Here is a 57671-nt window from a genome sequence, read left to right as displayed (position 1 = left end):
GCAGGTGCGTCGTGCTGGACAGATGACTCGTTGACGTGTGACCCGTGGCGCGAGGCATGGCCGCCCCTCCATCGATAGCACCGTTATATAACGCTGTCATTGATGAGAGTCACAGGCGGCTGACATACTGTCAAGGGTGAGTCCACGGAAAGTCGACCCGAATCTCAGGGCCCAGCTGATCGAGGCGGCCGCGAAGCTGCTCAGCGAGGAGGGGCCGGCCGCGCTGTCCACCCGCAAACTGGCGGCCACCGTGGGCACCTCGACCATGGCGGTCTACACGCACTTCGGCGGCATGGACGACCTGGTGCGGGCGATGGTCCGCGAGGGCTTCACCCTGCTCAACCGGCGGCTGGAGGCGGTCCGCGAGAGCGACGACCCGGTCTGCGACGTGGTCGCGCTCGGCTGGGCGTACCGGGCCAACGCCCGCGAGCACCGGCACCTCTACCACGTGATGTTCGGCGGCTCCGGCCTCAGCGGCTTCTCGCTCACCGACGACGACCGGCAGCACGGCCGCTACACCCTGGACGCCCTCGTCGGGGCGGTCAAGCGCTGCGTGGCCGCCGAGCGCTTCCTGCCCTCCGATCCGGAACTGGTGGCCCACCAGCTCTGGATCGCCCTGCACGGCCTGGTCACGCTCGACCTCGGCGGCTATCTGATCGAGCCGCTCACCGCGGACGTCTGCTTCGAGGCCCAGGTGTGCGGCATGATCCTCGGCGCCGGCGACGACCCGGAGCGCGCCCGGCAGTCCGTGGCCCGGGCGGCGCAGCGGCGGGTCTGAGCGGGCCCGGCCCGCCCGTCCGCGTCAGCTCCCCGGCCACCAGAGGACGCCGAACTCGCCGGGCAGCCGGACGTCCCAGTAGGCCACCGTGAACGCGCCCGTCAGCAGGAAGGCGAACGCGGTCAGCGACGCCCCCCGGCCGGGCGCGGTGGCCAGCCAACGCTGCACGGGCGCGCCGAGGACGCTGGACAGCACCAGCAGCAGCAGCGCCGCCACCAGGACGCCGCCGATCGACTGGAGCGAGAACGCCACCGCCCCGTACAGCGGCGCGCGCTCCAGGGCCGCCTGCCGGAACAGGGCGCGGAACAGCGGGTGCGGGCGGCCGGCCAGGAGGGCTCCGGCCAGGGCGCCGAGCAGCACCAGCGGGGCGTTCGGGTACCGCCGGGCCACCCCCGCCAGCGGGTCGGGCAGCACCCCGGCGGCGGCCAGCCCGATCACCAGCGCCACCAGGCCGATCACCCCGAACACCGCCATCGCCTCGACGAGCCCCGGCGGGAGGGTCCCGGGGGCGGAACCCGCCGAGAACTGCGGCATCCGGGTGCCGAACAGGCCGACCAGCGCCCCGTAGCCGGCCGAGACCGGCAGCATGCCGGCCGCCAGCCAGACCAGCGGGTAGAGCGTGTGCGCCGGCCGCGGGCGGCTGGTCAGGCTCATCCGCCCGAGCAGCGGCCCCACCACGCCGAACACCGCGACATTGCCGGCGGTGAACGACCCGGCCAGGCCGGAGAGGAAGGCGAACAGCACCCCGGCGACGGCCCCGTGCGGCGGCGTGCTCCCGGCTCCGTGCCCGAGCAGCCGGTCGAGGGCGGGCACGGCGTTCCCGCCGTCCGCCGGCGCCGACGCCCAGAGCCAGGCCAGCAGCAGCCCGCCGAGCAGGGCCGGCACCACCACCAGGGCCCGGCGGCGCGGGAACAGGCCGTCGACGAACAACGAGGTGGCGCGCGGCGGCGCCTTCACCGTCCAGCCCGTGGTGGTGGTCTCAGTCATCCGGGTTCCCCTCAACTCACCGAGCCGCCCCCCGCGGGCACTCCCGGAACACCCGTTACCCAGCCGTAACATGACAGATTGTCAGGTCAGCCGGGCCCGGTTGGCTTCTTCCGTGTTGCCCGGCATCGGCACGGTGGGAGTAGTCCCGCGTGCCGGGGCGCCCAAGCATGGATCCGGAGAGCCGCGGCCATCCGGGCGCGCGGCGGGCGGGAGGCAGTGATGAGCGGGAGCTGGCGGGCGGTCAGACGCCGTCTGTTGACGCCGAGCCACAACGAGACGAAGCTCTCGACCCGGGGCTTCCATGTGAAGAGCCCCGAGGCGCGGGAGAACCTGGAGACCGTCGGCGGCACCTTCCTCGACGGCTACGCGATCGCCGTCGAGGCCCCCGACCAGGACGCGGCGCACCTGCGGCTGGAGCGGATACCGGTGCGCTACCGGGGCTTCGCCTACGAGGGCGCGGCGATGGGCCTGGCCATGCTGGACGGCCTGCCGGTGCCCGGCCGCGGCCGGGTGGCGGAGTTCCTGGCCGGCCACGGGGCGCCGCACAGCTACATGGTGCACGTCGGGGTCGGCTGGGCGATGGCCCGGCTGCCCCGCTTCCGCTGGGCGGCCGTCGCGCCCGCCGACCCGCTGCTGCGCTGGCTCGCGCTGGACGGGTACGGCTTCCACCAGGCGTACTTCCGCACCGCGCGGTACGTGCACGGGCACCACCGGGAGAGCGCCTTCCCCTGGCCCGGCGACGAGACCCGGCGCTACGCCGGGCGCGCCATCGACCAGGGCATCGGCCGGGCCCTGTGGTTCATCGGCGGCACCGACCCGGCCGTGGTCGCCGACCTGGTCGACGGCTACCAGGCCGACCGCCGCGCCGACCTGTGGGCGGGGGTCGGCCTGGCCACCTGCTACGCCGGCGGCGCCACCGAGGCCGAACTCGACCTGCTGCTGGAGCGGGTCGGCGCGCACCGGCCCGAGTTCTCCCAGGGCGTGGCCTTCGCCGCCACCGCCCGGGTGGAGGCCGGACTGCTCACCGAGCACTCCGAGACGGCGGTCCGGCGGCTCTGCGGCCTCACCCCCGGACAGGCCGCCGAGGTGTGCGCGCTGGCCCGGCCGCTGCCCGTCGTCGACGGGGAGCTGACGGCCTACGAGACCTGGCGGCAGCGGATCGCCGAACGGATCACCAGCGGCGCGCCCGGGGCCCGCGCGTGACCGCCGCCGAACCCACCGGCCCGGCCGCCGGACGCGCCCCGGCCGCCGCCCGGCCGCGCGGCGGCCCGCCCCGCCGGCCCCCCGGCCCGTCCCGCGCCGCCACCCCGGTCCTGCTGGCCCGGATGGCCGCCGACCGGCTGGCGGTGATGACCGGGGCCGCGGCCGCCTACGGCGACGCGGTGCGGCTGCCGCTCGGCCCCAAGACGCTCTACTTCTTCAACCACCCCGACCACGTCCGCCGGGTGCTCACCGACAACAGCGCCAACTACCACAAGGGCATCGGCCTGGTGCACGCCCGGCGCGCCCTCGGCGACGGGCTGCTGACCAGCGAGGGCGAGCGGTGGCGCGCCCAGCGCAAGGTGATCCAGCCGGTGTTCCAGGCCCGCCGGATCTCCCGGCAGACCACGGCGATCGCCGAGGAGGCGGCGCTGCTCGCCGACCGGCTGCGCCGCTCGGCGGGCACCGGCCCGGTGGACATCCGCCAGGAGATGACCACGCTCACCCTCGGCGTGCTCGGCCGCTCGCTGCTGGACGCCGACCTCGGCGCCTACGAGTCGATCGGCGAGGCCTTCGAGGTCGTCCAGGACCAGGCCATCTTCGAGATGATGAGCCTCGGTTCGGTGCCCTCCTGGGTGCCGCTGCCGCTCCAGCTCAGGTTCCGCAGGGCGCGCGCCGAGCTGGACCGGATCGTCGCCGCGCTCGACCGCGAACGGCGCCGCCACCCGGCGTCCGACGGGACCCGCGACGACGTGCTGTCCCGGCTGATCGACGCCACCGCCGAGGAGCGCGACCCCCGGGCCCGGCAGGACCGGATGCGCGACGAGCTGGTCACCCTGCTGCTCGCCGGGCACGACACCACGGCCAGCACCCTCGGCTGGGCGCTGTACCTCCTCGACCGGCACCCCGAGATCGGGGACCGGGTCCGCGCGGAGGTCGACGACGTCCTCGGCGACCGGCTGCCGGCCTTCGAGGACGTGCACCGGCTCGGCTACACCTCCGCCGTGCTCCAGGAGGTGATGCGCCTCTACCCGGCGGTCTGGCTGCTGCCCCGCAAGGCGCTCGCCGAGGACGAGATCGGCGGCTACCGGGTACCGGCCGGCGCCGACGTCGTCCTGTGCCCGTACACCCTGCACCGGCACCCGGACTTCTGGGACGACCCCGAGCGCTTCGACCCCGGGCGCTTCGCCAAGGGCCGCGCGGCGGGCCGCCACCGCTACGCCTACGTGCCGTTCGGCGCCGGCCCCCGGGTCTGCGTGGGCAGCGGTCTGGGGATGCTGGAGGCGACCGTCGTGCTCGCCGTCCTGCTGCGCCGGCTGCGGCTGTCCGTCCCGCCCGGCCACCGGGTGCGGGCCGAGCCGATGCTGACCCTGCGGATCAGGGGCGGGCTGCCGATGACCGTGCGACCGCGCGACTGACCGAACCACCCCCATCTGAGGTCCGGGCCCGCGGGGGCCCGGACCTCACGCGTTTCCCCGCCCGCCCGCGCCGGCCTCACGCGCCGACGCCCGGCCGGGAGGATCCCGGCCGGGCGTCGGTACGAGCGGTACGAGCGGTACGAGCGGTGCGAGCGGTGCGGTCGGTGCTGCCGGTCAGCCGGCGAGCCCGGCGAAGGCGCCGCCGTGGAACAGCAGCGGGTCCGCGCCGGCGGAGCGGCCCGCGCCCAGGACCGAGCCGATGAAGATGGTGTGGTCACCCCCCTCGTGGACGGCGCTGAGCCGGCACTCCAGCCACGCCTGGACGCGGTCCAGCACGGGCGCCCCGGTGTGCCGGCCCGGCGCGTGGTCGATCCCCTCGAACTCCCGTGCCCCGCGCGGACGTCCGTGGTCGGCGAAGTGCCGGGCCACCCACTCCTGGTCGCGGGCCAGCACCGACACCGCGAACGCCCCCTCGGCCAGCACGGCCTGGTGGACGGCCGCCGACTTCACCACGCAGACCAGCACCTGCGCCGGGTCGAGCGAGACGGAGGTGAAGGAGTTGGCCGTCATGCCGCACGGGGTGTCGCGCCCCGCGGTCAGCACGGTCACCCCGGTGGCGAAGCGCCCCAGTACCCCGCGCAGCGCGCGGCGGTCGCGGAGGTCCGCCTCGGGGGCCTCCGCCGGCAGCGGGGGCAGGTGGAACGAGCCGGGCAGCGGTGCGGAGGCGGAGGGGAAGGTGGACATGGCGATCACCCCACGGTGGTGGTGCCGGTCAGGGAGGGCGCCGTCGCGGCGACGGCGTAGGGCGCCAGGGCGAGCCGCAGCGGCTCGGGCACCCTGGTCGGACGGGTGTCGGTGTTGGGGCCGCGCATGCAGGCGACCCGCTGCTGCCCGCGCGCGACCAGGTACTCGCCGCCGTCCGCGGCCAGCCGGACGTAGTCGAAGGTGAAGGCCACCTGGGTCTGGGTGAGGTCCGCCAGCCGCATCCGGATGGACAGCTCGTCGAAGGCGGTGATCTCGGCGAAGAACTCGCAGTCCACCTTGAGGGTGAACAGCTTGAGGTCGGCGCGGATGTCGGCGAGCACCGCGGGGGCCTTCTCCAGGAGGAACATCTCCCGGCACCGGCCCTGCCAGCGCAGGTAGTTGACGTAGTAGACGTTGCCGACCAGGTTGGTCTCCTCGAAGCCCACCAGGTGGCGGTACTCGTAGTAGTCCGGCACGCTCACCGGGCACCTCCGGTCAGGACGGTGAAGGCCACCGGATCGGCCACGCCGTCCAGGGCGGTCACGAAGCTCACGATCCGGTGCGCGCCGCCGCGCAGCGCCACCCAGCCGGCCGGGAGCCCGGAGGCGTCCTCCAGGCTGAGCGCCGCCACCGCGTGGCCCGCCTTGCGCAGGGTCTCCACCGCGCCCCACACCCGGGTCGCGGCCGTGCTCAGCGGCTCGCCGCGCTCGGCGGCCAGCAGCGCGGCCAGCGCCGTGCCGTCCTCGCCCAGCAGGCCCTGCCACTCCTCGGCGGTCCGCTCGACGGCCGTCTCGACGTCGCAGCCGACGGCCTCGTCGGCGACCACCGTGAAGGTGACGCCCGCCGCGTGCGAGGAGGAGATCCGCCGCCCGCCGGCCAGTTCGGGCCGTCCGTCGGGGCGGTGGCGCACCTCGGTGGCGCGCCCGAGCGCCCAGCCCGCCGCCTCGGCGGTGCGCCGGCGCCGGTCGGCGACCGAGGCCCCCGAGCGCTCGCCGCCGGGCAGCACCACGCACCGCACGGGGTGGCCGAGCGCCGCCTCGACGCGCCGCTCCAGGAAGGGGCCGAGCAGGGCGGGCAGCCACGGCCCGGCGCCGTCCTGCTTGCGCACCGCCCGCAGCAGCAGGCCCTCCCAGCGCTCGACCGGCAGGCCCGCCTCGTCGCGGACCTCCAGGTCGTAGAGGTAGCTGTCGCCGTCCCGGGAGCGCTCGCGGGCGTCCAGGACCAGTCGGCGCGCGGTGCGCGCGGCGTCGGCGTCGGCCAGCCGCAGCCGCTCGACGCTGACCGGCAGCAGGGTGGCCTCGGGGACGCACGCCTGGATGGAGTGCATCAGCGCGTCGCGGGTGCCCGGGTCGGCCAGCAGCAGCTCGCCGGGGTGGTAGCCGGCGAACCAGTCGGAGCGCGGGGTGTCGTCGATCTCGGCCAGGCAGTGCCGGGCCGCGAGGTCCCGGTAGCCGAGCAGCCGCCGGAAGCGGTCGCCCTGGAACAGCACCGGCCCGTAGAGCTCGCCGGGCGACAGCGGCACCCTCGGTACGTCCTCGGCGAGCGGCCGCGGCTCGCCGCCGGGCGGGGCGGCGCCGAAGCGCAGGGTGGCCCGGAAGTGGTCGGCCTGGAAGCCGGTCTCGCCGCTGCGCAGCACCGCCTCGACGGTGTCGGGCCCGGTGGCGAGAACGGCGGTGCGCAGGGTCGTCGCGCCGTCCACCGGGACGACGATCGGCCGCAGGAAGCGCAGGTCCTCCAGCACCGGGACACCCCGGTGGCCGGTCAGCGCCGTGGCCGCCTGGGTCATCGCCTCCATGCCGAGGACAGCGGGGAAGAGCAGGTCGCCGTCCAGCAGGTGGTCGGGCAGATAGCGGTCGCCGCCGCCGGTGAGCTCGGCGTCCACCACCAGTTCGATCCCGGGGTAGTGCACCTGGGGGCGCTCCAGGAAGCGCAGCAGCGGCAGTTCGCGCTGCTCCAGGTTGATCGTCGGCAGGCCGCCGGCCCGGCCCATCACCACCAGCGCCGGGGCGGTGCCGGGCGTGGCGAGCAGCCGGCCGAGCAGGGCCACGCCGTCCTCGGTGGGGATCGGCTCGATGCCCTCGCGGACCAGGGCCTCCAGCACGCCCAGCCGCTCGCCCATGCCGGAACCCGACCAGACCGACCACTCCAGGGCCAGGCAGCGGCAGTCGGGGTAGTCCCGCTGGAAGCGCGTGGTCAGCTCGGTGAGCCAGTCGTTGGCGGTGGCGTAGTCCGCCTCGCCGCGCAGTCCGGCCCGGCCGATGATGCTGCCGAAGGTGACGAACAGCCGCAGCGCCGCCGGGTCGACCGCGGCGAGCACGTGCTCCACGCCGTCGATCTTGGTGGCCAGGGTGCGGCGGAACGAGGACTCGTCGAGGGTGGCGAGCGACTGCGGCTCGTTGCGCCCGGCGCCGTGCAGCAGGCCGGTGACCGGGCCGAGCACCTGGGTGATCTCGGAGACGGCGGCCTTGACCTGGTCGGCGGAGGTGACGTCGGCCCGGGCGTAGTGCACCCGGACGCCGGCCTCGGCCATCCGCACCAGGTTGTCGGCCAGTTCGGTGTCCTCGGCGGGGTCGGAGCGGCCCATCAGGCCGATCGCCGCGCCGTTCTGCCCCGCCAGCGCGATGGCGCACTCGGCGGTGATGCCCTTGCCGCCGCCGGTGACCAGCAGCACGTCCTGCGGGCCGAGCGCCTGGTGGCCGGGGTCCGGGTCGAGGTCGACGGCGCGCAGCACGGGCACCCGCCGGGTGCCGTCGGCGTCGTAGTGCACCTCGCTGAAGCCGGTGGTGGCCGCCGCGTCGGCCGCGACCCGGGCGGCGATCCGCTCGGCCTCCTCGGCCGACGGGTCGTCCGGGACCGGCAGGGTGACGACGGTGACCGGGATGTCGGGGGCCTCCAGGTGCAGGGTCTTGGCCAGGCCGGCCGCTCCCCTGCGGTCGCCGACCGCGACCAGCCTGGTGCCGGCGGCGCGCCGGGCCGGGTCGAGCGCGGCGCGGGCGGCCGCCAGCATCAGGCCGAGGTGGCGCTGGTCGCAGTCGCGGGGCAGGGCGAGCAGCACGCCGCCGCCGGGACCGTGGGCGCCGAGCCGCTCGGCCAGCGGCCCGGACAGCGGGTGCCGGTCGGAGGCGAAGACCTCCCAGTCGCCGCCCGGGCCCGCCGCCGGGGCCGGCGCCGGGGCCTCGGTCAGGTCGACCAGGAACGGGCGCACCCAGGGCGCGACGCCAGCGGCGGCGGTCGAGCGGCCACCGGGGTCCGCCGAGTCCTCGGCCAACTCGTCGAGCAGTTCGGCGAGCTGGCCGATGGTCGAGGTGGCGAAGGCGGTGGTGACCATCGGGGCGCCGATGCCCAGCTCCTGGGCGGCCTGGTTCATGATCTGGCCGACCGTGATGGAGCTGAGGTGCAGTTCGTCCAGCGGGTTGGCCGACGGGTCGACGGTCTCGACCGGCAGCTCGGCCCGCTCGGCGGCCAGCCGGATCAGCACCTCCAGGCTGGAGGCGCCGCCCGGCGCGGCGGCCTCGGCGGCGGGCGCGGCGGAGTGGGTGACCGGCTGCTGCGGCACGGCCCGCCCGGCGCTCTCCAGGACGAAGTCCTCGCCGCCCGTCTCGCACGGGCTGGCGAAGAAGCGGAACTCCTTGTCCAGCGGCAGCGGCCGGGTGAAGCGGTCGGCGAACAGCTGCTCGTGGCGGACCGGCGCGCCCATCGTCCAGGCGGCGGCGACCGTGCCCAGCAGCCCGGCCAGCGACAGCGCGTCGGTCTCGGTGGCGATCGCGGGCACGGTGGGGAGGATCTCGCCGGCCAGCGAGCTGAGGATCCGGCCGGGTCCGACCTCGATCAGCAGGTCCACCTGCCCGGCCATCGCCCCGACCGCCTCGGTGAACCGCACCGGCTGGACGACCTGGCGGGTCAGCAGGTCCACCACGTCGGTGTCGGCGGGCAGCAGGGCGCCGGTGACGGTGGAGACCAGGCCCTCGCCGACCGGGGCGAACCGCTCCCGCGCCAGGTGCTCGGCCAGCCCGGCCGCGGCCGGGGCGACGGCCGGCGAGTGGAAGGCGTGCGAGACGTCGACCCGGCCGACGCCCACGCCCTGGGCCGCCGCCAGCGCGCAGACCCGCTCGACGGCGGCGACCGGCCCGGAGACCACGGTCTGCCGCGGCCCGTTGTGGCCGGCGATCACCACCGGCTCGCCGGTGATCAGCGCCTCGGCGAGCGCCGGGGTGGTGGCGAGCGCCGCCATGGTGCCGCCGCCGTCGCCGGCGTCGGCCATGATCCGGCCCCGGGCGCCCGCCGCGCTCAGCACGGTCGGCTCGTCCATCGCACCCGCCCAGTGCAGGGCGGTCAGCTCGCCGAGGCTGTGCCCGGTGGCCCGGACGGCCCGGACGCCGAGCAGGTCCAGCACCCGCAGTCCCGCCACCGAGGAGGCGACGATCCGCGGCTGGGCGACGTCGGTGGCGACCTGGTCGCCGCCGGCGGGCAGCGCCAGCCGGTCGTACAGCTCCTCGACGGCGGCGAAGCGGCGGCGCAGCGCCCCGCCGTCGCCGCGCCGGCCGGCGCCCTGGCCGGGGAACAGGAAGCCGATCCGGGGCTCCCGGCCGGCGCCGCCCAGGAAGACGCCCTGGGCGGGGTTGAGCGCGGAGCGCACCCCGGAGTCCAGCAGGCCGGCCAGCGCGGTCAGCCGCTCGACGGCCTGCTCGGGCGAGCCGGCCAGCACCGCGGCGCGCAGCGGCCGGCCGGCCAGGTCGCCCTCCAGCGTGGCGGCCAGGTCGCCGAGTTCGGCGTATGACAGCTGGGCGCAGAACCCGGCCAGCCCGGTCGCCTTGGCGTGCAGCTCGGCCGGGTCGGCGCCGTCCAGCAGGAACAGCTCGGTGTCCTGGCGGGAGGCGACCAGCCGGCGGGCGACGGCGGGCACGTCGGTGCGCAGGACGCCGTCGGCGTGCTCGACCACGAGGTGCGCGTTGATGCCGCCGAAGCCCATGGAGGAGATGCCGGCCCGGATCGGCGCGCCCTTCGGCCACAGCTCGGCCCGGTCGGGGACGCGCATCGCCGGGGCGGGGCCGGTGAGTTCGGGGTGCGGGTCGAGGTGGCTGGTGGCGGGCGGGATCACCTGGTGGCGGACCGCCAGGATCGCCTTGAGCAGCCCGGCGACGCCGGCCGCGGCCTTGGTGTGGCCGAAGTTGCCCTTGACGGTGCCGAGCGCGGCCGGCGTCTCGGCCCCGGCGGCCCGGCGGGCCTCGGAGAACGCCCGCAGCTCGGTGGCGTCGCCGACGGCGGTGCCGGTGCCGTGCCCCTCGAAGTAGCCGACCGTCTCGATGCCGAAGCCGGCCGAGCGGTAGGCGCGGGCCAGGGCGAGCCGGTGGCCGCCGGCCTCGGGCCGGGTGATGCCGCCCTTGCCGTCGGAGGAGTAGCCCCAGCCGGGGATGGTGGCGTAGCGGAACCGGCCCTGGGCGCGGGCGTCCTCGTCGCGCATCAGGACGACCATGCCGCAGCCCTCGCCGGGCCAGAAGCCGTTGGAGCCCTTGTCGTACACGCGCATCTCGCCGGTGGCCAGCGCCCCGGTCTTGGCGAAGCCGATCACCTCGAACGGGTCGATGCTCAGGTCCACACCGCCGGCCACCGCGACGTCCATCCGGCCGTCGACCAGGGCGTCGCAGGCGGTGGAGACGGACAGCAGGGAGGAGGAGCAGGCGCCGTCGACGGTGAAGCCGCCGCCCTTGAAGTCGAAGTGGTTGCAGATCCGGCCGGCGATGGTGTTGGCCAGGCCGCCGGCCAGGGTGTCCTCGCCGATCGGCGGGAAGGCGCTCTTGTAGCGGCCCTCCAGGCCGTCCAGGAAGTCGCCCAGCGCGGCGTCGTCCCAGCCCTGGTCGCGCAGCGCGGCGCCCACCGTGCGGCGCACGTACGGCCAGCGCAGGCGCATCAGGTTGGCCCGGCTGAACTCGCCGGTGAGGGTGTTGCCGATGATGACGCCGGTGTTGGCGCCCTCCAGGCCCTCGCCGAACGGGAAGCCGGCGTCCTCCAGGGCGCGGGCGGCGGTGTCCAGGGCGAGCCAGTGGGTCATGTCGGTGGCCCGGAAGGTGCTGCCCGCGACGCGGTGGCGGACCCGGTCGAACTCGAAGCCCTCGATCACGGCGGCCTTGGCGCTGTAGAAGCGGTCGGGCGCGGCGGGGTCGGGGTCGTAGTAGTCCTCGGCGCGCATCCGCACGTCGGGCAGCCGGCGGAAGGCCCGGCGGCCCGCCAGCACGTTCTGCCACAGCTGCTCGGGGCTTTCGGCGTCGGGGTAGCGGCAGGCCATGCCGACCACCGCGATCCGCCCGCGGCCCGCCGGGTCGTCGGCCGGGGCCGGTCGGAGCCGGTGCGCGCTCACGCCGCCACCGCCTCGTTGCCGGCGGGCCGGCCGGGTGCGGCCGTCCGGGCGGACGGGGCCTCGACGGCGCCCGCCCGCTTCCCCTTGTTCCGGAAGTGCGCCACCCACCAGCCGGCGCCGCGCAGGCCGCAGACGACCGTGGTGGCGAAGAACAGGGTGTAGACGACGTTGAAGAGCATCAGCACGCCGTAGACCATGGCCACCGAGGCACCGAACATGAACTGGTTGCGCCCCTTGGTCGGGGTGGTGCCCGGGTCGGTGATCATGTAGTTGGTGTAGAGCACGAAGGCGACGCCGCTCATCGGGCCCAGGGCGGAGAAGATCGCCACGTCCCAGATCCAGTGGCGCAGCAGCGCCTGGATGACGAAGCCGCCGAGCCAGCCGACGATCAGCGGGACGCGCTTGGTGAGCATCGCGTTGATGACGGTGCCGGCGGTGGCGATGATCAGCGGGATGGCGACCCGGAAGAAGGTGTTGGCGTTCTCGGTGAACTCGTACGGCGGGGCGATGCTGACCCAGGAGCCGAACAGCACCAGCACCATGGTGATGCCGAAGTTCGACGGGTTCATGAAGTGCCGCATCCGGCCGTACACCGGGGCCTGCAGGACGTGCTTGGCGGCGACGCCGATGAACACGGCGAGCAGGATCGGCATCAGCCGGTCGTTCGCGTAGAGCAGCATGTTCGCCGCGAGGGCGGTGATGTGGGAGGGCAGCAGGAACTCGTAGACGCCGCGGAAGCCCCGGCCCATGAAGCGCGGGGTGCGCTCCTGCGCCCAGGCGCTGATCAGCTCCAGGACGACCTCGACCACGTAGCCGAACGGCGCGCAGATCAGCGGCCAGAGCCAGGGCTGCTCGAAGCCGAGCAGGGTGTAGCCGAAGATGTTGAAGACGGACATGGAGATCGCGAAGTTGCGCAGGGCGAGATAGCGCGGGTCGCGGTTGGCCGGCTTCTTCTCGGGGCGGGGGCGGACGGCCTGGGCCGCCACCCCGGAGATCTCGGTCGCGGTCATCGGGCCGGCACCTCCTGGATGTCGTCGGTCAGCATGAGCGAGTGGCTTCCGGCGGTCAGCTGCTGCGTCTTGGTGTGCAGGCCGCCCTTCGCGTCGCGCCAGGTGAAGTCGGCGGTGACCGGGCCGGAGTGGTCACCGAGACCGAAGCGGACCTCGAAGCTGCGGAAGCCGCCGTGGCCGCCGCCGCCGTCGAGCTGGCCGACCTGCTTGCCGTCGGGGGTGGTGATGGTGACGGTGGCGCCGTAGGCGGGCGCGCCGGTGGCGGCCAGGCCCTGGCCGGCGGTGGCGCCCTCGGACGGCCGGTAGAGGTTCAGCGTCAGGTGGTTGCCGAGGTCCGGGGCCTGGTTGGCGTAGAAGGCCGGCGGGCCCCACTGGCGGGCGATCGCGAAGTCGAGGGCGCCGCGGCCGGTGGTGTCGGCGGTGGCGATGCCGCGGGTGGGGATCGGCACGTCGAGGCCGAGCTGCTTGGTGATGTTGGCGTACTTGCCGCTCGCGGTGCGGGCGTAGAAGGCCATCGGCTCGTCGCCGGCCAGGTCGTCGCCGGGGCCGACGTTGGGCCACATCGCCGGGTTGGAGAGCAGGTTGTCGTTGGTCATGGCCATCTCCTGCAGCCACGGCCAGCGGTCGATGTCGCCCTTGACGAAGCCGACGGCCTGCAGGATGTTCTGCTCGCCGCTGTTGAGGAAGTCGCCCATCTTGGCGTCCCAGCCCCAGCCGGTCCAGGCGACGCCGTTGTCGGCGGCCTCCTGGGTGAACGGGGCGACGCCGGCGGCCAGCTTCTCCTTGGCCTCGGCCTGGTCGGCGGCCCGGTTGATCCAGAGGAAGTTGCTCTCCTCCAGGCCCCAGGCCACGGTGATGTTGCTGACCATCATGTCGAAGCTGCCGTTGCCGTCCACGTCGCCGAAGTCGACGCCCATGCCCTTGAAGGAGCCCTTGCCGAGCACGAAGGACTTCGGGGTGGTCGGGGTACGCTCGCCGGTCGCCTCGCTGAAGCGGATCCGGCCGGGCGTCGATTCGTTGTGCAGCAGGTGGCCGTGGCCGAAGTCGTTGGCGATGTAGACCTCCGGCAGCCCGGAGCCGGTCAGGTCCGCGCCGGAGATGGCCAGCGTCCAGCCGGTGGAGGCGTCGAACGGGATGGCGTCCTTCTCCTCGACGAAGGCGACCTCCGGCTGGTCGCCGGTGGTCGAGGAGTGGTAGCGCAGCACGTGGTCGCCGCCGGCGTTCTTCGCGCTGGACAGCGAGTCGTTCATCTGGACGTTGCGGATCCCGTGCGGGTCGAGCACGTCGGAGTCCGGGAAGTAGTTGCCGATGATGATCGACGGGTGGCCGCTGCCGTCCAGGTCGGCGACGTACGCGGCGTCGGTGTTCCAGCGCGGCCCGTGGTAGCGGCCGTCGAGGCTCTGCGAGGGGACGACCTCGCGCGGCACGTACGCCTCGGGGGACGGTGTCGCCGCGCCGGACTTCGCCATGAACAGCACCGGGGTGCGGCCCCAGTAGGTGACCAGGAAGTCGTTGCGGCCGTCGCCGTTGAAGTCGCCCGGCGTGCAGCCGGTGGGCGCCATGGTGTCGTCCATCGGCAGCGGCTCGCCGTCCAGGACGAACGGGGTGAACCGGTCGGCCTCGGGGGCGGTCGGGGTGTAGGTGACGACGACGGAGTCGGTGCGGGTGTCCACGATGCACATGCCGTCGGCGCGGCCGTGGCCGGTGACGTCGTTGATCGCGATGCTGGCGCCGACCGAGGAGATCCACGCACGGATCTTCTGGTACGCCGGATTCACCTCGCGGATCGTCTTCATCGGCCGGGATTCATAGCCCGGCGGCATTGCGATCGGCATCTCCTTGAAGCGGTACGCCGCTGCCGCGTCGTCACCGCCGGCGACCGCCACCGATGAACGGATGACGAAGAACATCGAGGCGGCCACCAATACGGTGACCAATCCGGGTACGAGTCTGCGGAATCGTCGTCGGTACGACATCCCAATTCCTTCCCGCTGGCGACGATGAATTGACGGTCCGGGCGGTCACGGAAGAATTCGGGCGACCGCCCCGGACCTGACACAGGATGTCCCGGGCCGGTAAAACCTGCTTCTCTGACGTTGCCGGGGTTCGGTCGGCGAACCGGACGGGCAGTACGGAATTCCCGGTCCGGCCGGCTGAGCAGTCTCGGAGAAGTCCGCGCGCACAACCGCTGGAAAACTCGGGTGAGATCGGCCCCTTCGAATCCCCCGTCTGGCGAGGTTCAATCCATGGTGCACACGTATGACGTGATAGTCGTCGGGTCCGGCTCCGCCGGAGCGGCGCTCGCGGCCCGGTTGAGCGAGGACCCGGGCCGTTCCGTGCTCCTCGTCGAGGCCGGCCCGGACTATCCCGACCCGGCCGGCATTCCGCACGACATCACCGACGGCAACGCGATGTCGCTCAGCTCGCACGACTGGCGCTTCCGCGCGGAGATCATGGACGGGCGGCGGATCATCTTCCCGCGCGGCAGGATCACCGGCGGCTCGTCCGCGGTCGGCGCGACCATCGCGCTGCGCGGCGTCCCGGAGAACTTCGACCACTGGGCCGCGCAGAACCCGGCGTGGTCCTACGACCAGGTCCTGCCGTACTACCGGCGGCTGGAGGACGACCTGGACTTCGAGGACCGGTACCACGGCAAGGGCGGCCCGGTGCCGGTCCGCCGCTTCCGGCCCGAGGAGATGACGCCGCTGCAGGCCGCCTTCACCGAGGCGAGCCTGGCGGCCGGCTTCCCCGAGGTCGCCGACCACAACCACCCCGAGGCGACGGGCATCGGCCCGATCCCGTCCACCCGCCGCGACCCGCGCTTCCGGGTCTCCACCGCGATGGCGTACCTCACCCCCGGCGTCCGCTCCCGCCCCAACCTGACCGTGCTCGGCGCCACCCTGGTGCACGAGGTGCTGTTCGACGGCGACCGCGCCACCGGCGTGCTGGCCTCGACCGACGGCCGGGTGCCGGAGGAGCTCCGGGCGCGCACCGTGGTGCTGTCCGCCGGCGCCGTCAACTCCCCCACGCTGCTGATGCGTTCGGGCATCGGCCCGGCGGACGACCTGGCCCGGCTCGGCATCGGCGTGCGGCTCGACCGCCCCGGCGTCGGCGCCCACCTGATGGACCACCCGCGCACCGGCGTCTTCCTGCGGCCCAAGGGCGGCGTGGTGGACTCCGGCGTGCCGTTCCTGCAGTCGATGGTGCGCACCACCGCCAAGGGCTCCACCGCCTTCAACGACATGCAGTACTACATGGTCAACCACTTCGACCTGACGCTCTTCCCCGAGCTCCAGATGCTGGCCGGCGCGCCGATGATCTTCGGTGTGATGGTGGTGGACCAGCAGCCGGAGTCGGTGGGCCGGCTGCGGCTGGCCTCCGCCGACCCGGCCGCCGGGCCCGACATCCAGCTGGACTTCCTCTCCACCGAGCGGGACCTGGAGAAGATGGTCGAGGGCGTCCGCACCTGCTGGGAGCTGGCCAACCACCCCGGGATCGCCTCGCAGGGCGACGGCTTCATCGTGCTGAGCGACCGGCTGGTCGAGAAGGACGCGATGGTCGAGCAGTACGTCAGGACCAGCCTGGACAGCGGCTACCACCCGGTCGGCACGGCCCGGATGGGCACCGCCGACGACGAGGGCGCGGTGGTGGACGAGCGGCTGCGGGTGCACGGCGTGGAGGGCCTGTACGTGGCCGACGCCTCCGTCATGCCGAGCATCGTCAACTGCAACACCAACCTCACCTCGATCATGATCGGCGAGCGGCTGGCGGACTGGCTGCGCGCCGGCTGACCCGCCCGCTCCCCCCGCCGCCTCCCCGCGGCCCGACGGCCGCCCCGCGCACCGGGGCGGCCGTCGGCGCGTCCGGGGCCGGCCCATCCAGGGCAATCTGAGAGACGAGAACGCCGCCGCATTCCTGCCACCATGGGGAAAACCACGCCGTTGCCCGCCGGGCGGGAATTCCGCGCATTCCCCCGGTATTCGGAAAGGCCCGCGGGCGACCGCACCGTCGAAAGGGAGGGCGAGTACCCATGACCGATCCGAATGTGCTGAGCACGGTTCGCGTCCCGCTGGTGGAGGAGGCCGAGGCCGAGGGCCGGACGAAGGAGCTGTACGACGCGATCAAGTCGCGGATGGGCATCCCCTTCGTCCCGGACATGTTCCGGCTGGTCTCCAGCCGCCCCGACCTGCTGGAGGTCGTGATCGCCGGCTACGGCGGGGTCTTCAACGACGGGGTGCTGCCGCGCGCGACCCGCGAGATGATCTCCGCCTGGAGCTCCAAGGTCAACGGCTGCCCGTACTGCGTCGGCACCCACAACTGGTTCCTGGCCCAGTTCGGCGGCCCCCAGGAGCTGACCGACGCGATCGAGAACGCCCCCTCGGTGGAGGAGCTTCCGGTCGACGAGCGCACCAAGGCGCTGATGCGGCTGGTCACCAAGGTCGGCACCGGCGCCTTCCGGATCACCGACGAGGACTGGGCCGCGACCGAGGCCGCCGGCTGGAACAACGCGGAGATGCTGGAGGCGGTGTTCACCGCCTCCCTGTTCGCCTTCATCAACCGCCTGGTGGACGGCCTGGGCCTGGGCAACTCGGTGGCCCGCAGCCGGATCGCCGCGCAGCCGGAGGACGCCACCGTCTCCGCGGAGCGCCTGGCGGAAGGCAGGTGAGCGGCCGCTCGCGCGCCGTCCTGCTGACCGGCGCGTCCTCCAGCACCGGCCTGTCCTCCGGCACCGGACGGGCCGCCGCGCTGCGGCTGCACCGGGCCGGCCTGCCGGTGTACGCCACCGCGCGGCGGCCCGAGGCGCTGGCCGACCTCGCCGCCGAGGGGATCCGGGTGCTGCGGCTGGACGTCAACGACGAGGAGTCGATGACGGCCGCGGTGAAGACGATCGGCGCCGAGCACGGCGCGGTCGGCACCCTGATCAACAACGCGGCGTACAGCCTCAACGGCACCATCGGGGAGACCCCGCTCGACGAGGTGCGCCGGCAGTTCGAGACCAACCTCTTCGGGCTGTGCCGGCTGACCCAGCTGGTGCTGCCCGGGATGCGGGCGCAGGGCGGCGGCCGGGTGGTCATGATGTCGTCCATCTTCGGCCAGTTCGCCACCCCCGGCCGCGGCTACTACCAGGCCACCAAGCACGCGCTGGAGGCCGTCGGCGACTCGCTGCGCCTGGAGGTGGCCAGGGACGGCATCAAGGTGGTGCTGATCGAACCGTCGCCGGTGCTCGGCGGGTTCGTGCCGATGTCGGTCGCCGACCTCGGGATGTCCGGGCAGGAGCGCGGCGGCCTGTACGACGACTTCTGGCGGTACTTCGTCGACTGGCACGGCGCCTACCGGGAGACCGAGCGCCCGCGCGGCCGGGGCCGGATGGCGGTGCGCGCCGAGACCGTGGCCCGGGTCATCGAAAAGGCCGTCACCAGCGACAACCCGCGGATCCGGTACCGGATCGGGGTGCCCTCCCGGCTGCTGCCGCGGATGCGCTGGACCATCGGCGACGCGCTGTTCGAGCGCTTCGTCCGGGCGTTCTTCCCGGTCCCCTAGCCGGCGGGGTACGGACGCCGGACCTGGGTACACCGCAAGGAAGAAGAAGGAGCTGCCCGTTCCGAATGCCACGATCGGGTGAAGCGTCGACGGAGACGTCGAGGAGCCGAGGGGAGGACCCGCGGATGCCGGCGGGAGACGAGGGACTGACGCACCGCAGCGTTCCGGGGGCAGGGTCCGGAGCGGAGTCGTGAGCGCCGGGCGGCGGCTCGTCCAGGCGCCGCTCCGGGGGCTGTCCCTGCTCCAGGTCCGGTACGTCCCGACCGTGCCGTTCGGCGAGGCCGCCGGCGACACGGCGCGGGTCTACCGGGAGCTGGAACGGGACTTCGGGGTGCTGGCGCCGCCGGTGGCGCTGCACGCCCCGGTGCCGGAGCTGCTCTCCGCCTGCTGGCTGACGCTGCGCGAGACGATGCTGGCCGAGGGGCGCGCCTCGCGGACGGCCAAGGAGGCGGTGGCGGCGGCCGTCTCGGCGGGCAACCGGTGCCCGTTCTGCACCACCGTGCACGGCACCATGCTCGACTCGCTCTCCCTCCGGCCGGTCCCGCGCCGCCGGGCCGGCCGGGCCGGGCGGGCGGCGGACGGGGGCCCGGCCGCCGGGGAGCCGGCGGCCGAGGACCTGGCGGCGTGGACGGCCGTCGGGGGCGAGCCGCCGTTCCCGCCCGAGCTGCTCCCGGAGCTGGCCGGCACGGCGCTCTGCCTGCAGTACCTCAACCGGGTGGTCAACATCTTCCTGGGCCCGCAACCGCTGCCGCCGAACGCCCCGGGCCAGGCGCTCGGCCCGGTGCTCAAGGTGCTGGTCGGCCTGATGCGCGGGTCCGTCCGGAGCGCGGCCGCGCCGGGCACCTCGCTGTCGCTGCTGCCGCCGGCGCCGCTGCCGGCGGACCTGGACTGGGCGGCGGACGATCCGCGGATCGCCGACGCGCTGGCCCGGGCGGCGGCGGCCGTCGACCGGGTCGGCGAGGCGCTGGTGCCCGGGCCGGTCCGGGAGGTGGTGGCCGCCGAAGTGGCCGGCTGGGACGGCGCCGACCCCGGCCTCGGCCGGGCCTGGCTGGACCGCCCCCTGGGCGAACTGCCGCCGGCTGAACGCCCGGTGGGCGAACTCGCGCTGCTCACCGCGCTGGCCTCCTACCGGGTCGACGAGCGGGTCGTGACCGCCGCCCGGACGGCCGGCGCGGGCGGCCGGGAGATTCTCGCCGCCGCTTCCTGGGCCGCTCTGCTGGCGGCCCGGCGACGCGTCCGGCACCTCCTGTCCGGCGGCTGAATCCCGCGCCCGCCCCCTTTCCCCGTTCAGCACTTTCTCCGCGCACCGAAAAACGCCGTGCGATCGATGGCCAGACGCCCCTCGAGAACGCCACCAATTCATCGGACGAGGTTGGAGAGAAGACATGCAGATCGCTGTTGAACGCGCGATAGCGACGATGTGGGACCGGTACGAGGAACCACTCTCGCTCGACGAGATCGCGAACACGGCGATCCTCAGCAAATTCTATTTCTCGCGGGTCTTCCGCACCCTCACCGGCACCTCCCCCGGACGATTCCTCTCCGCCGTCCGGCTGCACCAGGCGAAGACCATGCTGCTGGAAACCGACCTCAGCGTCACCGAGATCTCCTACCGCGTCGGCTACAACAGCCTCGGCACCTTCACCAGCCGCTTCACCCGCAGCGTCAGCCTCTCGCCCGCGCGCTACCGGGCGCTGGCCAGAGCCGGCCTGCCCGAACGGGGCGGGCAACCCGGGACCGGCCCGGCGGCGCACCCCGACGGCGTCCGCCGCACCTGCGCGGTGCACGGCACCATCCAGTCACCGGACACCGGACAGCCGGTGCGGATCTACATCGGCGCGTTCCGCGAACCCATCGTGCAGGGCAGCCCGGTCGCCTGCCAGATCCTGGACGGGCCGGGCCCGTTCACGCTGCGCGTGCCCGAGGGCATCTGGTTCGTCCGGGCGGCCGTGGTCGCCGCGAGCGACTTCCCGGCCCCGCCCTGGGAGCGGCGGCCGCTGCTGGTCGCCTCGGGCCCGGAGCTCTGCGTGCGCCACGGCCACGAGAACGCGCCCGTGCGGCTGGCGGCCCGCCGGCTCACCCCGCTGGACCTGCCGATCCTGCTGGCCCTGCCGGAGCTCGACTCGCTGCGGCTGCCGGGTCAGGCCCCCGGCGCCGCCCCGGTGCGGCTGCCCGCCCTGACCGGGGCGTGAGGGGCCTCCGCACGGCGAACGGGCGGGACCGCTGCTCAGCGGTCCCGCCCGTTCGCCGTGTCCGTACCGCGCGCTCAGCGGCCGACGAGCGGCTCCACCTCGGCCGCGGGCGGCGCGAACGGGCCCCAGGCGAACGCCTCCGCCCACCGCCCGGCCGGCTCCCCGGACCACTCCAGACCTTCGATCTGCGCCCGGGTGCGCCGGCCGGACAGCGAGCGGAACACGTCCACCGCCGCGCCGCGCACCGTCCCGGCCGGCTCGCCCTCCCCCACCACCCAGCTCCGCCCGGGGGTCTCGATCCGCAGCGCCGGCAGCCCGCCGCCGTGCACCGCCAGGCCGAAGCCCATGGTGGTCAGGTCCAGCGCGCCGTCGAACGCGGGGTGGGCGGCCGGCTCGGCGGACGCGTCCAGCCCCAGCCGCAGGTCGACTTCGTGCGAGAACACGTCGAGCAGCAGGATCCGCCGGCGCAGCTCCGGGCTGCGGTCCAGGGCCGCGGGCAGCTCGCCGTCCAGCCCGCTCCAGCGGTCGAGCAGCCCGGCCACCGGGACGTCCGCCAGCGGGCCCAGGTCGATCTGGTTGTCCTCCAGGGCGACGAACGACTCGCAGATGTGCACCAGGTGCCCGATCAGGTCCCGCACGCTCCAGTCCGGACACGCGGGCACGCCGACGGCGGCCGGGTCCGGCAGGCCGGCCACCAGGGCGGTGATCGCCTCCCGGCTGCGCCGGTAGACCAGGTACTGCTCCGCCGGATCGTGCTGGGTCCGCTCCGCTGTCACGGTCGTCTCCTCGGGTTCCGGGCCGCCGGGCGGCGGCGCCGTCATGATGGGGTCCGTTCGCCCGCGGCGCCCGCCTGGCGCCGCGTCAGCCGACCCGTCCGGTACAGCCAGTGGACGGTGTCGGCCATCGTCTCCTCGACCGGCCGGGAATCGGGAGCGCCGACCGTGGCGGCCGCCGCGACCGGCACCGCGTGGACGCAGGTGTAGGCCGCGCCGTACTCGGCCGGGAGGTGCCAGGGCCACCAGCGCTGCACGGCGTCGGCGAGCCGGGCCGCCGGGAGCATCGCCCGGCCGGGCAGCCGGGCGGCGGGCAGGGCGCGGCCGGTGGCCGTCCGCAGGGCCGCCAGGTAGTCGGCGGTGGTGAGGTAGCGGTTGGGGGTGAAGACCCGGGCCGGGGCGTCCGTCGCCGGCGTGGTGGCGAGGCCGGCCAGGACGGCGGCGGTGTCCCGGACGTCGCCGAGCGGGAAGCCGCCGGTGGGCCAGAGCGGCATCAGACCGCGCAGCGCGTCGCGCAGCCGGCCGGTCTGGTCGCCGGGCCCCGGGTCGTGCGGCCCGAGCAGGGCGGGCGGGTAGGCGATCCGGACCGGGGCGCCCTCCTCCCGGAGCCGCCGGGCGACCCGTTCGCAGGCCGCCTTGCTGGCCAGGTAGGGCTCCGCCGGCCGGCCCACGGCGCTGTCGGCGTGCAGCTCCGGGTCGGCGCTGGGGATCAGCGCGCCGACGGTCGACACGTGCACCACCGCGCCGGCGCCGGAGCGCACCGCGGCCCGCAGGACCGTCTCGGTGCCCAGCACATTGGTGCGGGCGATGTCGCCGCGGCGTCTGCGGTCGAAGGAGTACACCGACCCGAGGTGCACCACCGCGTCGGCGCCCTCGCACAGCCGGGCCGCCGCGGCCGCGTCGGTGACGTCGCCGACGACGGTCCGCACGGCGTCCGGATCCAGGCCGAGCGGGCCGAGCGCGGGCGCCACGCGCGCCGGGTCGCGGACCAGCAACCGCACCCGGGCCCCGGCGGCCACCAGGGCGGCGACGGTGTGCGAGCCGAGGAAGCCGGTTCCCCCGGTCACCGCGACCAGCCCGGCGGACCCTCCGCCGGCCCGTCCGCCGGCTCGTCCGGCGGCGGTCACGGGGTGACCACGGGCGCGTCGGCGGTGGGCGGCGTGGGCGGACGGCGGGCGGCGTCCACCTGGACGTCCTTGGCGAAGGAGGCCATCAGCACGGGGACGGCCTCGGCCTGGAAGTCGACCTCGGAGTCGAACTCCTTGATCATCCCCTCCAGCACCAGCAGCGACAGCAGCGGGAAGGCGAACTCGGCCGCGGCGAACACCCCGAAGTCCCGCTGCAGCTTGAACAGCCGGGGCGCGAACGCGGCGAGCTCGAAGTCCTTGGACAGCGCCCCCGCGACCTCGTCCACCAGGTCCGTCACGGCGGTCCGGAAGCCCTCGCGGTCGAGGTCCCCGGGCAGCCGCGCGGCGCTGTCCAGCACGATGTCGGCGCACTTCGGGCCGTTGCCCTGCGCCATGTTGAGGAAGAAGCCGGCGAACGAGCGCCGGACGGCGTCGGGCAGGCGCACCACGAACCCGGCGTCGAGGACCACCACCCGGCCCTCGCCGTCCAGGCAGAGGTTGCCGGGGTGCAGGTCGCAGTGGACCAGGCCGTCGACGAAGAGCATCCGGTAGACGGCCCGGAGCACGTCGCGGACCACCTCCTGACGGCGCTCCATGGTCATCCCCAGCGGCCGGAAGCGGCCGATGCCGGGGATGAACTCCATGGTGAGCACCCGCGGCCCGGACAGGTCCTCGACCGGCGCCGGGATCCGCAGGTCGGTGTGGGCGCCCAGGTTGGCGCGCAGCAGGAGCAGGGCGTCGCGCTCGGCGGTGAAGTCGAGCTGGTGCAGGACCGCGCCGCCGAGCTGGCCGATCATCTCCTCGGCGGGCAGGTCCCGCATGCCCGGCAGCACCCGCCCGGCGCGGGCGCCGAGCAGGGCCAGCCGCAGGTCGGCCTCCAGCACCCGTCGGATGCCGTGCCGCTGCACCTTGACGGCGACCTCGGTGCCGTCGGCGAGCCGGGCGCGGTGGACGCTGGCGATGCTGCCGCAGGCCACCGGCTCCCACGTGAACTCGGCGAAGGCGTCGGTGAGTCCGGCCTCGGCGAGGGTGCGGGCCACCTCGGCGCGGCGCGGCGGGCGGACCTCGTCGGCCAGCTCGGCGAGCGCGTCGCACCAGTGCTCGGGGAGCAGGTCACGGCGGGTGCTGACCAGTTGGCCGGCCTTGACGAAGAACGGGCCCAGCGCGGTCAGCAGCCGCGGCGCCCGGTCCGCCAGCCGGGCCCGGCCGCCGCGGGTCGCCAACTGCGGCAGCGCGGCGGCCAGGTGGGCGGTGATGATCGACGCGGTGGTGCAGGCCCGTCCGGCCAGCACCCACCGACTCGTCCGTTGTTCTGGCACGGCACCTCCAGGGTTTCCTCGTCGCGGGCGGGCCGAAGCGGCCCGAGAGCGAGGAAACCAGCCGCCCGAGTGGCCGATCTATACGCGATATTGCCCAATGCGACCGCGGTCCGGGCCGGGCCGGCCCGGGTAGGTCTGGGCGATGCCCAGCCAGTGGTCGGCCGCCGCGCCGACGGCCGTCAGCGCGAGGTCGTCGCGATGCCTGCGCCGGGTGACGAGCAGGCAGAAGTCGGCGGCCGGGCCGTGGATCCGCTGCCCGGCGTCCTCGGGGCCGAACGCCCAGGAGACGCCGGACGGGGCGGTCAGCTCGAACCGGAACGGCTCGGCGGGCGGCTCCAGACCGCGGGCCCGGTACGCCAGGTCCCGGGTCCTGGTGCCCAGGAAGGCGATGTGGCCGATCCGGTCGGTGAAGACGTACGGGACGCCGAGGGCCTCGTGGACGTCCTGGCCGTGCGCGAACAGCTCCATCAGCGCCACCGCGGCGAGCACGCTCGCCGGCAGCGGCCCGGCCAGCCAGGGCACCGGCTCCCGCCGGGGCGTGGCGGCGAGCGCCTGCTCGGCGGCGGCCCGGCACCGGGCCCAGCGGCGCAGCAGGTCGGGGACGGGCTCGGCGAGGCCTTCGGCGAGCCGGGCCGCCATACCGGTCTCGAAGTCCTCCCGGACCGGCGCGGTCTCGGCCTCGAAGGCGGCCGGGTCGCGCACCCCGAGGTCGACCAGGTGGCCGACCAGCGCCAGGTGCGCCACCTGGTGCCGGACCGTCCAGCCCGCAGCCGGGGTCGGCGCGGACCACTGGCCGGGTGACAGGTCCGCCACCAGCCGGGCAAGTTCGGCCCCTTCCGTCGCCAGGTCGACGCAGACGTCCTGCATTGCGGTCATGTGGACATTCCCTTCCCTGCCGAAGCACGCTCAATCCGATCCCGCGTTTCATTTTCCGGACACCGGCCCGTACGCGCTTCTCCGGACGTGCCCCCCGGTATCCGACACCGGACATTCGTGGACGTATAGGTCGCCGCCATCGGCAGCCGACTTTAGATCCTCCGCCCACACCGCAATCCAGAAGGTGCGAAAGTCACCCGACAGCAAAACGATGTGTCTGCGCCAAACCCGGCCGAGGCGCCGCCCGGCCGGTTCCGATCAGAAGCGGGAGCATCGCAGCAGATGAGGGAGCCACCGAGTCGTTGATCCCACGCGGCGTCCCCCCGCACGGACCGGGCAGCACCGGGCGGGGCGGGCGTTGGCCCGCAGACCCCGTGCAGACCCGGCTAGATCACCGATACCAACGACACAGGTGGGGGATTTCCGGATGCCTATTGCGGCGGCGATAGAGCGCAGTATAGACACCATGTGGCAGAACTACGCGGATCCGCTTTCCCTTGAGCAACTGGCCAGGACAGCCTCCTACAGCAAATTCCACTACACCCGGATATTCAATCAGCTGACCGGCACGTCACCGGGCCGGTTCCTCACCGCGATCCGGCTCTACATGGCCAAGCGGCACCTCCTGGAGACCCCGGCCAGCGTCACCGACATCTCCTACCGGGTGGGCTACAACAGCCTGGGCACCTTCACCAGCCGCTTCACCCGCAGCGTCGGCGTCCCGCCGACCCGCTACCGCTTACTCGCCCAGGGCGACGACCTCCCGGCGCTCACCCCGCCGGCCGGCCGGCCCGCCCGCGGCCTGTCCACCGTCACCGGCCAGCTCTTCTTCCCCTCCGACGTCGGCCGGGTCCGGGTCTACGTGGGCGCCTTCAACACCCCGATCGTCGAGGGCTACCCGCAGTCCTGCGACATCCTGGACGAGGCCCGGCCGTTCCGCCTCGACGTCCCCGACGGCCAGTGGTTCATCCGGGCCGCCGCGGTGGCCACCGACGACGACCGGCCCAGACCCCAGATCCGCCCGCCCAGACTCGTCGGCTCGGGCTGGGCCGTCCGCGCCCGCGGCGGCCGCGTCTACGGCACCGACGTCCAGCTCCGCGAGGTCACCCAGCTCGACCTGCCGATCCTGCTGGCGCTGCCGGAACTGGACGGCGCCCGCCGTGTCCCGCTGCCCGCCTCCCCGTGAAGGGCCGCATCCCGCACGCGCGGTGGGGCGCCGACCACAGCACTCGACACCCCGACCGCCCGCCGGGCCTCCGAGGCCGGACTGGCCGGGATGCCCGAACTCGAGGCCGCCGCCAACGCCGCGGCCGCCGACGCGGAGGCAGACCGCACGGCGGACGCCGGACTCCATCTGTTCATCGCCGAACTCTCCGGCTCCCGGCGTCCGCTGGAGGCCGGACAGGGGATCCGGCACGAGCCGGCCCGGCTGCTCGCCCACCACCCCGGCGGCACGGGGTCCCGCACACGCCCGACCGACGGCACCGCGCCCTCGCCCCGGCGATCGAGGCCGGCGGCCCGGCGCGGGCACGCGAACAGTTCACGATCCACGCCGAGGCGGCCGCCGACCTGTTCCTCCCCTTCGTCCGGCAACCATCGCGCCCCACCTGACGGACCGGGGGAAATCCCCGGGGGCGGAGCAGCCGGGACCGTCGCCGACGAACCTTGACATGGTTCGGACATGTCGGGAAATAGTGATCAAATTTCCATACAAACAAGTCCGACACAAAGATCAAGCGTTATCAAAGCGTTATCAAATTATATAACGTATGCCCGATTTGACTCGGCCTCATGATGATGTGATGTGGTCATGTTCGCCTGGGGCAGGCGAGCAGCAGGGGGTGGGTGTTCCGCGCGGAGAGGCCCTCGCCTCCGCGGCGGCAATGATTCAGGGCCGGCGGCAGGACGTGCACCCCCCCGATCCATCGAGAGATGCTCCCGAGCAAGTGCTGAATGAGAATTCCGCCGTGCCCGGATTCCCGGGCGCGGGGGAATTCCCGAAGACACCGCGAAAGGGAATACCATGAGGATCAAGTCGAATTTCGTCGCGCGCGGAGCGGTGGTCGCCGCCACCCTCACCGCCACGCTGGCCGGCTCGCTGGTCGTCGCGGGCGAGGCCAGTGCCACGGACTACTTCGTGTCGGACAACTGCATGGTCAACACGAGCCCCGACTGCACCGACGGCACGAACGTGCTGTACGTCCACTACAACTCGGTCGACGCGAACGGCTACACCAACAGCGCGCGTGCGAAGTTCCTCGGCAACGTCCCCGACTACTCCGGGGCGGGGATCAACATCCACTACATCTTCTCCGGCGCCGCCGGCAACGGGCAGGGCGTGAAGAACAACGCGGCCTCCGTGCTCGCCTGCTCGTCGAACGCGAACTACCGCGTCTACTACAACTCCAACTACGGCGGCCACGCCCAGTACATCTCGGGCGACTACGGCTGCAACAACGGCGTCAACCTCGACTCGACGCTCAAGAACAACAACGCCTCGCAGGCCTGGGCCTGATCGGTCGGCCCCCGGGCCTCCTGAACGGTTCGCCCGGCCCGTTCCAGGGGCCGGGCGAACCGGACCGGCACGTCATCGCAACCATCGCAGCCCCCGCACGGCGACCGACACCCACCTCCGCGAGAAAGCGATCCCATGACCGGTGAACCGCTCCGCCCACGCCTACGGACTCCCGCCGGAAGGGTCGCGGCGGCGTTGCTCGCGGGCGGTGCCCTCCTGGGTGTCGGCGCCTGCTCCGACTCGGCCCCGTCCGGACCGAAGGACGACCAGGGCGCGGGGGCGCCGCCGGCCGTCGCGCAGAGCGGTCTGACCAAGGGCCTGGCACTCCCGATGGCGGCCTACATGGAGAACTACCCGCAGCGCGTGACCATCGACCGGGCGGTCGGCCTGCTCACCCGCGACTGCATGGCCCGCTTCGGACTCTCCTACGATCCGCCGGCGCCCGACGCGAACCCCGCGAGCATCTACGACGACACCAACATGGTCCGCCGGTACGGCCTCACCGACCGCGAGTCGGCGGCCAAGCTCGGCTACGGCCTGGGCACCGAGTCCTACACCCCGCCGCCCGCGCCGAAGATGAGCGCCGCACAGGTCGCGGTGTTCAGCGGCCGCGTGGAGCTGAAGCCGGACGCGCCCGAGGCCCCGCCGACCTTCAACGGCATCCCCATCCCCCGGGAGGGCTGCCGTCGGGAGGCGCGCAACAAGGTCGGCGGGATCCTGGACACCGGCCTGTCGGGCCGGCTCGACAACGAGAGCTTCGACACCTCCAAGGCCGCCCCCGAGGTGCAGGCGGCGCTGGCCCAGTGGTCGTCCTGCATGGCGGGGAAGGGCTACACCGTCGACCTCCCCGAGAACGCCTTCAGGCTCGCGCCCAGGAACAGCTCCGGCGCGGTGGGCTCGGCCGAGATCACGCTCGCCCTCGCGGACGTCGACTGCAAGGAGTCGGTGAACCTGGTCGGCGTCTGGTTCGAGACCGAGAGCCGGATCCAGCGGGAGCTCATCGAGAAGAACCAACTCGCCCTCACCGAGATCCGCGACCGGATCGAGGCGGCCGTGAAGGCCGCCGCCGCCCGGTGACCGGCCGGGCCTGACGGACCCGGGGCCGGCCGCCGGCCCTCCGTCCGCACCTCTCATCTCGCGCATCCGTGGCCGACCAGGGACAGGAACGAGCGAAGTGAACGTCATGGAGCAAGCCGGAGAGCCGTCCGAGCCGCCGCAGGCGTCCGGGCGACGGCTGGTACGACGCAGGCGGGCCATCATGGCCACCGCGCTGGGCGCCGCGCTGGTGTCGGTCGGCGCGGTGGCCGGCTCGTCCTTCGTCCAGTCCCCCGCGCAGGCGGCGGCCGACGCCGGGCCGCCGCGGGCCAGCACCGTGACCGCCCCGGTCACCTCGCAGGTGCTGCGCAGCACCGTGGTCCTGCGCGGCACCTTCTCGGAGGGGAAGAAGACCTCGGTGACCCCCACCTCGGTCGCCGCCACGGCCGGCAACCCGGGCGGGGCGAGCGCGGTCGTCACCCGGCTGCTGGCCGGGCCCGGCGACGAGGTCCAGCCCGGTGTCCCGCTGGTGGAGTACTCGGGACGCCCGGTGTTCGCCCTGGAGGGCCCGCTGCCGTTCTACCGCGATCTGACGCCCGGTGAGTCCGGCGCCGACGTCGAGCAGTTGCAGACCGCGCTCGGCAAGCTGGGCCACGACGTCGGAGCCGACACGCCCGGGACGTTCGGGCCGGGGACCAAGCGGGCCCTCACGGCGCTGTACACGGCCATGGGCTACCAGGTCCCCGTCACCGGAGCGACCACCGCGGCCGCGGTGAAGGCGGCCCGGCAGGAGGCGGACCAGGCCCGGGCCGCGTTGAAGGAGGCCCAGCGGTCGTCGGCGCCCCCGGCCACGACGGCCTCCGCCCCGTCCCCGGGCGCCGCCGCGGGCGGCGGGGCCGACCCCGGGAAGACGGCCGATCCGGGCAGGACGGCCGATCCGGGGAGGGGCACCACCCCGGGAGCCGGCGCGGCGCCCGCCCCGGACCTCGCGGAGCTCCGCCGGCGGGTCGCCCAGGCCGAGGAGGCGCTGCGGCAGGCGGAGAGCGTGGACGGGCCGATGCTGCCCGCCTCGGAGTGCGTCTACCTGCCCTCCCGGCCCACCCGGGTGGCCGCCCTGCCGCTGGAGGTCGGCGACGCGGTCAAGGGCCCGGTGGTCACCCTGGTGCGGGGGGAGACGCAGCTGGTCGGCATGCTGGACCCGGCGCGCGCCGGCCTCGTCAAGGCCGGGATGGCGGCGCAGGTGCTCTCCGAGACCCAGGGCCGGGAGGCGAAGGCCACCGTGGCCTCGGTCGGGAGCCTGGTCGCGCCCGGTGACGCGCGGCCGGCGCAGCCGGGCAAGGGCGGCGAGCCCACCGGGCCCCCGCCGCAGGCGGTCAACGGAGGCGCGGCCTACGTGCCGCTGGCGATCAGTCCGGCCGAGCCGTGGGACAAGGCCTGGGCGGGCCAGGAGGTCCGGATCACCATCACCTCGGCGACGACCTCCGAGGCCGTCCTGGCGGTGCCCGAGGCGGCGGTCCTCGCCGGAGCGGACACCCGCACCCATGTCACCACGATGGCGCCGGACGGCACCCGGCGCCTGGTGAACGTCACCACCGGGCCGTCCGCCGACGGGCTGGTCCAGGTGACGGCCGCCGACGGCGGGCACCTGGCGCCGGGCGACCGGGTGGTGATCGGCGAGTGACCACCGCCGCCGTCCACCCCGCCGCCGCGCCGCCGGCCCCGGCGGAACCGGTGATCGAGCTGGTCCGGCTGGCCCGGTCCTTCCCGGGCCCCCCGCCGGTCGACGCCCTGCACCCGACCGACCTGACCGTCCGGCAGGGCGAGTACCTGGCCGTCACCGGCCCGTCCGGCTCCGGGAAGTCGACCCTGCTCAACCTCCTGGGCCTGCTGGACCGCCCCACCTCGGGCAGCTACCGCTTCCGCGGGGCGGACGTCGGGGAACTGGACGAGGCCGGGCGCACCGCCCTGCGCGGACGGCGGATCGGCTTCGTCTTCCAGGCCTTCCACCTCGTCCCGCACCGCACCACCGTGGAGAACGTCGCCCTCGCGCGGCTCTACGTCACCCACACCCGCCGGGAGCGCCGCGAGCGCCGGGCCGCCGCCGAGGCCGTGCTGCGCCGGGTCGGGCTCGCCCACCGCCTGGACGCCGTGCCCACCACCCTCTCCGGCGGGGAGCGCCAGCGCGTCGCCGTGGCCCGGGCCCTGGTCAACGCCCCGGACCTGCTGCTGTGCGACGAACCCACCGGCAACCTCGACTCCGGCACCGCCGGCACGGTGCTCGACCTCATCGACGACCTGCACGCCGACGGCGTCACGGTGATCGTCATCACCCACGACCCGGGGGTGGCCGCCCGGGCCTCCCGCCGGGTCGCCATCCTGGACGGCCGGCTCCGGCAGGACACCACCGACGGGCGGGACTCATGACTTCCCCGGTACCTCCGAGCCGGGCCCGCCGGCTCCGCTCCGCCGTCCGCGCCCGCCGGACCCGCCGGGCCGGGTACACCCGCCTGGGCGTCCACGACCTCGTCGGCGAGGCCGTCACCGGTCTGATCCAGCGGCCGGCCAGATCCGTGCTCACCATGCTCGGCACGGTCCTCGGCGTCGGGGTGTTCGTCGCGGTGCTGGCCCTGACCACGACCGTCACCCACCAGATCGGCAAGTCCTTCGACCTCCTCCAGGCCACCACCGTCACCGTCACGGACACCCCGACGGCGGCCCCGAAGAGCGCCCCCGTGCCGGGGGAGGAACCGCGCACCGGCTTCCCCGCGGACACCGACGCGCGGCTGGCCCGGCTCAACGGCGTCGTCGACGGCGGCCTCTGGTGGACCGTCCCGCTGCGCGACCCCGCCATCGGCACCAAGCCCGCCGGTTCCACCACGGCCCCGGGGCGGCAGGGCGGCGGAATCGGCCTGTACGCCGCCACCCCGGGGGCGCTCGCCGCGATGCAGCCCACCCTCAGGAGCGGGGTGCTGTTCAACTCCTTCCACCAGGAGCGCGGCGAACGGGTCTGTCTCCTCGGCGCCGCCGCGGCCCGGCTGCTGGGCATCACCCGGGTCGACGACCAGCCGGCGGTCTTCGTCGACGACACCGCCTACACCGTGGTCGGCATCATCGCCGAGACCCAGCGGCTGCCCGAGTCCCTGCTCGGCGTGATCGTCCCCGCCCGCACCGCGCTGACCGCCTACGGCCCGCCGAACGACCGGCCCGCGCAGGCCGTCATCCGCGTCCGCCTCGGGGCCGCCCAGCTGATCGCCGGCCAGGCGCCGCAGGCCCTGCGCCCGGACCAGCCGCGGCTGCTGAAGGCCGTCGCCCCGCCCGACCCGCGTTCGCTGCGGGACAAGGTCAGCACCGACCTGTCGGGCCTCTTCCTGCTGCTCGCGGCGATCTGCCTCGCCGTCGGCGCGCTCGGGATCGCCAACACCACCCTCGTCGCCGTGCTGGAGCGCACCGGGGAGATCGGACTGCGCCGGGCGCTCGGCGCCCGCCCCCGCCACATCGGCGCCCAGTTCCTCGCCGAGTCCACCGCCCTGGGCACCCTCGGCGGACTGATCGGTACCAGCCTCGGCGTCCTGACCGTGATCGCCATCGCCGTCGCCAAGCAGTGGACGGCCGTCATCGAACCCCTCACCGTCCTGCCCGCGCCGCTCATCGGCGGTCTCGTCGGCCTGGTGGCCGGCTGTTACCCCGCGCTGCGGGCGGCACGCGTCGAGCCCCTCGAAGCACTGCGCCGCTGACCCCCGGACCGCCCGCCCGCGGTCGCGTCCACCCGGCCGGCCGGCGCAGCCCCGACCGGCCCGTCGGACCGGAGAGCCCACCGGGCCCTCCTCCGGCGGGCCGGCCGTTTCCCTCCGCCCGACACACCGAGAGGCACCACGTGTCCGTACCCCGCCGGCCGCTCCTGGGATTACCCGGGACGGCCGTCCTCAGCCTGGCCATGATCGCGGGAGTGATGTCCGCGACCGGCCCCGCCCACGCGGCGGCACCTCCGCAGCAGCCGCCGGCCGCGGCGTCCGAGGGCCCGCTCGGCCCCGCCGAGGACGTCCTGGTCAACGGCTGGGGCGACAGCTCCGGCTACCACCTCGACGTGGCCACCGGCGCCGGCGGCTACCGCTGGCGCCAGACGGCGCTGCTGCGCCCCGCCGGCATCGACGACGCCTCCTGGACCGGCTACCAGTGCGTGTCCGGCGACGGCAGGTTCGCCGCCGTCACGGTGCTGCCCGCCGGCGCCGTCAACCGGGCCGAGGCCCGTGACCACGGAGCCGTCGCCTACTCCGTGGACCTGTCCAGCGGCGTGGTGAAGCCGGTGGCCTCCGGGGTGGCGCTCAAGTACCACTCGCCCGGCTGCGGCACCGGACAGACCGCCACCTTCACGGTCAACCCCGGCAGCGACCAGCGGCTCACCCAGGTCCTGACGGTCGATCTGCCGACCGGCGGGATCACGGAGTCCACCACCGTGGCCGGCCAGGTGACCTCGGTCGTGCCGACCCCCGACGGCCCGGTGGGTGCCCAGGGCGCCTCCCTGGTCCGGCTCCCCGCGTCCTCGGCCGGGACCCCCGCCGAGCCGGTGCGGATCGCGCAGCTCGACGGCCTCGCCCACGACCTGCGCCCGGCCTCCGGCGGCGGGGTCGACTTCGTCGTGCGGAAGGAAGGCCGGCCGACCTCCGCCCTGATGCGTGAGCGGAACGGCAAGCTCTCCCCGCTCGGCGAGGGCCCCAGCGACGCGCTGCGGCTGATGCAGGGCCGGGGCGGGAAGTCCGTCGCGCTGGGGGCCACCAAGCTGGACGGGAAGTCCGGCCTGCGCAACGCCTCCACCGGCAAGCTGCCGCTGGGCGCCGCCGACGTCTCGCTGGACGGCGCCGCCCTGCTGGGCCTCGGTCCCGACACCGCCGTGTCGGCCCCGCTGATGGTCGCGACCGACGGCGACCGGCTCCTGAAGCGGGACGCCGCCGCCCCCGCCGCGGTGTCCGTGGCGAGCGCGGTGCCGGCCCTCGCGCCGGCTCCGGACGGAGCCGGCGACACCGCGCCCGCGGCCGCCGCTCAGGAGAAGGCCGCGCCCGCCGCCGGGGGCTCCCCCGCCGCCGCGGATCCGGCACCCGCGCCGCCGGCCGCGCTCGCCGCCGCGGCGCCCAAGTGCGCGGTGGACCGGCTGGCCGAGAACCGGCAGGTCATGCAGCCGGGCACCGCGCAGGTGTCCTGGGCCATCCAGATGGCCGAGCAGGGCCTGCTGACCGGCGCCGCCTACACCCGCCCGGCCGGCTACGCCAACCTGGGCCTGGCCGCCTACGCGCCGAACGGCGACTTCGCCCGGGTGCCGCTCAAGCACCCGGCGAGCGACACCTTCGACTCGGTGCCGCGCTCGGTCTACCAGGCGATCGTGGCGCAGGAGAGCAACTTCAGCCAGGCCTCCTGGCACGCCCTGCCCGGGATCGCCGGCGGCGCGCTGGTCGGCGACTACTACGGCGCCGGCGGCTCGATCTCCAAGATGGACTACGCCAAGGCCGACTGCGGCTACGGCCTCGGCCAGGTCACCAACGGCATGTCCAAGGGCGACACCGTCTACTCGGTCAACGGCCAGACCAAGATCGCCGTCGACTACCAGGAGAACGTCTCCGCCGGGCTGCAGATCCTGGAGCGGACCTGGAACCAGCTCTACGACGCCGGCATCACCGTCAACGGCGGCAACCCGCGCTACCTGGAGAACTGGTACCTGGCCGCCTGGGCCTACAACTCCGGCATCCAGCCCACCGCCGCGTTCGGCAACACCACCGGCTGCGTGCCGAGCCCCACCTGCACCAGCGCCGAGGGCAACTGGGGCCTCGGCTGGGCCAACAACCCGCGCAACCCGGACTACCCGCCGACCCGCGCGCCCTACCTCAAGAACTCCTACGCGGACGCCGCGCACCCCGGCAGCTGGCCCTACCAGGAACGGATCTTGGGCTGGATCGGCCAGCCGATCCTGCGCTTCAACCAGCCCGCCTACACCAAGCCCGACTACCACGGCGGCAAGACCTGGCTCCAGATCCCCGCGGTCACCGCCTTCTGCAGCGCCGACAACAACTGCGATCCCACCGGGGCCTCGAACCCCAAGTTCTGCACCCTGGCCAGCTCCCAGTGCTGGTGGCACCAGGCCGTCACGTTCATCCCCGACTGCGCCACCACCTGCGCGACCAGCGCGTACACCGTCGGCGCCGGCTCGACCGAACCGGCCGTGGTGATGCCGCACCCGCACCCGCCGACCTGCACGCTGGACTCCTCGAAGGTCGGCAACGCCGGGTACGGCGCCCCGATCGTCGTCGACGACGCGCAGACCCAGCCACCGCTCAACCTGGTCGGCTGCGGCGCCACGTCCACCTGGTCGCAGGGCGGAACCTTCAGCTACGGGTACGGCACCAACGCCGCCGGTGACAAGATCGGCGCGATCGACACCCATCAGCTCGGCGTCGGCTTCGGCGGGCACGTCCTGTTCACCCACACCGAGGACGGCACCAACCCGGACCTGATCAACACCGGGACCTGGACCCCGAACCTGCCCAAGCTCCAGTACTACAAGATCAAGATCCATCTCCCCTCCACGGCCGCCACCGCCACCAACGTCGTCTACACCGTCAACCCCGGCGGCGGCGTGGCCCCCTGGAAGATCCGGGTGAACCAGAACTGGGGATCCGAGGAATGGGTCACCATCGGCACCTTCGCGATGCAGAACGGCGGCAGCCTCCAGCTCACCAACAAGAGCGAGGTCACCGGCGCCGGGAACATCAACTACGCCGACTACGACGTCGCCTACGACGCGGTGGCGTTCGTCCCCATGGGCGGCACCCCCGGCCAGCCGATCGGCGGGCCGCCCGGCATCCAGGACGCGCCCAAGGGCAGCAACCCCTCCTGGGTGCAGTGCGGCTGCGTGCGCCGCACCGCCGGCGACCCGGTCGACACCAGCACCGGCTACTTCGGTGAGACCTTCACCGACCTCTCCACCCCGGGCCGCGGCAAGCCGCTCAACTTCACCCGCACCTACGCCTCCGCCGTCGCCGACCCGGCCGGCCCGGGCGGCACCCTCGCCTCGGACGGCCCGTTCGGCTGGGGCTGGACCCACTCCTACAACCTGAGCGCCGTCACCGACCCGGCCACCGGCCAGGTCACGGTGCGCCAGGAGGACGGCTCCCAGGTCGCCTTCCTCAACAACGCCGGCAGCTACGCGCCGTCCGCCCCGCGGTTCAACGCGACGCTGACGAAGAACGGCACGAACTACACCTTCACCCGCAAGTCGAAGGAGGTCTTCACCTTCGACACCGCCACCGGACGCCTGCTCAGCGAGACCGACCTGGCCGGCAGCAAGGCCGCACCGCCCTACGCCACCACGCTCGGCTACGACGGCGCCGGCCACCTCAGCACCATCACCGACCCGGGCGGGCGCAGCTACACCCTCACCTGGACCGGCAACCACATCACCGGCCTCGCCGACGGCTCCGGCCGCCGGGTGAGCTACGGCTACGACGCCGCCGGCAACCTCACCGACGTCCTCGGCGTCGGCACCACCCGCACCCCGGTGGTCAAGGACGACGACCACTTCCAGTACGGCTACACCGCCAACCACCTGCTCAACTCGATGCGCTGGCCGACCCAGTTCGGCTCCACGGCCACCCCGGCCCCGGTCGTCTCGATGACCTACGACACCGCCCAGCGGGTCCTGGTCCAGACCGACCAGCTCGGCGGAGCCACCACCTTCACCTACGGCCCCGACAGCGGCGCCAACCTGGCCGCCGGCCAGACCCTGGTCACCGACCCGGCCGGCCACAAGACGCTGTACACCTACCAGAACGGCCTCCTCCAGTCCGAGACCAAGGGCTACGGCACCACGGCCGCCGGCACCTGGAGCTACACCTACGACCCGGTCAGCCTCGGCGTCACCAGCATCGCCGACCCGCTCGGCAACCTCCGCACCCACACCTACGACGACCACGGCAACCAGACCTCGGCGAGCGACGCCCGCGGCTTCACCACCGTCAGCTCCTACGACGCCGACGACAACCTGACCGCCGTCATCGGCGCGGACGGGCTGCGGCTCGGCTACGGGTACGACGAGGCCGGTCACATCGCCGTCCCCGGCGGCGGGACCAACCCCGCCGGAACCGGGGCGCAGTTGCTCACCAGCCTGGTGCGGGAGCCGGTCAACGGATCGGCGCCGGCCCAGACGGTGAACTTCTACTACGACGACGCGGCCCACCCGGGCGACGCCACCCGGGCGGTCGACGCCCGCGGCAACACCACCGCGAACGGCTACGACGCCGCCGGCCATGTGACCAGTTCCACCGACGCGTCGGGGAACGTCACCCGCTACGGCTACGACGTCCAGCGCGGCCTGCTCACCAGCACCGTCCTCCCCGCCGGGACCGCGGCCGGCGTCCTGCCCGGCTGCACCCCGCCCGCGAAGGGCTGCCACCGCTACACCTACAACGCCTGGGGCAACCGCACCGGCGCCACCGATCCGCTCGGCCACACCAGCACGGAGGCGTTCGACGCCAACGGCCGGCGCACCTCCGCCACCGATGCCAACGGCCGCACCACGACCTTCGACTACGACGCGCTCAACCGGCAGACCGCCGTCCACCGGGCCGACGGCAGCACGCTCAGGACCACCTTCAACCCCGACTCGACGGTGGCCACCACCGTCGACGGAGCCGGCGCCACCACGGGCTACGCCTACGACGCCGTCGGACGCCAGACCGGCCGGACCGACCCGGCGGGCCGGACCACCACGACCGCCTACGACCCGGCGGGCCGCCAGAAGACCCTGACCGACCCGGCCGGCCGCACCACCAGCTACACCTACGACGCCGCGGGTCACCGGACCTCGATCGGCTACACCGACCCGGGCAGCCCGCCCGTCACCTCGATCGGCTACGACGCGGCCGGCCGCCAGAGCGCGATCACCGACGCCACCGGAACCAGCCGCCGGGTCTACGACGCGTTCGGCCGGCTCGCCTCGCAGACCAACGGCGCCGGCTCCACCGTCTCCTACGGGTACGACGGCAACAACAACCTGACCACCCTCACCTACCCCGGTGCCACCGCGCCGGTCGTCACCCGGACGTTCGACAAGGACAACCGGCTGACCGGGCTGAAGGACTGGAACAGCCGCACCACCACCTTCGGCTACGACCCGGACGGTCACTGGACCTCCACCGTCTTCCCCAACGGCACCACCGCCACCACGGTCCTCGACGACGCCGGGCTGCCGCTCTCCGACGCCCTGCGCAAGGGCACCGCCACCCTGTCCGCCCTGGGCTACACCCGGGACAACGAGGGCCAGCTCGCCTCCGAGACCCCCACCGGCCTGCCCGGGACCAACCAGACCTACCAGTACACCCCGCTCCAGCAGCTCAAGTCCGCGAGCTCCGGAGCGGTGACCACGGCGTTCGAGTACGACGCCGCGGACAACCCGACCCGGGTGGGCGACAGCGCCCAGGCCTTCGACGCCGCCAACCAGCTCTGCTGGACCGCGAGCGGGGCGACGCCGCCCGGCGGGGGCACCTGCGCGGCGCCGCCCGGCGGGGCCACCACCTACCAGTACGACGCCCAGGGGAACCGCGCGAAGGCCGTCGGCCCGGGCGCGACGACCACCTACGGCTACAACCAGGAGAACCTGCTCACCTCGTTCGGCTCCGGCGCGGTCACCGCGTCCTACCGGTACGACGGCAACGGGCTGCGGGCCTCGAAGACCGTGGGCACCACCTCCACGGCGTTCACCTGGGACTCCGCGAGCAACCCGAACCTGCTGTCGGACGGCACCACCAGCTACCTGTACGGGCCGAACGACCAGCCGGTGGAGCAGCTCACCGACGCGGGCACCCAGTGGTACTTCCACGACCAGCTGGGCTCGACCCGCGCCCTGACCGACACCGCCGGAGCCGTCGTCGGCAGCTTCGCCTACACGCCGTACGGGGCGCCGGCCGGCCAGAGCGGCACCGTCTCCACACCGCTGCGGTACTCGGGCCAGTACACGGACGCCGAGTCCGGCCTGATCTACCTGCGGGCCCGGTACTACGACCCGGCCACCGCGCAGTTCCTCACCGTCGACCCGGCGGTGCGGAGCACCCGGAGCACCTACGGCTACACCGAGGGCAACCCGCTCAACGGGACCGACCCGTCCGGGCGCTTCGCCTTCCTGCTGCCGGCCATCCCCTTCATCGCCGTCGCCGTCGCCGTGGTCGTCGCGGTGGTGGTCGCGGTCGCCGTCACCGCCTCGGTGAGCACCACCCTGCGGAACATCAACGAGTGGGAGGACGACCGGTCCCGCTCCAGCTCCGGCTCGGCGGCCGCCGGCTCGAACGCCACCAACGTCCCCCTGGACCCGTCGGTCCTGGATGACTGGGACACTGGCGAGGGTGATGCGGACACGCAGGACGGCTACAACACGACCAAGAGCCGTGAGAAGCAGCAGAAGGAGATCAACCGTGCCCGGAAGGAGCTGGAGAAGGCCCTCGGCCGTGAACTCACCGGAAAGGAACGGCAGCGGGTGCACGACGAGGTGAGCCACGAGGGACTGGACTTCCAGGCCGTGCTCGTCCGGCTGAAGAAGGCGTTCGGATGCCAGTGACCGACGGGGAGGACCTCGTGCAACGGCTGGTCGGCCGACCGTGCGTCAACGTCTACCGGTTCGGGGACATGGGTGTCGTCGACTTCGGCGGGACGGTCACGCACCCGCTGGGCGACTCCGGGGAGGTGTCGACGGGCAGTGAGTTCGCCGTCCACGCCCAGTGTCCGTTCCGGGTCGTCCAGCACGGGAAGGTCTTCCTCGGCTCCGAGGACCTGGTGCCGGCCCGCACGGGTGTCCCGCCCCAAGGGGAGGACGAGCGGCTCCAGTTCGACACCGGTGCCGAGGTGCTCCGGGAGTTCCTCGGCCGGATGGCGCCCCGGGTGCTGTCGGTCGAGCGGGCGCCCGAGGGTGATCTGCGGATCGAGCTGGAGCACGGGATCAGGATCGACGTCCTGCCCACGAGCTCGAAGCGCAAGGAGTCCTGGCGCTTCCTCGTCCGCTTCGGCGAGCACGTGACCTTCCCGCCGACCGACTGACCACCGCCTCCCGACCAGCCGCGCCGTCCCCCGGATCCGTCCGGGGGGCGGCGCGTTCCGTTGGGCGGCCGGCGACTTCGCGCACGCCCCGGGTTTTTGTCAGGGCCATTTCCAACCCCGCCGGCAGCCACCCGGGATCACCACCGGAAAAGCGGCAATCAGCCAAAAGGCATGGCTCGGAACCGCCCGATTCGACCGATGTGGCGGAGCGCACACAGGGCCACTCGACGTGTTCTGCTCGCGTCATAACATTGGTTTATGCCAAGCTAGTTGACACCCCGTCACACAAGTTGACTGTTGATCATGATTTCTTGACAGCTTGCATCTGGTGCTCATAGCCTGGCCGCGTCCTGATTCCGGTCCAACGGGGTGTTGAAACGATCCGCGATCAGCGGATGGTACTGGTTCTGGGTTTCTTTTCTGTTACTTGTGTTTCCGCCAGGCAAATTCTCTGGGCGATTGTACGCAAGGGCTCTTTCGGGATCTTGAGATTCTTCCTGCCCTGATTCATCGGCTCCGCGTCCCGGGGCCGCGTAATGCTGTCAAGAAACGCACGCCGCTGGACCCTGAACTTGGGGGGACCAGGACCAGGTCCTGCGGCGAACCTTCCGGATTCACCAACATTTCATTGCGCATGGGGGGAGAGTCGATGTCGTCGCGCGCCAAATCAGAGCCCGGAACACTTGTCGAACTGTTGCGGTACCGCGCCGAGAACCAGCCTGACCAGGTCGGATACCGGTTCCTGAGCTTCTCGGGCACCGGGGAGCCGGAGGAGTCGCTGCTGACCTGGAGGCGGCTGGACGCGTGGGCGAGGGCCGTGGCCGTCAGCCTGCGAACCGAGGGCACCCCGGGCGACCGGGTCCTGATGCTCTGCCCGCCCGGACTGGAGTACGTGGCCTACTTCTTCGGCTGCCTCTACGGCGGGTTCGTCCCGGTGCCGGCCTACCCGCCGGGGACGGCCAAGCACGTCGGCCGGGTGCAGGCGATCGCCCTCAACTCGGGTGCGAGGATCGTCCTGACGGACGAGTCCTCGGGCCTGGCGGACACCGCTTCGGCGCTCGGCGACGACGCCAACTCTCCGCTTGCGCAGGCACGTTGGCTGCCGGCTGACGACCGGGTGCTGGACGGCCGGGAGGACGACTGGAGCTCGCCGCCGCTCACCGGCGCGGACACCGCGTTCCTGCAGTACACCTCGGGTTCGACCTCCACGCCGAAGGGCGTGATCGTCACCCACCGGAACCTGATCGCCAACGCCCGCGCCGCACAGGGCGCCTTCGGCCTCACCATCGAGAGCCAGAGCGTGAGTTGGCTCCCGCCGTACCACGACATGGGGCTGATCGGCGGCATCATCTGCCCGCTGCACACCGGCTACACCGTCACCCTGATGGCCCCGGTGTCGTTCGTACGGGATCCGGCGGTGTGGCTGGAGACCATCAGCCGCTTCCGGGGCACCGTCAGCCCGGCACCGAACTTCGCGTACCAGATGTGCGTCGAGCGGGTGTCGGAGGAGGTCAAGGACCGTCTGGACCTGTCGAGTTGGGTCTCGGCGCTGAACGGGGCCGAGCCGGTCCAGCCGAAGGTGCTGGACCGTTTCGCGGAGACCTTCGAGCGCTGCGGGTTCCGCCGGAGCAACTTCTACCCGTGCTACGGGCTCGCGGAGAGCACCCTGCTGGTGTCGGGCGCGCGGCCGCAGGGCGAACCGATGGTGCGCCATGTCTCCAAGCCGGAGCTGGAGCGGGGCCGGATCAGGCCACCGCACGACCTGACCTCCGTGCAGTCGCTGGCGAGTTCGGGCGAGGTCGCGTCGGACACCGAGGTGGCGATCGTGGCCCGGGACCGGGGCGAGGCGCTGCCGCCGGGCGAGATCGGGGAGATCTGGGTCCGCGGCGAGAGCGTCGCGGCCGGCTACTTCGACGCGCCGGAGGCGACCGCAGAGACCTTCGGCCTCCGGCTGGCGAACGGCGAGGGGCCGTACCTGCGCACCGGTGATCTCGGGGTGATGATGGACGGCGAGCTGTTCGTCACCGGCCGGGCCACCGATCTGATGATCTTCCGGGGACGCAACGTCTACCCGCAGGACGTCGAGGCGACCTGCACCGACAGCGACCCCTCGCTCGGGGCGGTCCGGGCCGCGGCCTTCACGGTCGAGGTGGACGGCGAGGACGTGCTGGTCGTCGTCCAGGAACTGCCGCGCGGGAGGGTGAGCACCGAGCAGGCGCGGGACCTCACCGTGACGATCCGCCGGCGGATCTCCGAGGAGCACCAACTGCAGGTGCACGACGTGGTCCTGGTGCCGGCCCGCAAGATCCCCACCACCTCCAGCGGCAAGGTCCAGCGCCGGGCGTGCAAGGCCCAGTACCTGGACGGCTCGCTGCCCGTGGTCCGTCCGGCGGCGGCCCGTCCGGCCCCCGCCGCGGCCGGGGCGCCCGCCGAGCAGCCCGCCCAGGAGCCGACCCGGCAGTCGGCCCGGAAGCCGGCCCAGAAGCCGGCCCCGGCCAGGCTGTCGGCCGCCGCTCCCCCGGCCTCGAAGGCGCCGGCCCAGAGCCGGACCGCCGCCGACATCGAGGACCGTCTCCGGGAGTTGATCGCCGCCGCCGCCCAGCTCGAACCGCACGAGGTGGCCGCCGACGAGCCGTTCACCTCCTACGGGGTCGACTCGATCCGGGCCGTCTCGCTGGCCGGCACGCTCTCCGACTGGCTCGGGCACCACGTGCCCGACACGCTGGTCTGGGAGCACCCCACGCCGGCCACCGCGGCCCGCGCACTGGCCGAGGACCTGCGCGCGGCGAACGCCCCGCGGTCCGGGTCGCAGGCCGCGGCGCGGCCGGCGGTGCGCGGCGGCGCCGAGGACGCGATCGCGGTGATCGGGGTGGGCTGCCGCTTCCCCGGCGGGGTGACGGGCGCGGACGGCTTCTGGGAGTTCCTGGCCCGGGGCGGCTCGGGGATCACCGCGATCCCCCAGGACCGCTGGGACATCGAGGAGTTCTACGACCAGGAGCCCGGAGCGCCGGGCCGGATGTACGTCCGCCACGGCGGATTCGTCGACGAGGTCAGGGGCTTCGACGCCGGCCTGTTCGGCATCCCGCCGCGCGAGGCGGCGGGCATCGACCCCCAGCACCGGCTGATGCTGGAGGTCGCCTGGGAGGCCCTGGAGCACGCCGGCGTGGCACCGGACTCGCTGCGCGGCACCCGGACCGGCGTGTTCGTCGGCATGGGCGGCAGCGACTTCCAGCGCCTGGGCGCGGGGGACGTCTCGCTGATCGACGCCTACTCGGCGACCGGCACCTCGGCGAACTTCGGCGCCAACCGGCTCTCCTACGTCCTCGGTCTGGAAGGTCCGAGCATGGTGGTGGACACCGCCTGCTCCTCCTCCCTGGTCGCCCTCCACCTGGCCGCGCAGAGCCTGCGCGCCGGCGAGTGCGAGACGGCGCTGGCCGGCGGTGTCAACGTGATGCTGTCGCCCGACTCCACGGTGGCGCTGTCCAGCGGCCGGATGCTCTCCGCCCAGGGGCTCTGCCGCACCTTCGACGCCGCCGCCGACGGCTACGTCCGCGGCGAGGGCGCCGGCGTGGTGGTGCTCAAGCGCCTCTCCGACGCGCAGGCCGCCGGCGACGACGTCCTCGCCGTGGTCCGCGGCTCCGCGCTGAACCAGGACGGCCGCAGCAACGGCCTCACCGCGCCCAGCGGCCGCGCCCAGGAGGACGTGGTGCGCCGGGCGCTGTCGGCGGCGGGCGTCACTGCCGCCGAGGTCGGCTTCGTCGAGGCGCACGGGACGGGTACGCCGCTGGGCGACCCGATCGAGGTCCGCGCGCTCGGCCGGGTGCTCGGCGAGGGCCGGGACCCCGGGAGCCCGGTGGCGCTCGGCTCGGTGAAGACCAACATCGGCCACCTGGAGGCGGCCGCCGGCATCGCCGGGTTCATCAAGGCGGTCCTCACCGTCCAGCGCGGCTGGATCCCCCCGCACCTGAACCTGGTGGAGCCCAACCCCCACGTCGAGTGGGCCGATCTGCCGGTCTCGGTGCCGACCGTACTCACCCGCTGGGAGCAGGAGCGACGCGTCGCCGGAGTGTCCGCCTTCGGGTTCGGCGGCACCAACGCCCACGTCGTACTGGAGGGAACGCGATGGTAGACAGGAATGTTGACGTGACGTCAGGAACGTCCGGCGGGCAGTCCGGCCCCGAGGGCTCCCCCGTCCTGGTGAAGGTGTCGGGGGTGGCGGGCGAGTCCCTCCGGGCGGCGGCCGGGCGGCTGGCCGACTTCGTCGCCGCGACCGACGGCGTCACCCCGGAGGAGGTCGCCTGGGCGGCCGGCGTGGGCCGGGCGGACCTCGGCGAGCGGGCGGCCGTGGTCGCCGCGACCAGGACCGAGCTGACGGCCGGCCTTCGCTCGGTCGCCCTGGGCGGCGGCACCGCCGGTGTGGTCACCGGCCGCCGGGGCGTCGGCGCCGCACCGCGGGTGGCGTTCGTCGTCCCGGGCCACGGCGCCAAGGTCGCGGGCGTGCTGGAGGGCCTGTACGGCCGGCTGCCCGCGGTGACCGAGGTGGTCGACGCGGTGGCCGAGGTGGTCGGCCCGATCACCGAACTGCCGCTGTCCGCGCTGCTGTCCGGCGGCGAGGAGGCGCGCCGGGCGCTGGCCGCCACCGAGGTGGCCCAGCCCGCGCTCTACACCGCCGCCGTGGCGCTGGGCGCGTGGTGGCGCTCGGTCGGCGTGGAGCCGGCCGTCGTGGTCGGGCACAGCGTCGGGGCGTACGCGGCGGCCGCGCTCGCCGGGGTGTTCTCCGTCGCGGACGGCGCCCGGCTGACCGCGGCCCGGGGGCGGCTCATGGCCGGACTCCCGGCGGGCGGCGCGATGGTGGCGCTGTCCTGCGCGCCGCGGGAGCTGGCGGACCACCCCCGGCTGGTCTCGGGCGAGGTCGAGATCGCGGCGCTCAACGGGCCGCGCGACACCGTGCTCAGCGGCCCGCTGGAGGCCGTCACGGCGGTGGCGGACGAGCTGGCCGGCCGCGGGGTGCGCGGCGTCCGGCTCGCCGTGCCGCACGCCTTCCACTCCGCCGCCGTGGAGCCCGTCCTGGCCTCGCTGGCCGAGGAGTTCGCCGGGCTGACGCTGAGCCTCCCCGGTCTCCCGATGGTCTCCGACGCCACCGGCCTGCTCGCGGGCGAGGAGATCACCACCGCCGAGTACTGGGTCCGGCACACCCGGGAGCCGGTGCGGTTCGAGCAGGCGATGCGGACCGTGTGGGAGCGGGGCGTGCGGATCCTGGTCGAGCTCGGCAACGGCGGGCTGCTCGGCCCGGCGTCCGGCACCGCGCCCGGCCGCGCCCCGGTCTGCGTCCCGTCGGCGTTCCCCGACGGCTCCGCGCACCGCCGGCTGCTCGGCTCGCTGGCCCGCCTGTGGACCGAGGGCTGCGCGGTCGACTGGCGGGCGGTCGGCCCGCGCCCGGCCCGCTCGGTGAAGCTGCCGACCTACCCGTTCCAGCGGCAGGACTACGGGCCGGCGCCGGCCACCGGCCGGCCCGCGACCCCCGCCCCGCAGACCGTTCAGCGGGCCGTCCAGCCGGCCGTACCGGCGGTCGCCGCACCGCTGCCCGCCGGGGCACCCTCCCCCGCGCGCCCCGCCGCCGCGCAGCCCGCCCCCGAGGACCTGCTGCGCCGGCTCCAGGAGGAGCTGGCCGTCCTGCTGGACCTCGCCCACCCGGACGAACTCGACGCCGAGACCGGCCTGTTCGACCTCGGCCTGACCTCGGAGATGGTGGTCGCCCTGCGGGGCCGGCTGGAGGACCTGATCGACCGGGACATCCCGGCCACCGCCGTCTTCGACCACCCCACCATCGGCAGGCTGGCCGGTTACCTGGCCGACCGCCGCCTCCGGCAGGCCCCCGCGACGCAGCGGCCCGGCACCGCCGAGCCCGCCGCTCCGCAGGACACCGCTCCGCAGGGCACCGCCCCGCAGGACACCGACCCGGCGGCACCGCTCGCCGAGCCCATCGCCATCGTCGGCATGGGCTGCCGGCTGCCCGGCGGCGCCAACGACCTGGACGGCTTCTGGCAGCTGCTGCGCGACGGCCGCGACGCGACCGCCGAGGTCCCGGCCGACCGCTGGGACCGGGACGCGTTCTACGACGCCGACCCGGCCGCCGCCGGCAAGACCTCCACCCGGCGCGGCGGTTTCCTCACCACCCCGGTCGACGAGTTCGACGCGGACGCCTTCGGCATCTCGGCCCGCGAGGCCCGCGGCATGGACCCGCAGCAGCGCCTGCTGCTCGAAGTGGCCTCGGAGGCGCTCGCCGACGCGGGCGTGACCGCCGCCGAGATCGACGGCTCCCGCACCTCGGTCTACGTCGGCATCAACACCTCCGACTACCTGCAGCTGCTGGTCGCGGACGGTTCCGCCGACGACGGCGCCCACCTGGCCACCGGCAACACCTTCAGCGTCGCGGCGGGCCGGCTGTCCTACCTGCTCGGCGCCCAGGGTCCGAGCCTGGCCGTCGACACGGCCTGCTCCTCCTCCCTGGTGGCGGCCCACCTCGCGGTGCGCAGCCTGCGCTCCGGCGAGTCGGACCTCTCGGTGGTGGCCGGGGTGAACCTGATGCTGACCCCGGCGACCACGGCCGGGCTCTCCCGGCTGCGGGCGCTGTCGCCCGACGGCCGGTGCAAGACCTTCGACGCCTCGGCGGACGGCTACGGCCGCGGCGAGGGCGCCGGCGTGGTGGTGCTCAAGCGCCTCTCCGACGCGATCGCCGCCGGGGACCACATCTGGGCGGTGCTGCGCGGTACGGCGGTGAACCAGGACGGCCGCAGCGCGGGCCTGACCGTGCCCAACGGCCTCGCCCAGCAGGCCGTGATCCGCGACGCGCTGCGGGACGCCGGGACCTCGCCCGGCGAGGTGAGCTACGTGGAGGCGCACGGCACCGGGACCTCGCTCGGCGACCCGATGGAGATCCAGGCGCTGGCCGAGGCGCTGCGGCCCGAGGGCGACGCGGCCCCGCCGCTGCTGGTCGGCTCCGCCAAGACCAACGTCGGCCACCTGGAGGCCGCCGCGGGCATCTGCGGGCTGGTCAAGGTGGCGCTGTCGCTGCACCACGGGCAGATCCCGCCGCACCTGCACCTGAAGGACCCCAACCCGCTGGTGGACTGGGCGGCGCTGCCGGTCACCGTGCCGACGGAGCTCACGCCGTGGGCCACCGCCGGCCGGCCCCGGGTCGCCGGGCTCAGCTCCTTCGGCTTCAGCGGCACCAACGCCCATGTGGTGCTCGCGCAGGCGCCCGAGCCGGCGCAGCCGACCGCGCCCGAGCCGGCCGGCGGGCCGGCGCAGGAGCGGCCGGAGCTGCTGGTGCTGTCGGCCCGCACCCCCGAGGGGCTGCGGGAGACCGCCCGGGCGTACCAGGCGTTCCTGGCGGACGGCCGGTCCGTGCGGGGCCGGTCGGCCTGGGCCGAGACGGTCCGTACGGCGGCCGTCCGGCGCGACCACTTCGCGGCCCGGATGGCCCTGGTGGCCTCCTCCCCGGCGCAGGCCGCCGAGCAGCTCGGCAAGCTGCTGTCCGGCGGGCGCCACCAGGTGCGCCAGGGCGTGGTGCCCCGGCCGTCCCGGAGCAGGCTGGTCTTCGTCTACGGCGGCCAGGGCTCCCAGTGGGCCGGCATGGGCCGCGGCCTGCTGGCCGACCCGGTGGCCGGGCGGGTGCTGCGGCGCTGCGAGGAGGTCGTCCGGGAGCTGGCCGGCTGGTCGCTGCTGGAGCAGCTGGAGGCCCCGCGCGAGGTCTCCCGGCTGGACGACACCACGGTGACCCAGCCGGCGATCTTCGCCGTGGAGGCGGCGCTCACCGAGCTGTGGCGCTCCTGGGGCGTCGAGCCGGACGCGGTGGTCGGGCACAGCGTCGGGGAGATCGCGGCGTCCGTCGCGGCCGGCGCCTACGGCCTGGAGGAGGGCCTGCGGATCGCGGTGCTCCGCGGCCAGGTGATGGCCCGCAGCCACGGGCAGGGCCGGATGGCGGTGGTGGGCCTGCCCGTCGCCGAGGTCCGGACGCTGATCGAGCCGTTCGCCGGGCGGCTGTTCGTCGCCGCCGTCAACAGCCCGGTCAACACCGTGGTCGGCGGCCTGCCGAAGGAGGTCGCCGCGCTGGAGGCGCTGGTCCGCGACCGCAAGGCCTTCTGGATGGCGATGCCGGGCGAGTACGCCTTCCACACCCCCGTCCTGGACCCGCTGCGCGGTGAACTCGTCGACGCGCTGGGCCGGTTGACGCCGTCCGGGCGCAGCGTCCCGCTGTTCTCGACGGTCACCGGTGAGGCGGCCGCGCCCGACGCGCTGGACGGGCGCTACTGGGCGGACAACATGACGCTGCCGGTCCGCTTCGCCGACGCGCTGCGCGCGGCCGCCGGTGACGGACAGACCCTGGTGCTCGAGGTCGGCCCGCACGCCGTGCTGTCCACGGCCGTCCGGCAGACCCTGGAGGGCGAGGTCGCCGGCCTCACCACGGCGGCCTCGATGCGGGCCGGCGGCGAGGCCAGGGCGACCCTGCTGGACGCCGCCGGCGCCCTGCACGTGGCCGGCCGTCCGGTGGACCACCGGGCGCTGCACGGCGAGGGCCCGAGCACCGCCGCGCTGCCCGCCTACCGCTGGCAGCGGCAGCGCTACTGGCTGCCGGGCAAGCCGGTGCCGCACGGGCAGGCGCCCGACCCGCTCGCCCAGGACGTCTACGAGGTGGACTGGGAGCGGGTCGAGCCGCCCGTCCTGGAACCGGACGCCGGCGCCCGCTCCCGGGGCACCTGGCTGCTGATCGAGGACCAGCACGGCCTGGCCCGGCGGCTCGCCGAGCGGCTGACCGCCCACGGCGCGCGGGCCAGGGTCCTCACGGTGGCGGAGCCGGGCGCGGCCGCGGCCTCCTTCCAGGACGGACCGGACCGGCTGCGCGACCTGGTGGCCGGGGCGCTGGCCGAGGAGCCGGCCGTGCGCGGCCTGGTCCACCTGGGCGCGCTGCACGACGCGGCGGACCCGCGCCTGCCCGGCCCGGAGCTGGACGGCGCGCTCGCGCTGGCCTGCGGGCCGCTGCTGTTCGCGCCGAAGGTGCTGCGCGCCCGCCCGGGCGCCCCGGCGCCCCAGCTGTGGGTGGTCACCCGCGGCGGCGTCGGCACCGACGGCGCGCCGATGGCGGCCTCGCACGCCCCCGCCTGGGGCCTCGGACGGGCCGTCGGCCTGGAGCACCCGGAGATCTGGGGCGGCCTGATCGACCTCGACCCGGCCGGCGCGGACGCCGCGCGGGAGGCCGAGGCGATCGCCGCCGAACTGCTCGCCTCCGACGGCGAGGACCAGGTCGCGTACCGCGCGGGCCTGCGCAAGGCGGCCCGGCTGCGCCGGGTGGAGAACCTGCCCGCCGAGCCGGCGCCGGCGGCGGTCGGCCCCGACGGCTCGTACCTGATCACCGGCGGCCGGGGCATCCTCGGCCTGCGGGTGGCCCGCTGGCTGGTCGGGCGCGGCGCCAGGCACCTGGTGCTGCTGGGCCGCCGGCCCGTCCCCGAGGACGGCCCGGACCTTCCGGAGTCGGACCGGCAGCTGCTGGCGACGCTCGCCGAGCTGAGGGCGGCCGGGGTCGGCGTCCACACCCCGCACGCCGACGTGGCGGACACCGCCGCGATGGCCGCGGTCTTCGACACCGCCGCCAACCCCTGGCCGGCCGTCAAGGGCGTGGTGCACGCGGCCGGCCTCTTCGAGCCCCGGGCCGTGGTGGACCTGGACTGGCAGCACTTCCGGGACGTCCTGCGGCCCAAGGTCGAGGGCAGCCTGGTGCTGGACGCGCTCACCGCGGCCGGCGGGGTCGACTTCTTCGTGATGTTCTCCTCCGCCTCCTCGGTCTGGGGCTCCGCGCTCGCGGGCCACTACGTGGCGGCCAACTACTTCCAGGACGTACTGGCCCACGACCGGGTCGGCCGGGGCCTGCCGGGCCTCGCGATGAACTGGGGGTGGTGGGAGGAGAGCGAGATGGCCGGCCACCACGAGCAGTACTTCGAGTCGATGGGCCTGTACGTCCTCCCGAACGAGACCGGTCTCGCCGCCCTCGGCCGCACCCTGGGCTCCGGGCGCCACCAGCTCACCGTCGCACCGGTGGACTGGACGCGGTTCCGGCCGGTCATGGAGGCCAAGCGGCGCCGCCCGCTGCTCGCCCACCTGGGCACCCGGGCCCCGGCCGGCCAGGCCGGCGGCGACGCGATGCTGCTGGGCCGGCTGCGCCAGGCGGAGAGCCGGGCCGCCCGCACCAGGCTGCTGGAGCGGGCGCTGCAGGCCGAGGTCGCGGAGGTGCTCGGCCGGGAGCCGGGCAGCGGGATCGACGCCGACCTCGGCTTCTTCGAGGCGGGGATGGACTCCGTGATGAGCGTCGAGCTCAAGTTCCGGCTGGAGCGGCTGGTCGGCGAGGAGCTGCCCGGCACGGTCGCCTTCGAACACCCCACCGTCGCCGCGCTCGGCGCGTACCTGCTCGGCGAGGTCCTCGGCCTGGCCGACCCGCTGCCGGAGCAGGGCGCCGAGGTGGACGAACTGTCGGCGGAACTCGCCCAGCTGTCCGAGTCGGAGCTGCTGGACCTCCTCGAGTCCGAGCTGAACCAGGAGAGCCACCATGACAACAACTGAGGAGCCGACCATGCGCACCCAAGGGGCGGTCGCGCCCGAACGCCAGGACGTGCTGCGCCGCGCCCTCGTCGAACTCAAGGCCGCGCGCGCCGAGGTGGCGGCGGCCAGGCAGGCCCGCGACGAACCGGTGGCCGTCGTCGGGGTGGGCTGCCGCTTCCCGGGCGGGGTGACGGGCGCGGACGGCTTCTGGGAGTTCCTGGCCCAGGGTGGTTCGGGCATCACCGCGATCCCGCGGGACCGCTGGGACGTCGAGGAGTTCTACGACGAGGAGGCGGGCGCGCCGGGGCGGATGTACGTCCGCCACGGCGGGTTCGTCGAGGGGGTCCGGGGTTTCGACGCCGGCCTGTTCGGCATCCCGCCGCGCGAGGCGGTCGGCATCGACCCGCAGCACCGGCTGATGCTGGAGGTCGCCTGGGAGGCGCTGGAGCACGCCGGCGTGGCGCCGGACTCGCTGCGCGGCAGCCGCACGGGCGTGTTCGTCGGCATGGGCAGCAATGACTTCCAGCGCCTGGGCGCGGGGGACGTCTCGCTGATCGACGCCTACTCGGCGACCGGCAGCTCGGGGAACTTCGGCGCCAACCGGCTCTCCTACGTGCTGGGCCTGGAGGGTCCGAGCATGGTGGTGGACACCGCCTGCTCCTCCTCGCTGGTGGCGCTGCACCTGGCGGTGCAGAGCCTGCGCGCCGGCGAGTGCGAGACGGCGCTGGCCGGCGGTGTCAACGTGATGCTGTCGCCGGACTCCTCGGTGGCGCTGTCCAGCGGGCGGATGCTCTCCGCGCAGGGGCTCTGCCGCACCTTCGACGCCTCGGCCGACGGCTACGTCCGCGGCGAGGGCGCCGGTGTGGTGGTGCTCAAGCGCCTCTCCGACGCGATCGCCGCCGGCGACGACATCCTCGCGGTGGTCCGCGGTTCGGCGGTGAACCAGGACGGCAAGAGCTCCGGCCTGACCGTCCCGCGCGCCTCCTCGCAGCAGGAGGTCGTCCGGCGGGCGCTGTCGGTGGCCGGGATCGCCGCCGCCGAGGTCGGCTTCGTCGAGGCGCACGGGACGGGTACGCCGCTGGGCGACCCGATCGAGGTCCGCGCGCTCGGCCGGGTGCTCGGCGAGGGCCGGGACCCCGGGAACCCGGTGGCGCTCGGCTCGGTGAAGACCAACATCGGCCACCTGGAGGCGGCCGCCGGCATCGCCGGGTTCATCAAGGCGGTCCTCACCGTCCAGCGCGGCTGGATCCCCCCGCACCTGAACCTGGAGGAGCCCAACCCCCATGTGGCCTGGGCGGACCTGCCGGTCTCGGTGCCGACCGAGCTGACCCGCTGGGAGCAGGAGCGACGCGTCGCCGGAGTGTCCGCCTTCGGGTTCGGCGGCACCAACGCCCACGTCGTACTGGAGTCCCCGCCGGCCCGTGAGCCCGCCGCCGTGACGGCCCCGGACGGGCCCGTGGTGGTCAAGGTCTCCGGCTCCGGCGCCGTGGCCCTGCGCGAATCGGCCGCCCGCCTGGCCGAGTTCACCGCCGCCGCCGACGCCCTCACACCCGCCGCCTTCGCCTGGTCGGCCGGAGTCGGCCGGGCCGACCTCAGCGACCGCGCCGCCGTGGTGGTCGAGACCTCCGCCGCCCTGGCCGAGGGGCTGCGCGCCGTGGCCGAGGGCGCCGACGCCCCCGGTGTGGTGACCGGCCGGCGCGGCGCCGGGCCGGTGCCGCAGGCGGCCTTCGTGGTCACCGACGGCGGTGCCCGGGCCGACGGCCTGTACGGGAGGCTTGCGGTGGTGACCGAGACCGTGGACGCGGTGGCCGCCGCCCTCGGCGTCCCGGGCGCGGAGCTGGCCGCCGACGACGGCCCGGCGGCGCACTACGCGGCGGCGGTGGCGCTCGGGGCCTGGTGGCGCTCGGTCGGTGTCGAGCCGGACGTGATCGTCGGTCAGGGAGCCGGCGCCTACGCGGCGGCGGCCCTGGCGGGCGTCCTCGGCATCGCGGACGGTGCCAGGCTGGCCCTGGCGGGCCGCTCGGCCGACCTGGCGGACGTGCCGCTGCGCATCCCGGCCGTCGACCTGATCCTCGACCACCGGGCCGGCCCGGCCGGCCCCGAGGTGGCCACCACCGAGTACTGGAACCGCTCCGCGGACGGCGCGCCGGACAAGCCCGCGGCGCTCGACGCGGCGCTGGCGGCGGCCCTGGACAGCGGGGTCGGGATCCTCCTCGAACTGGGCACCGGCGCCCTCGCCGCCACGGGCGGGGACCAGGACGTCCTGCGACTGGCCTCGGCGGCCGACGGGCCCTCGGCCCACCGGGTGCTGCTGGAGTCGCTCGCCCAGGTCTGGGCCCGCGGCCGGGAGGTCGACTGGTCCGCGGTGGTGGCCCGCCCGGCCGCACCGGCCAAGCTCCCCACCTACCCCTTCCAGCGCCAGGAGTACTGGCCGCAGAGCACGCCGGCCGGCGCCACCGCCTCGCGCACCGGCCGCGCGCTGCGCCCGCACATCCTGGAGACGGCGGACGGCGAGGTGATCGGCGAGAGCGAACTCTCCCTGGCCGCCCTGCCGTTCCTCGCCGAGCACCGGGTGCACGGGCGGCTCGTGGTGCCCGGCGTGGTCTACCTGGAGCTGGTGCTGCGCTGCGCCGAGCGGGCCTTCGACGGGCCGGTCGGCATCGAGGACCTCTCGATCTCCCGCCCGCTGGTCCTCTCCGACCAGGACACCCGCACGATCCAGGTGGTGCTGGGCCCGCTGTCCGACGGCAAGACCGAGGTCCGGGTGCACAGCAAGGACCCGGTGGCCGGCTGGCAGCAGCACCTGCGGGCGCTGGTCGTCCCGGCGGCCCCGGCCGGGGAGGAGCCGGCCGCGGTGACCCCGGCGGCGCTCTTCGAGGACGCCGACGCCCGCTGCCGGGAGACCGTGGACGGCGAGGAGTTCTACCGCCGGGCCTGGCACCCCGCGTTCCGGCTCGGCCCGAGCTTCCAGCTGGTGGAGTCCGCGCGGCGCGGGCCGGGCGTCTCGGTCGGGCGGCTGGTGCCGCCGGACGGGCGGACCAGGGGCGTCGCGGCCGGCGTCCGGGCCGACCTGCTGCTGCTGGACGCCTGCGTGCAGCTGGTCGCGATCGCCGGGCACCCGCAGCCGGCCGACTGGGCCGAGCGCCCGGTCCACCTGGGCACCGGGTACGAGCGGATGGTCGTGCACGGCGAGGTCGCGGCGGACGAGGTGCTCTGCACGGTGGTGACCCGGGAGACCGCCGACGGCTCCCTGGCCGGTGACCTGCGGCTGACCGCGCTGGACGGCTCGCTGGTCGCCGAACTGAGCGGGGTGTCGTTCCGTCCGGTCAGCGAGGCCATGCTGGAGCGGATGGTGTCGAGCGGCCGGCCCGAGGGCGTCGGCGGCTCGGTGGACCTCTCCCCGCTGCGCGCGGCGGAGCCCGCCGAGCGGCAGCGGACGGTCCTCGACCACGTGGTCCGGCTGGTGGCCGCCGTCCTCGGCTCCGCGCCGGAGGACGTCGACCCCGGGACCGAGGTCGCCACGGTCGCCGACTCGCTGATGCTCGCCGAGCTGAAGAGCCAGGTGGACCGCGACTTCGAGGTGAGCCTGCCGCTGGAGATGGTGTTCAGCGGCGGCCGGGTGACCGACCTCGCGAAGTGGATCGCGGAGGAGCTGGAGGAGCTTGCGGAGCCGGCGGCCGAGCAGCCGTCGCCCGCCGCCCCCGCGTCCACGTCCCCCTCCGACGCGGCGCCCGCCGCCGAGGCCGCCGTCGCCGCGCCCGGGGCGCCGCGTCCACCGGCCCGCCCGCGCGGGCTCGGCAGCCGCCGGGTGCGCTCGATGAGCGTGGCGGACATGGTGGAGAAGGCGGAGCTGGAGGCGTCGATCACCGCCACCACGCCGCCCGAGCCGGCCGGGACGGCCCCGCAGGACGTCCTGCTCACCGGTGCCACCGGCTTCGTCGGCGCCTTCCTGCTCGCCGAGCTGCTGGAGCGGCACCGGGGCGCGGTGCACTGCCTGGTCCGGGCCGACGACGAGAAGCACGCCCTCCGCCGGGTGCTCGCCAACCTCACCACCTACGGGGTCGACGTCGGCGACGCCGCGGCGCGGATCGTGCCGGTCGTCGGGGATCTCGCCAAGCCCCGGTTCGGCCTCGCCGAGGAGGCGTTCACCGCCCTGCACGCGCGGGTCGGCGGCATCTTCCACTGCGGTGCGACCGTGAAGTGGACGTACCCCTACAGCGGCCTGGAGGCCGCCAACGTCGACGGCACCCGCGAGGTGCTGCGGCTGGCGACCACCGGCGCGGCGCGGCCCGTGCACTTCATCTCCACCGTCGGGGTGTTCTCCTCCAAGGAGTTCGAGGCCGACAGCGTGCCGGAGAGCCAGGACCTGCTGAGCAGCGGCCCGCTGGTGGTCGGCTACGCGCAGTCGAAGTGGGTCGCCGAGCACATGGTCCGCACCGCGCACGAGCGCGGGGTGCCGGTCACCATCCACCGCATCAACTCGGGCCCGCACAGCAGCTCCGGCGCGTTCAACCGGCTGGACCACCTGAGCATGGTGATCAAGGGCTGCGCGGAGGCCGGCATCGCGCCCGACCACGTGGAGATGCCGCTGCAGCCCGCGCCGATCGACTACGTGGCGCGCGCGGTGGTGGAGCTGGCCGGGCGCCCGGAGCTGAGCGGGCGGACCTTCCACCTGGTCAATGACACCAAGCTCACCTGGATCGAATTCTTCGACCTGGTCGAGGAGTTCGGCTACCCGATGGAGCGGATGACGTTCGCCCGCTGGAAGGAGAAGGTGACCGGTCGCGAGGCCGGCACCATGGCGCTGCTCGGCCTGGTGCCCTTCCTCAACGACGCGGTCGACGACGTGCGGCTCCCGAGGTCCGACGCCGAGGACACCCTGGCGGCGCTGGAGGGCACCGGCATCAGCTGCCCGCCGCTGGACGCCGCGCTGGTGCGCACGTACCTGGAGTCCTTCACCGCGAGCGGCTTCATGGAGAGCCCGGCGGCCGGCTGAGCCACCGGCCCCGCCCCCGCCCCGAGGCGGCGGGGCCGGGGCCGGCCCCGTCCCGCTCCCCCGGCTCCCCCGCTCCCCCTCCCCCTTTCCCGCTCCCGCGCGTCGCGGCAGCTCCCACAGACAGGCCTGACAGAGAGGGCAACCATGACCATCAAGATCGACCTGGGCGACCCCGAGTACCACCTCAACCCCTGGCCGACCTATGTGCGGCTGCGGGACGAGAGCCCGGTCTTCCACGCCCCCGGCGGCATGTGGGACGGCTCCGACTTCTACGTCCTCAGCCGGTACGACGACGTCTCGCTCGCGCTCAAGGACAAGAAGCTCTTCTCCTCGCAGATCCGCAAGGGCGACTACCTCAACCTCCCGATGCTGGTGAACCGGGACGCGCCCGAGCACACCCGGCTGCGCCACATGGCCAACAAGGCGTTCAACGCCCGGCTGGTGCGCACCCTCGGCGGCTGGGTGCAGGAGGTCGTCGACGAGCTGATCGAGGAGATCCTGGCCCAGGAACAGGTCGAGTTCGTCGAGGCCTTCACCACCGCGCTGCCGCTCAAGGTGGTCGGCGGCATGCTCGGCATCCCGCTCGACCGCAAGGCGGACCTGCGCCGCTGGTCCTCGGCCGTGATGGCGTCCTTCGCGGTCGCCGCCGGCATGGACCCGGACCTCGTGCCCGGATTCTTCGAGGACATCGTGGAGTTCGGCAACTACATGGGCGAGCTCGCCCACCAGCGCAAGGGCAAGCCCAACCAGGAGGACATCCTCGGCGAGCTGGTCGCCCAGCTGGAGGCCGGGGACATGACCCGCGACGAACTGGTCACCATGGCCTGGTCGTTCGTCGCGGCCGGCCACGAGACCACGATGAACCTGCTCGGCGGCGGCGTGCACATGCTGCTGACCGACAAGGCCCTCGCCGACCGGCTCATCGCGGAGCCCGAGCTCACCCGGGACTTCATCGAGGAGTACCTGCGGCTGTACAGCCCCACCCAGTGGCTGCTGCGCCGGGCCGCCGAGGACGTCAACCTGCACGATGTCACCATCCCCGCGGGCGAGTTGGTGCACGTCCTGATCGGCTCCGGCAACCGCGACCCGCGCAAGTTCCAGAACCCCGACGTCTTCGACCTGGACCGCGACACCAAGGGCGACCACCTGGGCTTCGGCGCCGGACCGCACTTCTGCCCGGGCGCCGCGCTCTCCCGGCTGCTCGCCGAGACGGCGTTCCGCTCCTTCTACCCGCACCTCGACCGGCTCTCCCTGGACCCGCAGGAGCCGCCGCGGCTGCGCACCACGCAGGGCTCGTACGGGATCGCGAGCATGGGCATCCTCGTCACCGCCTGAGACCCGCGCCGGCACGGGCCCGCGCGGGCGCGTGCCGGCGCCCCCGACGCCGTCCCCCGACGCCGTCCCCGCCATCCACCGGCGCCACCCACCGGCAGAGTCGCTGCCACCGTCATTCGAGAGGACCAAGTGAACGGACCCGCAGTCAACAGACGGCAGATACTCCGCTACGGAGCGGCGGCCACCGGGGCCGCCGCCCTGTCGGGAACCCTGCTGAGCGGTGTCGCCCGGGCCGCCGAGCCCGTCGACGTGGTGATCGTCGGCAGCGGATACGCCGGCTCGGTGGCGGCGCTCCGGCTGGCCCAGGCCGGCTTCAGCAGCGTGCTGCTGGAGCGCGGCCGCCGCTGGCCGATCACCCCCGCGGGCGACACCTTCTGCACCCCGCAGGCCCCGGACGGCCGCGCCGCCTGGCTCGCCACCACCTCGCCCTTCACCAACGAGAGCTTCCACCCGTTCACCGGGGTGCTGGAGGCGTTCGTGGGCGACGGCGTGATCGGCCTGGCCGGCGCGGGCGTCGGCGGCGGCTCGCTGGTGAACAACGCGGTGATGATGGCGCCCCGGGAGGACTTCTTCCGCCGCAGCTTCGGCACGTCGCTCGACTACGCCGAGATGCGGGACGTCTGGTACCCGCGGGCACGCGGTCTGATCGGCGTCGCCCCGATCCCGGACGACGTGCTCAACTCCCCGTACTACGCCAACGCGCGCGACCTGCTGGCCGAGGCGGCGCGGGCCGGACTGCCGACGCTGCGCCCGGACATGGCGGTGGACTGGCAGATCGTCCGCAACGAGATCGCCGGCACCGCCGTGCGGTCGGCGATCCTCGGCCACTCGGACTTCGGCATCAACAGCGGCGCCAAGCGCAGCGTCGACCGCTCGATCCTCGCGTCGGCCGAGGCCACCGGACGGGTCTCGGTGCTGCCGCTGCACCAGGTGACGGACATCGGCACGCTGGACGACCGCTACCTGATCTCGGCGGAGCGGATCGACGAGCAGGGCCGGGTGGCGGCCCGCCCGCAGTTCGCGGCCCGCTACGTCTTCCTGGCGGCCGGCTCGCTCGGCACCACCAAGCTGCTGGTCCGGGCCAAGGCCAAGGGCACTCTCCCGCGGCTGAACGACCAGGTGGGGCGCAACTGGGGGACGGGCGGGGACCACATCATCGTCCGCGCCGGGCTGCCGCTGCGCGACACCGCCCAGGGCGGGCCCTCGCACATCGTGGCCACCGACTGGGCGGACCCCGAGACCCCGGTGACCTTCCTCGGCTTCCCGCTCGGCTACCCGGAGCTCGGCTCGCTCGCCAGCACGATGCTGGGCCTGTCCGTGCCGCCGGCGCTCGGCCGCTTCGACTACCGCGCGGCCACCGGCAAGGTCGAGCTGACCTGGCCGAAGTCGGACCCGCGGATCCAGCGGGTCTCCGACGCGATGTCGGCGACCACCACGAAGCTGGACCGGGCGAACCCCGGGATCAGGGTGGACGTGGTGACGCCGGCGCTCACCGCGCACTGCCTGGGCGGGGTGGTGCTGGGGCAGGCCACCGGCCAGGCGGGCGACGTCGTCGGCCACGACAACCTGTTCGCGATCGACAGTTCGCTGATCCCCGGCTCGACCGGCGCGGTGCCGCCGGCCCTGACCGTCACGGCGCTGGCCGACCGCTGCGTCGACCGGGCCCTGCACCGGCTGACCTCGTAGAACAACCTCGGGGGTCGTTTCCCGAGCCGGCCGGCTCGGGATCTCGCCGACGATGGTCGGCGTCGCGTAGGTGGAGAACTCGACCCCGCGCTCGTGGTCGAAGCGGTCCACCGACTTGATC

General features: G+C 74.3%; 32 protein-coding genes and 1 pseudogene (1 of these 33 running past the window's edge). 21 read left to right on the top strand and 12 right to left on the bottom strand.

Going from position 1 to position 57671, the window contains the following annotated elements:
- Window positions 1–58, bottom strand: partial view of a carotenoid oxygenase family protein gene (locus ABTX81_RS33660; protein ID WP_350553599.1) — the 5' end (the start) only. It extends 1328 nt beyond the left edge of the window; only the first 58 of its 1386 coding nucleotides appear in the window; it begins with the start codon at window positions 56–58; its stop codon lies off the left edge, out of view.
- Between the two features lie 78 nt (window positions 59–136).
- Between ABTX81_RS33660 and ABTX81_RS33655 the strand changes: the two genes are divergently transcribed.
- Window positions 137–778 carry a TetR/AcrR family transcriptional regulator gene (locus ABTX81_RS33655; RefSeq protein ID WP_350553597.1) on the top strand — a complete coding sequence of 214 codons (642 nt, stop codon included), beginning with the start codon at window positions 137–139 and terminating at the stop codon, window positions 776–778.
- A 24-nt stretch (window positions 779–802) separates the two neighbouring features.
- Here ABTX81_RS33655 and ABTX81_RS33650 read toward each other — a convergent pair whose 3' ends face one another.
- Window positions 803–1765, bottom strand: a complete 963-nt coding sequence (locus ABTX81_RS33650) for a hypothetical protein (protein WP_350553595.1) — start codon at window positions 1763–1765, stop codon at window positions 803–805.
- 219 nt (window positions 1766–1984) lie between these two features.
- Between ABTX81_RS33650 and ABTX81_RS33645 the strand changes: the two genes are divergently transcribed.
- Together ABTX81_RS33645 and ABTX81_RS33640 are read left to right on the top strand one after the other, a co-directional pair.
- Window positions 1985–2968, top strand: a complete 984-nt coding sequence (locus ABTX81_RS33645) for a DUF1702 family protein (RefSeq protein ID WP_350553593.1) — start codon at window positions 1985–1987, stop codon at window positions 2966–2968.
- A 122-nt stretch (window positions 2969–3090) separates the two neighbouring features.
- Window positions 3091–4383 carry a cytochrome P450 gene (locus tag ABTX81_RS33640; RefSeq protein ID WP_350553649.1) on the top strand — a complete coding sequence of 431 codons (1293 nt, stop codon included), beginning with the start codon at window positions 3091–3093 and terminating at the stop codon, window positions 4381–4383.
- A gap of 174 nt (window positions 4384–4557) precedes the next feature.
- Here ABTX81_RS33640 and ABTX81_RS33635 read toward each other — a convergent pair whose 3' ends face one another.
- From ABTX81_RS33635 to ABTX81_RS33615, 5 genes are read right to left on the bottom strand one after another with little or no spacing between them, the layout of a single operon-like run.
- On the bottom strand, window positions 4558–5127 hold the full coding sequence (locus tag ABTX81_RS33635) for a flavin reductase family protein (RefSeq protein WP_502892916.1): 570 nt from the start codon (window positions 5125–5127) through the stop codon (window positions 4558–4560).
- A 5-nt stretch (window positions 5128–5132) separates the two neighbouring features.
- The gene (locus ABTX81_RS33630) at window positions 5133–5603 is read right to left on the bottom strand and encodes an acyl-CoA thioesterase (protein WP_350553647.1); all 471 of its coding nucleotides are present in this window, start codon (window positions 5601–5603) and stop codon (window positions 5133–5135) included.
- 2 nt (window positions 5604–5605) lie between these two features.
- On the bottom strand, window positions 5606–11482 hold the full coding sequence (locus tag ABTX81_RS33625; protein WP_350553589.1) for a type I polyketide synthase: 5877 nt from the start codon (window positions 11480–11482) through the stop codon (window positions 5606–5608).
- On the bottom strand, window positions 11479–12492 hold the full coding sequence (locus ABTX81_RS33620) for an enediyne biosynthesis protein (RefSeq protein ID WP_350553587.1): 1014 nt from the start codon (window positions 12490–12492) through the stop codon (window positions 11479–11481). Before ABTX81_RS33620 ends, ABTX81_RS33625 begins: the two co-directional genes overlap by 4 nt.
- The gene (locus ABTX81_RS33615) at window positions 12489–14468 is read right to left on the bottom strand and encodes a CRTAC1 family protein (protein WP_502892915.1); all 1980 of its coding nucleotides are present in this window, start codon (window positions 14466–14468) and stop codon (window positions 12489–12491) included. The genes ABTX81_RS33620 and ABTX81_RS33615 overlap by 4 nt, the downstream gene beginning before the upstream one ends.
- Window positions 14469–14738: 270 nt before the next feature.
- Between ABTX81_RS33615 and ABTX81_RS33610 the strand changes: the two genes are divergently transcribed.
- The 5 genes from ABTX81_RS33610 to ABTX81_RS33590 all read left to right on the top strand — a co-directional run bounded on the left by ABTX81_RS33610 (window position 14739) and on the right by ABTX81_RS33590 (window position 20225).
- A complete protein-coding gene (locus ABTX81_RS33610) occupies window positions 14739–16283 on the top strand; it encodes a GMC family oxidoreductase (protein WP_350553583.1) in 1545 nt (514 codons plus the stop codon).
- Window positions 16284–16522: 239 nt separating this feature from the next.
- The gene (locus tag ABTX81_RS33605) at window positions 16523–17158 is read left to right on the top strand and encodes a carboxymuconolactone decarboxylase family protein (RefSeq protein WP_350553582.1); all 636 of its coding nucleotides are present in this window, start codon (window positions 16523–16525) and stop codon (window positions 17156–17158) included.
- Window positions 17155–18033: an SDR family NAD(P)-dependent oxidoreductase gene (locus ABTX81_RS33600; protein ID WP_350553580.1), complete on the top strand. Its 879-nt coding sequence runs from the start codon at window positions 17155–17157 to the stop codon at window positions 18031–18033. The genes ABTX81_RS33605 and ABTX81_RS33600 overlap by 4 nt, the downstream gene beginning before the upstream one ends.
- A 190-nt stretch (window positions 18034–18223) precedes the next feature.
- Window positions 18224–19294 (top strand): carboxymuconolactone decarboxylase family protein, encoded by a 1071-nt coding sequence (locus ABTX81_RS33595; RefSeq protein ID WP_350553578.1) that lies wholly within the window; start codon window positions 18224–18226, stop codon window positions 19292–19294.
- A gap of 124 nt (window positions 19295–19418) precedes the next feature.
- Window positions 19419–20225 (top strand): helix-turn-helix transcriptional regulator, encoded by an 807-nt coding sequence (locus ABTX81_RS33590; RefSeq protein WP_350553576.1) that lies wholly within the window; start codon window positions 19419–19421, stop codon window positions 20223–20225.
- 74 nt (window positions 20226–20299) lie between these two features.
- On the opposite strand, the gene ABTX81_RS33585 is transcribed toward ABTX81_RS33590, so the two are convergent.
- From ABTX81_RS33585 to ABTX81_RS33570, 4 genes are all read right to left on the bottom strand, one after another.
- Window positions 20300–21001 (bottom strand): maleylpyruvate isomerase family mycothiol-dependent enzyme, encoded by a 702-nt coding sequence (locus ABTX81_RS33585; RefSeq protein WP_350553574.1) that lies wholly within the window; start codon window positions 20999–21001, stop codon window positions 20300–20302.
- Window positions 21002–21042: 41 nt separating this feature from the next.
- Complete coding sequence (locus ABTX81_RS33580) at window positions 21043–22065, bottom strand: NAD-dependent epimerase/dehydratase family protein (protein ID WP_350553572.1); 1023 nt, start codon at window positions 22063–22065, stop codon at window positions 21043–21045.
- 56 nt (window positions 22066–22121) lie between these two features.
- On the bottom strand, window positions 22122–23444 hold the full coding sequence (locus tag ABTX81_RS33575; protein WP_350553570.1) for an ABC1 kinase family protein: 1323 nt from the start codon (window positions 23442–23444) through the stop codon (window positions 22122–22124).
- Window positions 23445–23522: 78 nt separating this feature from the next.
- On the bottom strand, window positions 23523–24320 hold the full coding sequence (locus tag ABTX81_RS33570; RefSeq protein WP_350553568.1) for a TIGR03084 family metal-binding protein: 798 nt from the start codon (window positions 24318–24320) through the stop codon (window positions 23523–23525).
- Between the two features lie 466 nt (window positions 24321–24786).
- Here ABTX81_RS33570 and ABTX81_RS33565 point away from each other — a divergent pair, with 466 nt between their 5' ends.
- From ABTX81_RS33565 to ABTX81_RS33505, 13 genes are all read left to right on the top strand, one after another.
- On the top strand, window positions 24787–25506 hold the full coding sequence (locus ABTX81_RS33565; RefSeq protein WP_350553566.1) for a helix-turn-helix domain-containing protein: 720 nt from the start codon (window positions 24787–24789) through the stop codon (window positions 25504–25506).
- Window positions 25507–26343: 837 nt separating this feature from the next.
- Window positions 26344–26835, top strand: a complete 492-nt coding sequence (locus tag ABTX81_RS33560) for a hypothetical protein (RefSeq protein WP_350553564.1) — start codon at window positions 26344–26346, stop codon at window positions 26833–26835.
- A gap of 135 nt (window positions 26836–26970) precedes the next feature.
- Complete coding sequence (locus ABTX81_RS33555; RefSeq protein WP_350553562.1) at window positions 26971–27912, top strand: hypothetical protein; 942 nt, start codon at window positions 26971–26973, stop codon at window positions 27910–27912.
- Between the two features lie 181 nt (window positions 27913–28093).
- The gene (locus tag ABTX81_RS33550) at window positions 28094–29551 is read left to right on the top strand and encodes a peptidoglycan-binding protein (protein WP_350553560.1); all 1458 of its coding nucleotides are present in this window, start codon (window positions 28094–28096) and stop codon (window positions 29549–29551) included.
- Window positions 29548–30294 carry an ABC transporter ATP-binding protein gene (locus tag ABTX81_RS33545; protein ID WP_350553558.1) on the top strand — a complete coding sequence of 249 codons (747 nt, stop codon included), beginning with the start codon at window positions 29548–29550 and terminating at the stop codon, window positions 30292–30294. The genes ABTX81_RS33550 and ABTX81_RS33545 overlap by 4 nt, the downstream gene beginning before the upstream one ends.
- On the top strand, window positions 30291–31604 hold the full coding sequence (locus tag ABTX81_RS33540) for an ABC transporter permease (RefSeq protein WP_350553556.1): 1314 nt from the start codon (window positions 30291–30293) through the stop codon (window positions 31602–31604). Before ABTX81_RS33545 ends, ABTX81_RS33540 begins: the two co-directional genes overlap by 4 nt.
- A 215-nt stretch (window positions 31605–31819) precedes the next feature.
- Window positions 31820–38464: an RHS repeat-associated core domain-containing protein gene (locus ABTX81_RS33535; RefSeq protein ID WP_350553554.1), complete on the top strand. Its 6645-nt coding sequence runs from the start codon at window positions 31820–31822 to the stop codon at window positions 38462–38464.
- Window positions 38455–38940 carry a hypothetical protein gene (locus ABTX81_RS33530; RefSeq protein WP_350553552.1) on the top strand — a complete coding sequence of 162 codons (486 nt, stop codon included), beginning with the start codon at window positions 38455–38457 and terminating at the stop codon, window positions 38938–38940. Before ABTX81_RS33535 ends, ABTX81_RS33530 begins: the two co-directional genes overlap by 10 nt.
- 694 nt (window positions 38941–39634) lie before the next feature.
- Window positions 39635–43069, top strand: a complete 3435-nt coding sequence (locus ABTX81_RS33525; RefSeq protein ID WP_350553550.1) for a beta-ketoacyl synthase N-terminal-like domain-containing protein — start codon at window positions 39635–39637, stop codon at window positions 43067–43069.
- A gap of 14 nt (window positions 43070–43083) precedes the next feature.
- A complete protein-coding gene (locus ABTX81_RS33520; RefSeq protein WP_350553548.1) occupies window positions 43084–49554 on the top strand; it encodes an acyltransferase domain-containing protein in 6471 nt (2156 codons plus the stop codon).
- Window positions 49541–54529: a thioester reductase domain-containing protein gene (locus tag ABTX81_RS33515; protein WP_350553546.1), complete on the top strand. Its 4989-nt coding sequence runs from the start codon at window positions 49541–49543 to the stop codon at window positions 54527–54529. The genes ABTX81_RS33520 and ABTX81_RS33515 overlap by 14 nt, the downstream gene beginning before the upstream one ends.
- Window positions 54530–54673: 144 nt before the next feature.
- Window positions 54674–55864, top strand: coding sequence for a cytochrome P450 (locus ABTX81_RS33510; RefSeq protein WP_350553544.1), 1191 nt, complete (start codon window positions 54674–54676; stop codon window positions 55862–55864).
- 129 nt (window positions 55865–55993) lie between these two features.
- Complete coding sequence (locus ABTX81_RS33505) at window positions 55994–57550, top strand: FAD-binding protein (RefSeq protein ID WP_350553542.1); 1557 nt, start codon at window positions 55994–55996, stop codon at window positions 57548–57550.
- 29 nt (window positions 57551–57579) lie between these two features.
- Here the strand turns inward: ABTX81_RS33505 and ABTX81_RS33500 are convergent.
- Window positions 57580–57671: pseudogene (locus ABTX81_RS33500) on the bottom strand (sigma factor); the annotation flags it as partial.

It is taken from the genome of Kitasatospora sp. NPDC097605, assembly GCF_040302725.1.
In the GTDB taxonomy this organism is placed as follows: Bacteria; Actinomycetota; Actinomycetes; order Streptomycetales; family Streptomycetaceae; genus Kitasatospora.
Note: the sequence above shows the minus strand (reverse complement) of the source record. Positions and strands in the feature narration are given on the sequence as shown.

Bases quoted from the DNA above. Each gene is read 5' to 3' on its own strand.
- ABTX81_RS33635 (WP_502892916.1), bottom strand. From the start codon at position 5,127: ATGTCCACCTTCCCCTCCGCCTCCGCACCGCTGCCCGGCTCGTTCCAC.
- ABTX81_RS33535 (WP_350553554.1), top strand. From the start codon at position 31,820: ATGTCCGCGACCGGCCCCGCCCACGCGGCGGCACCTCCGCAGCAGCCG.
- ABTX81_RS33565 (WP_350553566.1), top strand. From the start codon at position 24,787: ATGTGGCAGAACTACGCGGATCCGCTTTCCCTTGAGCAACTGGCCAGG.
- ABTX81_RS33510 (WP_350553544.1), top strand. From the start codon at position 54,674: ATGACCATCAAGATCGACCTGGGCGACCCCGAGTACCACCTCAACCCC.
- ABTX81_RS33610 (WP_350553583.1), top strand. From the start codon at position 14,739: ATGGTGCACACGTATGACGTGATAGTCGTCGGGTCCGGCTCCGCCGGA.
- ABTX81_RS33620 (WP_350553587.1), bottom strand. From the start codon at position 12,492: ATGACCGCGACCGAGATCTCCGGGGTGGCGGCCCAGGCCGTCCGCCCC.
- ABTX81_RS33550 (WP_350553560.1), top strand. From the start codon at position 28,094: ATGGCCACCGCGCTGGGCGCCGCGCTGGTGTCGGTCGGCGCGGTGGCC.
- ABTX81_RS33645 (WP_350553593.1), top strand. From the start codon at position 1,985: ATGAGCGGGAGCTGGCGGGCGGTCAGACGCCGTCTGTTGACGCCGAGC.
- ABTX81_RS33515 (WP_350553546.1), top strand. From the start codon at position 49,541: ATGACAACAACTGAGGAGCCGACCATGCGCACCCAAGGGGCGGTCGCG.
- ABTX81_RS33605 (WP_350553582.1), top strand. From the start codon at position 16,523: ATGACCGATCCGAATGTGCTGAGCACGGTTCGCGTCCCGCTGGTGGAG.
- ABTX81_RS33590 (WP_350553576.1), top strand. From the start codon at position 19,419: ATGCAGATCGCTGTTGAACGCGCGATAGCGACGATGTGGGACCGGTAC.
- ABTX81_RS33555 (WP_350553562.1), top strand. From the start codon at position 26,971: ATGACCGGTGAACCGCTCCGCCCACGCCTACGGACTCCCGCCGGAAGG.
- ABTX81_RS33640 (WP_350553649.1), top strand. From the start codon at position 3,091: ATGGCCGCCGACCGGCTGGCGGTGATGACCGGGGCCGCGGCCGCCTAC.
- ABTX81_RS33540 (WP_350553556.1), top strand. From the start codon at position 30,291: ATGACTTCCCCGGTACCTCCGAGCCGGGCCCGCCGGCTCCGCTCCGCC.
- ABTX81_RS33560 (WP_350553564.1), top strand. From the start codon at position 26,344: ATGAGGATCAAGTCGAATTTCGTCGCGCGCGGAGCGGTGGTCGCCGCC.
- ABTX81_RS33530 (WP_350553552.1), top strand. From the start codon at position 38,455: ATGCCAGTGACCGACGGGGAGGACCTCGTGCAACGGCTGGTCGGCCGA.
- ABTX81_RS33650 (WP_350553595.1), bottom strand. From the start codon at position 1,765: ATGACTGAGACCACCACCACGGGCTGGACGGTGAAGGCGCCGCCGCGC.
- ABTX81_RS33570 (WP_350553568.1), bottom strand. From the start codon at position 24,320: ATGACCGCAATGCAGGACGTCTGCGTCGACCTGGCGACGGAAGGGGCC.
- ABTX81_RS33615 (WP_502892915.1), bottom strand. From the start codon at position 14,468: ATGTCGTACCGACGACGATTCCGCAGACTCGTACCCGGATTGGTCACC.